A 56,695-nucleotide genomic window follows, 5' to 3' on the forward strand; every position below is an offset into this window, starting at 1 on the left:
TCGTGGGCACGCCTTGAGCGCGATATAGCGGACAATACCGCCCAGCCCCTCCCCCTACCTTGGCTCGGCCAGACCCCCATACTTTCGTATCGCCCCGTCATGCGAGGAGCGAAGCGACGAAATTGCGAAGCAATTCTGCGCTGGCGACGAAGCCATCCAGACGGTCCCCGCGGAGGCAGTCTGGATTGCTTCGCTACCCTCGCAATGACGGTGGAGAGAGCGCGCACTCTTCCCCTCCGGTGCCCCGGACGCGGCGCAGCGCTTCTTCAGCGGTGCGCTGCTGAGCCGGGCCCATCTCTCCACGGGTACCGTGTCGCCTTCTGGGTCCCGGCTCTGCGCAGCAGCGTTGCACGCTGCAGCGCGTCCGGGACACGAGACCTGCAATGACGAAAGTGCGAGGTGCGCGAGCTCGCCCTCGCTACCGCCTGGGCGTCGCCGCCGCCGGCTTCGGCGGCTCGGGCGGCGGGGCTGGCTGCGAGGAGTTGCTGGCGCCGAACAGCACGCGGGTCGGGTTGCGGTCGAAATTGTTCACGGCGCGGCTGATGTCGCCGAGCGTGCGGCGGCCGTCGGCCATCAGCGCACCCGAGCGCTTGTCGAAATCGTCGGCGAGCTCGCGGATCGATTTGACCGCCTGGAACAGCTCGCCGCCGTCCTTGCCCCCGGCGAGCGTATTGAGGCCGAGCATGAGATTGTCGGCCTTGAGCACGACGCCGTCGACCTTGGCCATCACGCCGTCGATCTTCTCGGAATTGCGCGCGAGCGAACTGGTGAAGGTCTCCAGGTTCTTCAGCGAGTTCTTCACCGATTCCTGATTGTCTGCGACGATCTTGTTGATGTTCTGCAGCGTGCCGCGGATCGCCTCGGTGACGTCCTGCAGCTTGTTGGGGTCGGCGGTCAGCGTCGGGATGCCGTCCTGGTCGAGCGGCGGCGGGGCCGCGGCTTCGTCGCCACCCTTGAGCGAGATCGCGGCAACGCCGGTCAGGCCCTGGAATTCGAGACCGACCAGGGTGTCCTTGCGGATCGGGGCGTTGTTCTCGATCATGGCGAGTGCGACAACCCGCCGCGGGTTGTCGAGCTTCACCGAGACCACCTCACCCACCCGGATACCGTTGAAGTTGACGCTGCCGCCATTGCGCAGGCCCGCCGCCGGGCCCTCGAACACGACGCGCAGCGGGCTGCGCTGCTTGGTGGTGTGCAGCGACTGGAACCACAGCACGAAGCCGATCGCCGCCGCGATCACCGCCAGCGTGAACGATCCGATCAAAACGTAGTTCGCCCGCGTTTCCATCAGGTGCTCCGGCTACTCATCCCAGCTACTCAAGTCATGACCGCGCGGGCGCGCTTGCCATGGAAATACTGCCTCAACCAGGGATGCTGCGAGGCCTGCATGTCGGCGATCGACCCTGCCGCAATGATCTTACCGTTCCCTAAAACGGCGATGCGGTCACATGCTGTGTAAAGGCTGTCGAGATCGTGGGTTACCATGAAAACCGTCAGCCCCAAAGTGCGCTGAAGCGTCCTGACCAGGTCGTCGAAGTCGCCGGCGCCGATCGGATCGAGGCCGGAGGTCGGCTCGTCCAGGAACACGAGATCCGGATCGAGCGAGAGCGCGCGGGCGAGCGCGACGCGTTTGATCATGCCGCCCGAGAGCTCGGAGGGAAAGCGTTCGGCGACCTCAGGCTTGAGCCCGACCATGGTGAGCTTGGCCATGGTGATCTCGTCCATCAGCCGCTGCGAGACCCGCAAATATTCGCGCATCGGAAACTGGATGTTCTGCCGCACCGTCAGCGAGGAGAACAGCGCGCCCTGCTGGAACAGGACGCCCCAACGCCGCTCGACGTTGCGGCGCTGCGCGGTGTTGGACGAATCGAGATCGACGCCGAACACCTCGATGGAGCCCGCAACCTTCGGCACGAGGCCGATGATGGTGCGTGTCAGCACCGACTTGCCCGCGCCGGAGGGGCCGACAAAGCCCAGGATCTCGCCGCGCTTGACGTCGAGGTTGAGACCGTCGAGCACGCGTGTCGCGCCGAACTGCACGGTGATGTCGCGGACGCGGATGATGGGATCTGAGGTTTCACGTTGAGCTTCTCCTGCCATCGTCACATCCCGATCGAGGCGAAGAAGATGGCGAACACGCCGTCCATCACGATGACGAAGAAGATGCCCTTCACGACCGAGGCCGTGGTGTGCTGGCCCAGCGACTCCGCGCTGCCCTGCACGGCAAGGCCTTCGACGCAGGCGACGATGCCGATCACGGCGGCCATGACCGGGGCTTTCACGATGCCGACAATGAAATGGTCGATCGAGATGGCGTCGCGCAAGCGCAGCAGGAAGGCCTCGGGCTCGACCCCGCCATAGAGCCAGGCCACGAGCCCGCCGCCATAGAGCGCGGCCATCGCGCCGAGGAAGGCCAGGATCGGCAGCGCGAGCACCAGGGCCATCATGCGCGGCAGCACCAGGACCTCGATCGGATCGAAGCCCATGGTGCGCAGCGCGTCGATCTCCTCGCGCATCTTCATCGAGCCGAGCTCGGCGGTGTAGGCGCTCCCGGAGCGTCCGGCGACCATGATCGCGACCAGCAGCACGCCGATCTCGCGCAGCACCAGCACGCCCAGCATGTCGACCACGAAGATGTCGGCGCCGAAGCGGCGGAAATGGAAGATGCCCTGCTGGGCGATGATGCAGCCGATCAGGAAGGTGATCAGCACGATGATCGGCACCGCGCGCCAGCAGACCTGCTCCATGTGATGCACGGTCGAGGTCAGGCGGAACGAGCGCGGATGGATCAGGACGCGAAAACCTGCCGCGAGCACGGCACCGAGCATGTCGACGAGACCCGCGACCGTGCCGCCGACGCCGGCCACGGCCCGGCCGATCTGCTCCAGCATGCCGGTGATGGTCACCGTGCCGCCGTCGACCACGGCCGTCGCCCTGACCCGCCGTACCTCGTCCACGAGGCTGGAATAATTCGCCGACAGTCCCGCGATCTGGGCCTCGACGGGCCCCTTGGTCAGGCTGCGGCGCAGCCGCTCGATCAGCCAGGCGCCGAACGTGTCGAGCTTGGCGACCTCGGAGACGTCGATGAAGATGCTTTGAGGGGTGCCTGCGAGCTTCTCGGCATCAGCCACCATCCGCTCCAGGACCGGCGCGAAGCTCGCGGTCCAGGTCCCGGTGGCGCAGAGTGCCAGCGCGTTGCCCTTGGCAATCCGTTCCAGCTTCGGATCGCTATTCAAATGTCCGCTCCCGTGCCGGGGCGGAGAAAATCAGATGGTTGCGCACGCGCCCTTACCCAGAGAAGGTATCCCCAAGTGGTTAACGTTAGTTGCTAGAGGTAACTAGCAGGTTCAGATTTCGCCAGAGTTCAAAATGACTTCCATGAAATTTGCTGCCCTGGCGGCGCGAATCGAGCGCTTCCCGATCGCAGGCAGCTTCACCATCAGCCGCGGGGCCAAAACCGAGGCCGTAACCGTCGTGGCGGAGGTCAGCCGGGACGGGCTGACCGGCCGCGGCGAGTGCGTGCCCTATCCCCGCTATGGCGAGACGCCCGAGGCCACGCTCGGCGCCATCCAGGCGATGCAGCAGGCCGTCGCGGACGGGCTCACGCGGCAGGCCCTCCAGGCCGCCATGGCGCCCGGTGCGGCCCGCAACGCCCTGGATTGCGCCCTGATCGACCTCGAGGCCAAGGCGGCGGGGCAGCGGGCCTGGAACCTGCTCGGCCGCCCGCTGCCGGGCGAGCGCACCACCGCCTACACGATCTCGTTAGGGACCCCCGAAGCCATGGCGGCGGCGACCGCCAGGGCGGCGCACCGGCCGCTGCTCAAGATCAAGCTCGGCGGCGACGGCGATGCGATGCGGATCGCCGCGGTGCGCAAGGCCGCGCCCGAATCCGAGCTGATCGTCGATGCCAACGAGGCCTGGACCGAGGCCAATCTGGAAGCCAACCTCGCCGCCTGCGACGCCGTCGGCGTCACGCTGGTGGAGCAGCCGCTGCCATCAGGCAAGGACGAGGCGTTGGCAAGGATCAAGCGGCCGCTCGCGGTCTGCGCCGACGAGAGCGTCCACACGCGCAGCTCCCTCGCCTCCCTGCGCGACCGCTACGACGCCGTGAACATCAAGCTCGACAAGACCGGCGGACTCACCGAGGCGCTGGCCATGGCCGATGCCGCGCAGGCGCTCGGCTTCGAGATCATGATCGGCTGCATGGTCGCGACCTCGTTGTCGATGGCGCCGGCCATGCTGGTGACGCCGCAGGCGCGCTTCGTCGATCTCGACGGCCCCCTGCTGCTCGCGCGCGACCGCGATCACGGCCTGCGCTATGACGACAGCCTGGTCTACCCGCCCGACGCCTCGCTCTGGGGCTGAGCCTTGAGCCGATGCCGCGCCGACCAGATCAGCGCAGCACCGGCGGCGGCCATCGCCGCCATGACGTAGTACACGCCCTCTCCGTAGCGCGCATAGATCGCGCCTGACGCGATCGATGTTGTTGCGCCGAGCAGCCCGTTGCAGGCGGCGTAATAGCCCTGCCCGCGCGCGATCTGCTGCGCGGGCACACGCTGCACCAGAAGATTCATGGTGCCGAGGATCGTCATGCCGAAGCTGAAGCCGTGGCCCAGCTGGGCGATCGCGAGCAGCGCGAGCGGCGGCTCGCTGGCGGTGACGATCCAGCGCACGACGGCGCTCAAGCCCCCGATCGCCATCAGCGTGGACGGATGCAGCGAGAAGCGCGGCGACATCGCGAACACCACGATCTCGGCGATCACGCCCAGCGTCCAGAGGGCCGCGATGGTCAGTCCGCTGAGGCCATGGAGCTGCCAGTTGATGGCCGAGAAGGTGTAGAACGCGATGTGGCTGCTCTGGATCAGTGCCGCCGACGCGATCACGGCCCAGAAGCCGGCATCGCGCAGCAGCGCCTTGCCGGCATGCCGCTCCGGCGCCCTTCGCCCGAGATCGTCAAGCGGCCGAAGCAGCAGGCTGGCGAAAACGGCAACGACGGCCCAGCCCACGATGACCCAGATCAGGTCGCGCGGCGCGATGCTGTCGACGAGATAGCCGCAAGCGAGCGATCCGGCCGCGAAGGCCGCCGAGCCCCACAGCCGCAAGGGTCCATAGTCGAGCCCGTAACGGGCGACGCCGCGCAGCGCATAGGCATCGGTCAGCGGCATCGTCGGCGTCCACATCATGCAGGTCAGCGCGTAGACCAGGAACAGCGCCAGCGGCTGCTGCTGCAGGCCAAGGACCGAGAATCCGATCGCCGTCGCCAGCACCGACACCATGATGCCGCCGCGAATGGCCTGTCGCTTTTCGGCAAAGGCCGTGACTTGCGGCAGCGTGGTGAAGCGCGTGATCGCCGGCAGCGCGTTGATGAGGCCGATCCAGGCCGCGTCGATGCCGATCGCCTTCAGCCACACTGGAAAGAACGGCATATGCGTGCCCAGAACCGCGAAGAAGGCCGAGTAGAACAGGGCCAGGTTCACGGCGAATCGCCGCTTCTTCGCTGCCGCGATGAGGATTTGTGATTCGGACTGCATCAAACCAATTGCGATTCGGTCGATATCGTGGTGATCGTTACAACAACGCGTAGTGATTTGCGCGACGAGATCGCCATGGCCAACGAAGCATTCGCACTTTCGCCCATGTCTGCCCGCGCGGCCGAGCCGAACGAGCAGGATTACGACGCGATCCGCGAAGCCTTCATGGAGACCGCGCGCGGCCGCTGGTTCCTCGGCGAATACGCCAAGCGCAACCGCAACGCCGACACCCGCATGGTGCTGGACGCGGTCGCGAAGATCGAAGAAACCCTTGCGGCGCAGCGACAACCCGTCGTCGAGGACCGCCTGCCCGAAGCGCTGGTCGAGATCCGCCGCGCCATCCGCGAAGCCGAGACGATCGCGCTTGCAGCGTTCGACCCCGGCGCGATCGAGGCGAGCCTTGCGCCAATTCCGCGCGGGGTGCGCATCATCAAGGAGATCTCCTGGCGCTGGCGCGAGATCGGCGCCGACGGGCGAATCTGCGACCTCATCGATTCGCAGCTTGCCTCGATCGAGGCCGCCTGCGGGCAGGCCCAGGCCCACGACCCCCGCGTCGAGCTCAGAATTGCCTTCGATCTGCTGAAGGACCGGGTCGAACAAACCGACGGCGGCGCAACGCCGCAGGCAACGCCTCCAGCTCCGGTGCAGGAGGCGCCCTCATTCGTCGCCGAGGCTGCGCCCGTCGAGGCCGCGCCCGCGGCGATGGCGAGTGACGCACCCGCGACTGCAGAAGCACCCGTGGCTTTTACGGACACGCCGCAGGACGTCACAGCAGCTGGCGAGTCGGAAGCCGCCATGGAAGCGGCCGGTGCGGCCGAAGCGTTTGCCGCTGCCGAGCCGGCATTGGACGCCGCAGCGACGCCGGAGATTGCGGCCGAAAGCCGGATGGCTGTCGAAAGCGAGAGCGCGGTCCAGGAGATCGCGGTCCAGGACATCGCGCCCGATCAGGCCGCGCCAGAGACTGTCGCGACCGAAGCGCGTGAAGACGTCTCGTTCGAGCAGCCGGTCACTGAGTCCGTCGCCTTCGCGGAAACCGCTGACGCATTCGCGCTCGACGCGGCCGCGCAAGCCGAAGACGAGGCCGTGCTCGAGGCCATCGCGCTGGAGATGGCCGCGCCCGATCCGGAGTTCGACGAGATCGTCGCAGCGGCCGAGATGGACGCAACCGTTCCGGAGCCGATGGTCGCAGAGACCGCAGCGCCCCTCGCCGCCGAACTGCCGGAGCCGGTCGCGTCTCAGCCGGTCGCCGCCCCCGTGGTGGAAGAGCCCGCCGCCGACGCGCCGATCGCGATGGACTCGCTCGCGCGCCTCACCGACGCCATCGCGGAGGCCGCCGCTGAAGTGATGGAGCAGCCGGCCCCGCCCATGGCCGCGACGGCCAATTTCGCCGCAGCGTCGGTCACGCCGCTGCCGACGCCCTCGCCCGTCGCCGAAGCCTCGCTCGGCGCCACCATCCTCGCCAGCGGCATTTTGCAAAAGCCCCGTACGCCGGCGAACGACCCGCTCGCGCCGATCCGCCGCATGACCCAGGCCGAAAAGATCGCGTTCTTCTCGTAAGGGGTGTGCTCCCCTCTTATCAATTCCGTCATCCCGAGGCTCGCTCAGCAGCGCGATCCGCCGCAGAGCGCGCACCTCAGGGTGACGGTGATAGGCCGAACGGATCGGTGTATGTAGGGACCCACTAGAACCCGCTCACCACAGCCATGTCCCTCAACGAAGACACCCTCACCCTCTGGCGGCCCGTCGGCCCAAAGGAGCTGGAGCTGATCAGGCAATCCGGCATGCGCGCGTTCCCGCCGCGCCTGCCTGACCAGCCGATCTTCTATCCGGTATTGACCGAGGACTACGCCATCAAGATCGCGCGCGACTGGAATGTCCCGGCGAGCGGATCGGGCTTCGTGACGCGCTTTGCGGTCAAGCGGAGCCTCATCGAAAAATATGACGTGCAGGAGGCCGGCGGACGGGCGCATCTGGAGTATTGGATTCCCGCCGAAGATCTCGATGCGTTCAATGCCGCGATCGTCGGACCGATCGAGGTCGTCCGCAGCTTTCCCTAGCCGTCCCCATCACCCGCAATTCCACACCGCGCCGATCGGCGTACGCGTCCAGCACGGACCATAGCTGCCGCCGTTGTAGCGGCCGCCGTTGAAGCCGGGTCGGCCGAAATAGTGCCACTCGCCGTCCCAGCGGTAATATTGCGGAACCGGATCGATGTACCAGTGGCGGCGGTCGTTGCGCGCGAGGCGCCGCATCGCGTCCTTCTGCTTGTAGAGCGGGATGCTGTTGCTCAGCGGCTGGCGGTAGCCCGGCAGGAAGCCGTAGCCATGCCAGGCCTGCTTGGGACGCTTTTGAGCTGGCGCAGCGGAGGCAATGGCCGGCAGCAACGACAGGATGATGGCAACAGACAGACACATAGAGCGCGACATGCAGCGACAATAGACAGTCGGTTCCCGTCGCGCCATTCAAATTCGAGTGCGGGACGTTTGGTCGCTTCTGCTTTTCGGCCGCTCTCGATAGACTTGCAACGCGCAGTCTAAGCGCTGCGATCACCGCATGTTCCGGAGCGAACGAATGTCCGAGACCCCGCGCGTCGGCGCCTTCGCCATCGTTCCCAGCAATGATCTTGCCGCCGCTCAACCGTTCTGGGAACGCCTCGGCTTTGCGCGCACGGGCGGCGATGCCGGCTATGTCATCATGAGCGGCTGGGGATGCGAGGTGCATCTCACGCAAGCCGGCGACGGCCCGTGGCGCGTGCCCGAGCACAATCCCTTCGGCATCTTCATTCGCACGCCCGATGTCGAGGCCATTGCCGCGCGCGTCGACGATCTCATCATCCGGCCCGGCGGCGTGCTGCGTCACCGTGAATGGGGCATGTATGAGGTCGGCATCAACGGCCCTGACGGCCTCCTCGTCCGGATCGGCTGGCCCTCGGAGCTGATGCGAGCGTCTGGTGTTGGAGCATGATCTTGTCGGAAAACCGCTGCACGCTTTTCCGGACCATGCTCTAGCTGATCACGCCCTTCCTGATCAGGAAGCAGCCATAGCCTCGGCTGTCGCCGACCTGCACCACGCCAAACCCCGCTGCCGCCGCGCGATAGAATTCCGGCCGCGAGAGCTTGCCGGGAGCAATGGCGCTGCCATTGGCGCGTTCGATCTCGGCCAGAACCGCGCGCTGCACGTCGGGCACGCGGTCGGGATCGTCGACCGGCGCCATCACGCGCACCGGATCGGGATCGAAATCGTCGAGCGGATAGACCGACATGATGGCGCGGACCGCCGTCTCCATCGTCATGCCCGGCAGCTGGATCAGGCGCTGCGACGATGTCGCGCGGGCGATGTGCGTGGCCGGGTGGTTGGCGTCGACGACCACGAGATCGTCGCCGTGGCCCATGGAGGCCAGCAGCCAGAGTAGGTCGGGCGTGAGGATCGGATCTATCGATTTCAGCATGTGACGGCGGTTCCTCTCATCGATCCTTCACCATAGCAGGTTCCAAGCGTGATTCAGATCACGCAGAGCCACCATGGTGAGAGGGATCACGGAGTTCAAGCTCGAACGCAGCGAGGCTTCCCCGCAACCAATCTCGCATCGAGATCAGTGCCAAAGGAGCACGCCATGTTCCGCCTAAAGCCTCTGCTGATGACAGCCGGCCTCGTGGGAAGCCTGTACGGCTTCGCCTGCGGCCCCGTTTCCGCGCAAGTCGCCCCCGTCGAGCCCGCTCCCACCGCGCTTCAGGGCCCGGAGCAGCGAGTGGCGCTGGTGATCGGCAATTCGAACTACCAGAACGCGCCGCAGCTCGCCAATCCCGACAACGACGCGCAGTCGATGGCTCAGTTCCTGAACTCCGCCGGCTTCGAGGTGGTTGCCGCCACCGACCTCACCCAGAACGACATGCTCCGTGTGGTGCAGGATTTCTCCGCCAAGGTTTCGGCCCGCGGTCCGAACACGGTGGCGATGGTCTATTACGCCGGCCACGGCGTGCAGCTCGCCGGTGAGAACTATCTCGTTCCCGTCGATGCGAAGGTGTCCAACCCCACCGAGCTCGTCAGCAATTCGGTGCGGCTCGTCGACGTGATGTCGACGCTCGAGACGATCCCGAGCCGCATGCGGATCGTCATCCTCGATGCCTGCCGCAACAACCCCTTCCCTGATGTCAACGACGCCGGCCGCGGCCTTGCCATCGTCGATGCGCCGAACGGCTCGATCGTCGGTTACTCGACCGCACCGGGCGCCGAAGCGCTCGACGGCACGGGCGGCCACAGCCCTTACACGCAGGCCTTCCTGAACACAGCGCGCGAACCCAACGTGCCGATCGAGCAGCTGTTCAAGCGCATCCGCCTGCAGGTGAACCAGTCCACCAGCGGCGCGCAGATCCCGTGGGAGAGCTCCTCGCTCACCTCAGATTTCACCTTCTTCGGTGACACCGCCGTCGCCGCCAACCGCGCGCCGGTGAATACGCCGGTCGTGCAGATGGCCTCCAACCTGCCGAGCCGCTCGACCCGCCAGGCCTATGACTACGTCGTGTCCGAGGGACGCCCGGAATATTATCAGGAGTTCATCCAGATGTATCCGCACGACCCGCTGTGCGACCACGTCCGCTGGCTGCTGAACAACATCCTGCTGTCGCAGGCCTGGCACAAGGCGGTGCTGGCGAACTCCCCGCTCGCCTACAAGAACTTCTACAACAGCTACAGCAACACGCCCTATGCGAAGGTCGCGCTGAGCCTCGAAGCCCAGCCGAAGCAGATCCCCCTGATGCAGGCCACCAAGTTCCTGGCACCGCAGAACATTGCTCCGACCTTCAAGATCGGCAATCTCGGCCAGCCCAAATACATGCCGCTGCAGCAGGGCAATAATGGCGGCCAGATCAATGGCAACCTCCCGGGCGTGCAGAAGCTGGGCGATAACAACGGCATCGGCAAGCTCGGCAATGGCGGCCAGATCGTCAACCTGCCCTCGGGCAACAACAACCAGCCGAACGGCACGCCGTCGCAGGCCCCGGGCAAGATCGTCACCCTGCCCGCGCCGACCAACACCACCAACAACAATAACGGCATCGGCAAGATCGTGACCCTGCCGGCGACGAACAACAAGCCTGATAGCGGCAACGTCAACGGCAAGCCGGGCAAGATCGTGAGCATGCCGGTCAACGTCGGCAAGGGCGGCACGAATGTCGAGACCAAGCCGGTAGTCCAGACTCAGAACAACCCGATCCGCGTCAACAACGGCGTGAAGATCAACAACAACCCGGTGAACAAGGTGCAGGTGCAGAACAACAATCGCCCGCAGTTCAACACGACCAACCGCATGGTCAACAGCGGTGGCAGCAACTTCCGCCAGTCGATGAACCAGGCGCCCAGCATGGGCGGCGGCAACAACCACCGCGGCTTCATGCACTGATCGCAGCGGGTAAACAACAAAGGGGCAGAGCGGAAACGCTCTGCCCCTTCTTCATGTCGCCCCTCGAAGATCGTCAGTCCGGGATGCGCCGTGAGGCGCAGGCCCAAAATCCCGTGCAGCAGAAACGGCGGAGAAGTGGATTCCGGGTTCTCGCTTCGCGAGCCCCGGAATGACGGCTAGGCCACCAGCTCGGCGAACAGATCCGCATCGACATTGCCGCCGGAGAGCACGATGACGACGTTCTTGCCGGCGACGTCGAGGCGGCCGGCCAGCAGCGCGGCGAGCCCGACCGCGCCGCCCGGTTCGACCACGAGCTTCAGCTCGCGATAGGCGAAGGCGACGGCGGCGCCGACTTCCTTGTCCGAGGCCGTGACGCCGCGCGCCAGCAGCTTGCTGTTGATTGCAAACGTCATCTCGCCGGGGATCAGCGCCATCAGCGCATCGCAGATGGTGCGGCCCGCAGGCCCATGCGGCTCGCGATGGCCCGCGGTCAGCGAAAGACCGTGATCGTCGAACGCCTCGGGCTCGGCCACGACGATCTCGGCGCGCGGATAGCGCGCCTTCACGGCAGTCGCGACGCCCGCGATGAGGCCCCCGCCGGACGCGGGCGCGACCACGATGTCGGGGCTAAGGCCAAGGCTCGCCATGTCCTCCGCGATCTCGCGGCCGGCGGTGCCCTGGCCTGCGATCACGAAGGGATCGTCATAGGGTCTCACCAGCGTCGCACCGCGCTTCTCGGCGATGCCGCGCGAGATCGCCTCGCGGTCGTCCTTGTCGCGATCGTAGAGCACGACTTCGGCGCCGTAGGATTTGGTGCGCTCGCGCTTGGACAGCGGCGCATCCGCGGGCATCACGATGGTTGCCTGCATGTCGAGGATCTTTGCCGCCGCGGCCACGCCTTGCGCATGGTTGCCGGAGGAGAACGCGACCACGCCGCCGGCGCGCTTGTCCTGCGGGATCGAGAACACCTTGTTGAAGGCACCGCGGAACTTGAAGGAGCCGGTGCGCTGGAGCATCTCCGGCTTCAAAAACACCTTCGCGCCGACGCGCTCGTTGAGCACGGGAAAGGACAGCAGCGGGGTGCGGATGGCGTAGGGCGCAATCACGCGCGCTGCGGCGTCGATATCGGCAGGGCCGATCGGGAGGAGCTGTTCGGTCATGGCGGAATGTTATCGCGGCCGATGAGGCCCGGGCAAGACATCTCCGCGCGAGGATTTTATCCTCGTCAGGCCACGAAGCGTGGCAGTTCCGCGCCGTTTCGCCCCGGCAGCACCGCGCCGACCGCCAAAATGCTGTCGATAAAGACCCGGGCCGAGGCCTCCCAGGTGTAATTGGCGGCGAAGGCGACGCAGTCCTGCCGGGAAACGCCAAGCGCGGTGAAGCAGGCATTGCGCAGATCGTGATCGAGCGCACCGACCGGGGCATCGCCGATCACGTCGCGCGGGCCCTTCACCGGAAAGGCCGCCACCGGCAGGCCGCTGGCGAGTGCTTCCAGCAGAACGAGGCCGAATGTGTCGGTCTTGCTCGGGAAGACGAAAACGTCGGCTGCCGCGTAGATGTCTGCCAGTTCCTCGCCGTGCTTTTCGCCCAGGAAGATCGCGTCGGGATAGGCCTCTTCCAGCGCGGCGCGTGCCGGGCCATCGCCGACGATCACCTTGGTGCCGGGCAGGTCGAGGTCGAGGAAGGCCTCGAGATTCTTCTCCACCGCGACGCGGCCGACCGACAGGAACACCGGTGCCGGCAGGCAGAGATCGACGGCACGCGGGTGGAACAGGCCGGTGTCGACGCCGCGCGGCCACAGCAGGACATTGTCGAAGCCGCGCTCGGTCAGCTCGCGGGCGAGCGCCGGCGTTGCCGCCATCACGGCACGGCTGGGGCTGTGGAAACGGCGCAGCGCCCGCCAGATCAGCGAGCCCGGCACCGGCACGCGGGCGCGGACATATTCGGGGAAGCGGGTGTGGAAACTGGTCGTGAACGGCAGCTTGCGCTGGCGGCAATAGCGGCGGACCATCAGGCCGATCGGCCCCTCCGTCGCGATGTGGATGCTGTCGGGCCGCGCCTCCCCGATCAGCTTCGCGATCCGTGCCGGGCGGGGCATCGCCAGGCGCACGTCGCGATAGCTCGGCATGGCGAAGGTGCGGAACGATTGCGGCGTCAGGAACGTGAAGTCGACGCCGAGCCCTTCGGCAGCGTCTGCAAGCTTGGTCAGCGTCCGAACCACACCGTTGACTTGCGGGTGCCAGGCGTCGGTCGCGACCAGGATGCGCATCGGGCGGCCTCCGTTATGCAGCTCTGGCTGCAACCTGCGGGACGGCTGCCGGCTTCTGCAGATGATCCGCCCAGGTGATGATCTCGAAATGACCGTCGTCGTGCTCGACGAGCGCCGTGCAGCTCTCGACCCAGTCGCCGCAATTCATGTAGCGAATGCCGCCCTCGTCGCGGATCACCGCGTAGTGGATGTGGCCGCAGATCACACCATCGGCGTCGTGGCGCCGCGACTCCGCGGCGAGCGCCTGCTCGAACGCGCCGATGTAATTGACGGCGTTCTTGACCTTCTGCTTGGCCCATTGCGACAGCGACCAATAGGGCACCTTGAACAGGCGGCGGAAGAAGTTGACGAAGCGATTCATCTGGATCGCGAAGTCGTAAGCCTTGTCGCCGAGATGGGCGAGCCAGCGCGCGTTCTGCACCACGAGATCGAAGATGTCGCCGTGGATGACGAGGTAGCGCTTGCCGTCCGCGCCGGTGTGGACGGTGTTTTCGACGACGTCGATGCCGCCGAAATGCGTGCCGTAATAGTTGCGCAGGAACTCGTCGTGATTGCCTGGGATGTAGATGACCTTGGCGCCCTTGCGCGCCTTGCGGAGCAGCTTCTGCACGAGGTCGTTGTGCGACTGCGGCCAGTGCCAGCTGGACTTCAGCGCCCAGCCATCGACGATGTCGCCGACCAGATAGATCGTATCGGCGTCGTGGTAGCGCAGGAAGTCGAGCAGAAGATCGGCTTGAGAACCGCGGGCTCCGAGATGAACGTCGGAGATGAACAAGGTGCGAAAGCGCCGCTCCGGGCTCTCGTCACTCACATCGTAACTTCCCATGCGCGCCAGCCTGTAACAATGTCCCGTGACAGGGGGATGACCGATTGAACTTTTGAGGCACCTTCAGATACGAATCACGCCTTGCCTCGCCCTCCCCGCGAATATCAGTCGCATGCGACAATCAGGCGACATGGCGCCACAGCGGCATCCGCAAAAAGCCGCCCCTCCCCTGGGAGGGTGGGATCATCGCATGTGAACCTTCGTTGAGAGCCCGTCCTGCCCGGGCTTGTCCCGGCCATCACGATGGAGACCACCGTGCAAAAAGCATGGGACGGCCGCGGCTTGCGCGGACGGCCGCGTCAGTAGAATTTGTGGAAATGATGGACGGGCCCGTGGCCGTGTCCGACGCTGAAGCGGTCGGCGGCTGCGATGGCCGCGCTGATCCAGGCCTTGGCGTTGCGCACGGCGCTTGCCAGGTCCTCGCCCTTGGCGAGGCCAGCCGCGACCGCCGAGGATAGCGAGCACCCGGTACCGTGGGTGTTGCGGGTGGCAACACGCGGCGCCGCAAGCGCGATCGTGCTTTCGGACGTGACGAGATAGTCGGTGCTCTCGGCGCCCTCGCCGTGCCCGCCCTTGATCAGGACCGCACGGCAGCCCAGCGCCAGCAAGCGCCGCCCCTGGCTCTCGATCTCCGCCTCGTTCGCCGCAACAGGCTCGTCGAGCAGAGCCGCGGCCTCCGGCAAGTTCGGTGTGATCACCGAGGCCAGCGGCATCAGCCTGGTGCGCAGCGCGTCGACGGCCTCGGATGCCAGCAGACGGTCGCCGGAGGTTGCGACCATCACGGGGTCGAGCACGATGTGCCGCGGGTTCCAGCGCGTCAGCGCCGCCGCGATCGCATCGATGCTGGCGACCTGGGCCACCATGCCGATCTTCACGGCGCCAATGTCGAGATCGGAGAACACCGCATCGATCTGCGCGGTGACGAAATCCGCCGGCACGGCGCTAATGCCTGTGACGCCGCGCGTGTTCTGCGCGGTCAGGGCCGTGATGGCGGACGCGCCATAGACGCCGAGGGCGGCAAAGGTCTTCAGGTCGGCCTGGATGCCGGCGCCGCCGCTCGAATCGGAACCGGCGATGGTGAGTGCGACCGGGGTCGTCATCGACGGGCACATTTGCTGGATTGGAACGCCATGGCCCGTCCTAGCGCGACCGCGGAACTCCAGCAAGCGCTTGCCGAGCCGCGACGGGCCGTGATTCGCGACACCGCGTGGTCCCGCGGGTCGGGCGGGCCGAGCACGGCCTCCGGGCCCAAGGGTGGGGCACGAAAATGCAACCACGCCGAACCCTTGGTATAGTCGCGAACCTGCTTCGCCGATGCGTGAGACGTCAGTGGTGGAACTGTCCGGCGACACCGATGTCGCGGGCCGCCCCGGCCCGCAAGCCGCCTGAAATGGAATCCTGGGGTGGAAGATGTGGGCCTTTTTTGAACGTCTCCTCGACTCGTCCATGCTCTCTCCGCACGGCATCTGCCTGTTGTGGGAGCCTGAGCTGATCTGGCTTCACGTCGTATCCGACGCCTGCATCGCCGCCGCCTATTTCTCGATCCCGTTTGCGCTCGCGATCCTCGTTACCAAGCGGCGCGATCTCAAATTCGGCTGGGTCTATTGGGCCTTTGCGATCTTCATCATGGCGTGCGGCCTCACGCATGTGCTGTCGATCTACGCGCTCTGGGTCCCGATCTACGGCATCGAGGGCATCGTCAAGGCGGCGACCGCGGTGGCGTCGGTGATGACGGCGGGCGCGCTCTGGCCGCTGTTGCCGAAGATCCTGACGATCCCCTCGCCGTTCGAGCTGCGGCAGGTCCAGGCCGCGCTCGAGGAAGAGGAAATCAAGAGCCGGGACGCCACGCTGCTGCTCCAGCAGGTCAGGGATGCGCAGCGTGCGATGCGCGACAGCGTGGCGCGCCTCACGGCCATCGTCGAGACCGCGGTCGACGGCGTCATCCTGCTCGATGCGCAGGACCGCATTCTGCTGTTCAATCCGGCCTGCGAGCGCCTGTTCGGCTACTCCGCCGACGAGGTCATGGGCAGGAACGTCGGGATGCTGATGCCAGAGACGGTCGCCGCACCCGACGGCCAGGCAAGGCAGTTCGCGACTGCCGGCGAGGCCACCGGCCTGCGCAAGGACGGATCGACCTTTCCGATGGAGCTGTCGGTCGGCCAGGCGCGGCAGGACGGCGAATTGATCTTCGTCGGCATCGTCCACGACCTGACGGCGCGCAAGCTGACGGAGCAGCAGCTTCAGCAGGCGCAGAAGATGGAGACGGTCGGCCAGCTCTCCGGCGGCATCGCTCACGACTTCAACAACCTGCTCACCGTCATCATCGGCAACGCCGAGCATCTGAGCGAGCAGCTGAAGCCGAGGCCCGACCTGCGGCGCTTTGCCGACGACATCGCCCAATCGGGAGAACGAGGCGCAGAGCTGACGCAGCGCCTGCTCGCATTCAGTCGCCGTCAATTGCTGCAGCCGCAGACGATCGATTGCCGGAGCCTGCTCGAATCCATGTTCAAGCTGCTCAAGCGCACCTTGCGCGAGGACATCGAGATCAAGACGAGCTCCGGGCTCGGCACCATCCAGGCCTTCGCCGACCGCGCCCAGCTCGAATCCGCCGTACTGAACCTTGCGCTCAACGCCCAGGACGCCATGCCGGCCGGAGGTCACCTGACCCTGAGCACGGAATTGACCACGCTCGATGAGGACTATCGCGCCCTTCACCCCGAAGTCGCAGCCGGGGCTTATGCGTTGATCTCGATCACCGATGACGGCGACGGCATGACGCCGGAGGTCGCCCGGCGCGCCTTCGAACCGTTCTTCACCACCAAGGAGGTCGGCAGGGGCTCCGGGCTCGGCCTCAGCATGGTCTATGGCTTCGCCAAGCAATCGAACGGCCACGTCACGATCTACAGCGAGCCAGGCCTCGGCACGACCGTCCGAATCTACCTGCCCCGCGCAGATGCCGGGCCGTCACAGGCCGAGCTTTCCGATGCCGAGGACGCGGCACCGCGCGGATACGAGACGATCCTGATTGCCGAGGACGACCCGTTCGTTCGGTCATCCGCCATCCGCAGGGTGGAAGCCCTGGGATATCGTGTCGTTGCCGCGGTCAACGGCAAGGAGGCCCTGCAGCAGCTGCGCACCGACCCCAGCATCGACATGCTGTTCACCGACATTGTGATGCCTGGCGGCATGAGCGGCTGGGACCTCGCCGACCAGGCGCGGCGGATTCGCCCCTCGCTGCCGGTCCTGTTCACCTCGGGCTACGCGCTGGAGACCCTGGTCGAGCAGGGCCAGGCGCATGCGCAGGCGATCGTGCTGACCAAGCCCTACCGCAAGATCGAGCTCGCCCAGCGGCTCAGAGAGGCGTTCGCGGCCGCGACCGTGGCGTCTTGAAACCCGTCAAGTCTGCTTGCCAAATCCTGCCGGTTTTGGCCTATTGGCCGCCAGATATGTCTTGGAGTGCCCGCGATGGTTCCTTTCTTCGTTCAGATCAAATGCAAGCTCGGCCAGTCCTACACGGTCGCCAACGCGCTTGCCGAAGCCGAGATCGCGTCCGAGATCTACTCCACGGCCGGCCAATACGACCTCCTGGTGAAATTCTACGTCGACAAGGACACCGACATCGGCCATTTCGTCAACGAGAAGGTGCAGGTGCTGCCGGGCATCCAGGACACCCTCACCATCATCACCTTCAAGGCGTTTGGCGCGAGCTGAGCTCGCGCGCTAACCGGCTTCCTTGCGCTTGGGCCGCGGCGGCCCTTCCACGGGCGGCAGCGATTTGAGGTACTCCGCCATCGCGGCAATATCCTCGTCGGACAATTGCGAGGTGTTCTTGATCACGCGGGTCATCGCGCCGCCGACGCTGTCGCCGTCGGGCAATTCGCCGTTCTTCAGGAAATAGGCAATATCCTTCACGCTCCATTCGCCAAGGCGCTTCTGGGTGATGTTGGGCACCCAGCCCTCGCCTTCCGGATTCGGCCCGCCGGCGAAGCGCTGGCTGGCGATGATGCCGCCGAGCGCGTTGCGCGGGCTGTGGCATTCGGCGCAATGGCCGAAGCTGTTGACGAGATAGGCGCCGCGATTGAGCTGCGGCGACCTGGCGCCGTCGGCAAGAACCGGCTTGTCGTCCAGAAACAGGAATTTCCAGATGCCGACATTGCGCCGGATGTTGAAGGGGAAACGCATGTCGTGATCGCGCACCTTGCCGGTCACGGGCGGCAGCGTCTTCAGATAAGCGAAGAGATCGAGCACGTCCTCGCGCCTGGCATGCTGATAGGACGTGTAGGGAAAGGCGGGAAAATAATGCTGCCCGCCCGGCGAAACGCCGTGCATCACCGCATTGACGAAGTCGGCTTCCGTCCATTTGCCGATACCGTCGTTCGGATCAGGCGAGATGTTCGGCGCGTAGAACGTTCCGAACGGCGACTTGATCGCAACGCCGCCGCCGAGCTTGACGCGATCGGCCTGGTCGGGCGTGGCATGGCAGGAGGCGCAGCCCCCGGCGTTGAACATGGTCTCGCCATTGGCAAGGTTGGCCACATGGGCCGGCGCGTTGCCGGCGGCCGCCACCACCGGCGCGCTCAGCCACCAATAGACGCCCACGGCAGCGACCAGCGCGAGCGCTCCAAAGAGAATTGTTCGTTGCAGCATGCGGATCCATTCACTCGTCGCGGCGAACCTAGGGCCGATGTCGTCGCGGCTCCAGCCACGAAGAATTTAGCCCGCCCCGCCCGGAAACGGGAATAAACTGAAATGCCGACTGTTGGAAGTTTGGCAGCCCGAACGGGTTCAGCAGGGAGAACGTCATGAACAAGACCGTCATTGCCGCCTTAGCGCTCGGTGCCATTGCCTTTGCGGCTCCGGCCAGCGCCGAAAAGCTGAAAGCAACGCTCGACGGCAAGTCCGAGGTGCCGGCAACGACCAGCAGCGCCACCGGAACCGCCGATCTGAACTATGATGCCGCCAGCAAGAAGCTGTCGTGGACCGTCACCTATTCCGGGCTCTCCGGCCCCGCCACCGCCGCCCATTTCCACGGTCCCGCGGAGGCCGGCAAGAACGCCGGCGTCGCGATCGCGATCCCGAATGCGACCGCCAGCCCCGTGAAGGGCGAAGCGACGCTGACCGACGCGCAGGCCGCCGATCTGCTCGCCGGCAAGCTCTACGTCAACATTCACACCGCGGCCAACCCTGGCGGCGAGATCCGCGGTCAAGTGACGAAGTAGGTCTCGAGATTGCTTCGTCGCGAAGGCCGGGCGCAGGAGGGGGCGTCCGGCCTTTTCGATTCCGAAGCGGCCAGACTTCGTAGCCCGGATGCAGCGCAGCGCAATCCGGGCTACGCGTTTCGACGCGCTCAAGCCGCGTTCAGCGCCTGGGCGAGGTCGGCGATCAGGTCGGACGGGTTCTCGATGCCGATCGAGAGCCGGATCGTGGAATCGAGCACGCCGATCTTCCGGCGGATGTCGGCGGGCACGCCGGAATGGGTCATGGTTGCGGGCAGGCTCGCCAGTGACTCGGTGCCGCCGAGGCTCACCGCCAATTTGAGGATCTGCAGCGCGTTGAGGAATTTGACCGCCGCGTCCTTGCCGCCGACGATGTCGAACGAGAAGGTGGATCCCGCCCCCAGGCATTGCCGCGCGAACACGCGGCCGGCGGGCGAGGCCTCCTCGTGATGACCGAGATAGTGAACCTTGGCGACCTTGGGGTGATCGCGCAAGAAATCCGCCACGAGGCGCGCATTGCCGTTGGCTTTCTCCATGCGCAGGCTCAGCGTCTCCAGCGAGCGGTTGATCATCCAGCAGGAATGCGGATCGAGCTGGGTGCCGATGGCACCGCGCAGCGCCTTGATGCCCTTCATGATCGCCTTCGAGCCGAGCGCGGCGCCCGCGATCAGGTCGGAATGGCCGCCGACATATTTCGTCAGCGAGTACAGCGACAAATCCGCACCATGCTCGATCGGCCGTTGAAACACCGGGCCGAGCAGCGTGTTGTCGCAGGCGATGATCGGTGTATGTCCCTGCGCCTTGCCGATGGCATCGGCGATGCGACGGATCATGGCGACGTCGACGAGGCCGTTGGTCGGATTGGCCGGCGTCTCGATCAGGATCATCGAGACGCGGCCCTTGGCCATGGCCTCTTCAGAGGCCTGCTTGACGGCGGCCTCGTCGATCCCGTCGGCAAAGCCGACGGCGCCGATCGACAGACGCGACAGCGTGTTGGTCAGCAGCGTTTCGGTCCCGCCATAGAGCGGCTGCGAATGCAGGATGACGTCGCCGGGGCGGACGAAGGCGAGGATCGTGGTCGCGATCGCCGCCATGCCGGACGAGAACAGCGCGCAGCTTTCGGTGCGCTCGTAGATCGCAAGCCTGTCCTCGACGATCTCGCTGTTGGGATGATTGAAGCGCGAATAGACGAGGCCCGCGCCCATGCCCTCCGGCGGCTCGCGCCGGCCGGCGACGAAATCGAAAAAGTCCTGCCCGTCGTCGGCGGTCTTGAACACGAAGGTGGAGGTCAGGAATACCGGCGGCTTGATCGCACCTTCCGACAATTGCGGATCATAGCCATAGGTCAGCATCAGCGTCTCAGGATGCAGCATGTGGTTGCCGATATGGGTCTTCGACGGGAACGGTTTCACCATGGCCTGTCTCGCTGTTGGATCCTCGCCGCGCGCTGGAGCTCCCGCTGTCATAAGACAGTCAGGAACGAGATACGCCTTGTCGCATCAACGCTACGGCCATTGCCGTGAACATAGCTGCTCCGGCAGCGATCCGTCAGGCCTTGCGAATCGAAAAAGGGCGGCTGCTTTCGCAACCGCCCCTCGTGATTCCTGTAGCCCGGATGGAGCGTAAGCGTAATCCGGGATGGACTTTCAACCCGGATAGACCCCCGGATTGCGCGGAGCCTGTCATCGGGCGGCGCTTTGCGCCGACCCGTTGGCTCCATCCGGGCTACGAAGCTTTATCCCAGCTGCTCGCCTCAGCTGTTCTTGACGCGGAACGTCTCGTGGCAACCGCCGCATTCCTTGCCGACGGCCGGGAAATTCGCCTTGAGCGAATCCAGGTCCTTGATCTTGCCCTTGGCCTCGCTGACGACCTTGGCGAAGCTTGCGATCTTGGCGTCGAAGCCGGCCTTGTCCTCCCAGACCTTCGGCGAGGTCGAATAGTCGCCGTCGAGCTTCACGCCCTTGGCGCTGGCCGGAAACAGGTTCGGCAGCTTCTTGGCGGTATCCTCGAACTGCGCCAGCGCGCTGTCCACGGTCGCCTGATCGTAGGGCTTCTCGCCCTTGACCATCGCCGACACCGCGCCGGCGTTCTTGCCGTTGCCCTTCATGAGGGTCTGGACTTCCTTGACGGAGTCCTGTTGCGCCCAAACGGCGCCCATCCCGAGCAGCAGCGCGCCCCCAACAATCAACACTCGCTTCATTCGCAAAATCCCTTTCCTTGATCTCAGGATCGTGCCGACCCCTCCATGGGCCAACACCGATTGGCAGATTTCATTCCTCCGGAGCGCGACGATAAATCGTCGCACGCCGTTCAATTGGTGGGCAGACGCGGCCGCGTCTGCTCGATGTTACAGGCTGTGACGGCGATGGTGCTCGTGGATCGCGATCCATACCCGCTCGGGGGTCGCCGGCATGTCGATGTGGTCGATCTTGTATTCGCGCCAGAGCGCATCGACGATGGCGTTGACGACGGCCGGACAGGAGCCGATCGCGCCGGCCTCGCCTGCCCCCTTCACGCCCATCGGATTGGTCTTGCAGGGGACGTTGGCGGTCTCGAACACGAAGGCCGGCCCGTCCGCCGCCCGCGGCAACGCGTAGTCCATGAAGGTTGCGGTGATGAGCTGGCCGTCGGTCGCACCATAGACCACCTGCTCCATCAGGGCCTGGCCGATGCCCTGCATGGCGCCGCCATGGACCTGGCCGGCCAGCAGCAGCGGATTGAGCGTCTTGCCGAAATCGTCGACGATCACGTAGTTGACGATCTTGATGATGCCGGTGGCCGGATCGATCTCGACCTCCGCGACATGGGTGCCGTTGGGATAGGTGCCGTCGGCGCTGGCGAAGGTCGCACTGCCGTTCAGCTTCGACGGATCGACGCCGGGCCGCTTGGCGAGATCGGCGAACGAGATCGAGCGGTCGGTGCCGGCGATGCGCACGATGCCATCGGTGATCTCGAGATCGCCGGCGCTGGCTTCCAGTGCCTGCGCCGCGATCTCCTTCAGCTTCGAGCCGAGCTCGCGCGTGGCGCGCTCGACGCTGACGCCGCCCGAGGGAATCGAGGCCGAGCCGCCGGTACCGAGGCCCGTTGCGATCTCGTCGGTGTCGCCCTGCCGCACGTGGACGCGCTCGGGCGCGACGCCGAACTGCTCGGCGACGATCTGCGCATAGGCGGTCTGGTGGCCCTGCCCGCTCGACTGGGTGCCGATGAGGACAGTGACGTCGCCATTGGGATCGAGGCGGACATTGGCCGTCTCCTCACCCATCACGCCGCAGATCTCGACATAGCTTGCAAGGCCGATGCCGCGGATCAGGCCGCCCTTCTTGGCCGCCTTGGCACGCTTGGGGAATTCCTTCCACTCGGCGATCTCCATCGCGCGCTTCAGGTGCGCGGCGAAGTCGCCGGAATCGTAGACCTTGCCGGTGGCCGTCTTGTAGGGCAGCGCCTTCGGCGGAATGAAGTTCTTGCGGCGGATGGCATCCGGCGTCATGTCGAGTTTGCGCGCGCAGGCATCGACGAGGCGCTCGATGACATAGGCGGCTTCAGGGCGGCCCGCGCCGCGATAGGCATCCACCGGCACGCTGTGGGTGAAGACCGTGCGCACCCGGCAGTGGAAGGCCTGGATGTCGTAGAGGCCCGGCAGCATGCCGGCGCCGCCATGGGGAATGTAGGGCCCGAAGGTCGACAGATACGCGCCCATGTCGCCCATCAGATCGCAGTCCATCGCCAGAAACTTGCCGTCCTCGGTCAGCGCCATCTTGGCGGTGGTGACGTTGTCGCGGCCCTGCGCATCGCCCATGAAATGCTCGGTGCGGTCGGCCGCCCATTTCACCGTCTTCTTGAGCTTCTTGGCCGCAACCGCCATCAGGGCGTATTCGCGGTACGGGAACAGCTTCGTGCCGAAGCCGCCGCCGACGTCGGGGCAGATCACCCGCATCTTGTCGGTGGGAATGTTGAGCACGTTCTGGCACAGGATGTCGCGCAGCCGATGGCTGCCCTGGCTGCCGATCGTGAGCGTCAGATGGTCGCGCTTGGCATCGTATTCGCAGACCGCCGCGCGCGTCTCCATGAAGCTCGCGACCACGCGCGGATTGACGATGGATATCTCGGCGACTGCATGCGCCTTGGCGAAGGCGGCTTCGGTTGCGGCCTTGTCGCCGATCGAGACGTCGAACAGCACGTTGCCTGATTTGTCAGGCCAGACCTGCGGCGCGCCTTTCTTCACCGCGTTGACGACGCCGGTCACCGCCGGCAGCGGCGACCATTTGACGTCGATCGCCTCGATCGCGTCGCGGGCCTGGTCGATGGTCTCGGCAACCACGAAAGCGATGGAATCGCCGACATGGCGCACCTCGCCCGCAGCGAGGATCGGGTAAGGCGGGCCGGTGAACGGATCGGTCTCGAGGTTGAACAGGCAGGGCAGATTGCCGAGATCTGCAACATCATCGGCGGTCAGGATCAGCGCGACGCCGGGCAGGCCGCGGGCGCGGCTCGCATCGATGGTGTATTTGGCATGCGCATGCGGCGAGCGCAGCATCAGGCAGCGCAGCGCAGCCTGCGGCGCATAATCGTCGGTATAGCGGCCCTTGCCGCGGATGAGCGCGTCATCCTCCTTGCGCAGCACGCTTTGGCCAACGCCGAACTTGATGGGAGCCGCCATTGTGTTTTCCCGTTCTCATGGTTGTTTTGCCGGCATATTGCCGTGGAAAAACTGGCAAGGCAAATGGGTTCGGGCCGGCGCTCCCCATTGAGGCCGATGATTCGAAGCTACCCTCGGCGGATCTGGCGCAATCCGGCCGCGTGGCCGCGCCGGAACGGCGTTAGTGGCTCAATTTCCTAACCATAAGATACCTGTCGTACGTGGCATCGCCTATGCGGACGGCCCCGAGATCCGTGCCGTAGATTTCAAATCCGTTGCGCTTGTAGGTCCTGATTGCAGCGGTTGCTTCGACCAGGACGGCAAGATGCACCTGCTCGACGCGTGCTTCGGCATGAGCAAGGAGCTCCTTGACGAGCCGATCTCCGAAACCCTGACCTCGGCCATCTTCCCTCACGTAAACCGTGAAGATGTGGCCCCGGTGCAGCGATCGCCGATCTGGCGAGACATAGAAGCCCGCGACGCCCATTAAGCCCCCGCATTCGAATGCGCCGAGGACCGTTCCAGCCAGCCAACGGCGATAGGCCGCCAACATCCCTTCCCCGCCCTCGTCCTCTTCAGGAGAACCGAAGGTTTGAGGATGCGTCCGCAGCGCCTCCGCGCGAATGCCGCGAAAGAGTTCGAGATCATCGGCAGTCAATCGCCGGATTTCCACGTCTGCCCGAGCACTGGCAGCATGCGATATCACGATCGTCGCCTTTCCATTGTCGCAGCGAAGATTGGCAGGGATTGGTGGGCTGTCATATCCCGCCACGGCCCCACAGGGTCCTCGCGCTGTCTCTCAATCTCTCGATGGCGCATTCAGGCACGAGGCTGTCGATCTCGCCGCGCGTCAGACCGATGTCCATCAGCTCCCTGTCGCTCAGGTCCCGCAAGGTGAGGCGTGCGCGCGGCCGCCACTTCTGAAGCGCCCACCAGTATCGCTTGAGCAGACCCAAGACGATGGAAAGGTCGACGCGAAGCCGCGCGGCATCACCCCCCGTCGCGGAGGTGATGTTCGTCTGTTGGGGTGGCATGGGACGCTCCTGCTGTTGTGCCGGCAGGGAGCGTGGCCAAATGAAAAGGCCCCGTCCGATGCCGGCGGGGCCTGGTGGAAAAGATGTCGTCGTCGAAATCCTAGCGCACGACTCCTTCCACGGCCCAGCCGAAGCGGGTCATGTGGTTGAAGGTGACTTTGCGCGAGCATTTAATCATGAGCGATTGCTACCACGGCGATCACGCGAAATCAAGAGATGTGCCGAGGGTGGCCGCATCCTGGAGGCGAGCACGTTGACTCGGTGGCCTTGTCTTTCATCTCTGATTGAACCGGACGGTGCCCTCGGCCGTCGGGCGATTGTCGGATCCGAGAGTGACCCAACTTGGGTTTGCCAGAGCTTGGTTCGGATCGAGCGACTTAGCGACACCACCACCCTGCGGTCTCGGCATTCTCGGATCGAAGCTGACGTTTTCCTCGCGCACCAGGCTGTTGCCAATCCTGACCGAACATCCGGTCTGGTAGTCCCAAACGCCTTCCAGATTAAATTGCGCCCACCGATCCTTGCAGCGATCGCTCGCGATGTAGGGAATAACGACAAGGGTCAGTACGGCGAGGGTTCCAGCTCCAATCCAGAAAACTCGCATGTTGCACATCAGCTCTCAGTTGCGTCGCGACGGTACGACCGCTGCCCCACACAACCATATGTTGTATATCAGATCGAGACCAAGTGAACCTAGCCGCGCACCAGCGACACCAGCCAGCGGCGGCCGAACAACACCAGGATCGCGAGCGCGTAGATGATCGTGCCACCGACGGCGAGCAAAACCAGCATCAATTCGTCCCGGAAGTGCATCGCGCCCAGCCAAGAACCGCTGAAGCGCGCGATCAGCCAGAACGCAGCGGCCAGAATGATTCCGGTCAACAGGAATTTGCCGAGCGACATCAGCCAGGCGCGGTCCAGCACGAGAAAGCCGCGCCGCACCGCGAAGAACAGCACCAGCAGGAGATTGGTCCAGACACCGATGGCGGTTGCCAGCGCGAGACCGATCTGGGCCAGCGATCCCATCAAGGCGACCTTCAGCGCGACGTTGACGGCGATGCCGGTCAGCGACGCCCGCACCGGCGTCGCGGTGTCCTTGCGCGCATAGAATGTCGCGACCGCGCTGCGGATCAGGACAAAGGGGATCAGGCCGATGGCGTAGGCCGCGAGCGTGCCGCCCGCGGCGACAGCGTCGGCCTTGGAGAACGCGCCGCGGGCGAACAGCGCGCGCATGATCTCGTCGGGCACCGTGAGGAAAGCCGCCACGAACGGAATCGAGAACAGCAGCGTGAAATCGAAAGCGCGGCGCTGCGCCTTCATCGCGCCGTCCTGGTCGTTGGCCGTGATCCGTTTCGACATTTCCGGCAACAGCACCGTGCCGATGGCGATGCCGATCACGCCGATCGGGAGCTGGTTGAGCCGGTCGGCGTAATAGAGCGCCGACAATGCGCCTGCGGGCAGGAAGGTTGCGATGATGGTGTCGGCGAACAGCGCCACCTGCGTGCCCATCGAGCCGAGCGTCGCGGGGCCCAGTGCCTTGAAGAAACCGCGCACGTCCTCGTCGAGCTTCAAAGGCGCAAAGCGCGGCAGGCCGCCATGGCGCGCGAGATCGCCGGCCAGCAGGAAATATTGCAGGAAGCCGGAAATGAGCACGCCCCAGGCCGCAGCATGGCCCGCGCTCGGAAACCAGACGGCGACCGCCAGCGTCATCATCATCGAAACGTTCAGGAAGATCGACGCCGCAGCAGCACTGGCGAAACGCTGCATCACGTTGAGCATGCCGCCATAGAGCGTCACCAGCGTGATCAGCAGCAGATAAGGGAAGGTGATCCGGGTCAGCTCGATCGCGAGCTTGCGCTGCTCGGCATCGTCGGAAAAGCCCGGCGCGAGGATGGTCATGGCCTGCGGCATGAACAGCCAGGCAACGATCAGCAGCACCACCTGCGAGGCCAAGAGCAGCGTGAAGATGCGATCGGCGAACAGGTGTGCCGCCGCCTCCCCCTTCTCGCCATGGACATGCGCATAGGCCGGCACCCAGGCGGCGTTAAAGGCGCCCTCGGCGAAGATCGCGCGGAAATGATTGGGCAACCGCAGCGCCACGAAGAAGGCGTCGGCCACGGGCCCGGCGCCGAGGATCGCCGCGAGCATGATGTCGCGGGCAAACCCCGTCACCCGCGAGAGCAGCGTGTATCCGCCAACTGTGAAGATGCGTCCGAGCATGCGGACTGTTTTAGAGCATGGCGCGATTAGGTCTAGGTGCTAGCGGCGAGGAAGGTGTGCCCGGCAATGCCGATTGCTGTGCCCTCTCCCCTTGTGGGAGAGGGCAGCGACGCCAATAGACACAAACTCGATCGGGTGAGGGGTCTCTATCCCAGCATTCCGTGGGGAGAGAGACCCCTCACCCGTCTCGCCGCTGGCGCCGCGAGCCACCCTCTCCCACAAAGGGAGAGGGGAAGAAGAAATTTAGCCCGCGAGCGCGCCGCGCACGGCGGCGATGATTCGCTCCTGGTCGGCTTCGGTCAGATAAGCGTGCATCGGCAGGCTGATGACGTCCTGCGACAGGCTCTCGCAACCCGGCAGGCCGCCGTCTGCGACCGGATACTGCTTGTAGGCGGTCTGCTGGTGCATCGACTTGCCGTAATAAATCGCGGTCGGCACGCCCTGGGCTTTCAGCGCAGCAGCGAAACCATCGCGATCGGTGCCTTTGGGTAGTCGGATCGTGTACTGCGCCCAGACTGAGGTATTGCCCGGCGCCAACCTCGGCACGGTGACCACGTTGGACAGACCTCGCCCATAACGCTCGGCGACCCTGTTGCGGGCGGCGACCTCGTCGTCAAATATCTTGAGCTTCTCGATCAGGATGGCGGCCTGCATGGTGTCGAGCCGGCCAGTGAGGCCGAGGCGGACGTTGTCGTATTTGTCGACGCCCTGCCCGTGCACGCGGATGCTGCGCAAGGTGGCGGCGAGCTCGTCGTCATCGGTGAAGATCGCGCCGCCATCACCGAAGCAGCCGAGCGGCTTGGCCGGGAAGAAGCTGGTCGCGGTGGCAAGCCCGAAGGTGCCGAGCTTGCGGCCCTTGTAGCTCGCACCGAAGCCTTGCGCGGCGTCGTCGAGCACGAACAGGCCCTCGGCCTTGGCGATCTCGGCGATCGCATCGTGGTCGGCGGGCTGGCCGAACAGATCGACCGGAATCACCGCGACCGGCTTGAGGCCGGCCTTGCGCGCAGTCGCGATGCCGCGCTTCAGCGACTCCGGGCTCATGTTGAAACTCGTCTCGTCGACGTCGACATAAACCGGCGTCGCGCCGGTCCGCGCCACCGGTGAGGCCGTTGCAATGAAGGTGAAAGACGGACACAGCACGGCATCGCCGGGCCCGACATTCTTCGCCATCATCACCATCAGGATGGCGTCGGTGCCGCTGGCGCAGCCGATCACGTGCTTGGCGCCGCTATAGGCCGCAAGCTGTTTCTCGAGCTCGGCGACCTCAGGGCCATTGACGAACTGGCAATGGTCCATCACGCGCTTGACCGCAGCATCGAGCGAGGCGCCAAGCCGGCGGCGCTGCGAGGCGACGTCGATGAAGGGAATGGGTTCGGAACGCAGATGCTGGTTCATGGCCGGGTTCTCGGCGCCTTGCTGGTTTTGAGCGATCGACATGGAAGGTTCAGCCGGCAACGCGGCGCGGGCCCTTGAGGGCGGGCGATTTGGCCGCGGGCCGTGACGGCGTCTCCAGGCACTGCGTCGCGATCTCGAGGCTGGCAACGCCCTCGTCACCGGTGACCGCTGGCGTCTCGCCGTTGCGCACCGCCTTGAGGAACGCAATCAGCTCCGCACGCAGCGGCTCGTCGTGGCCGACCGGCAGATGCCGCATCGAATAGCTGCCGTCGGGCTTGAAGCCGAAGCATTCGGTGACCTGGCGCGTCAGGAGATCGCCCATCACGTATTTGCCGCGCGTGGCGACCGTAACGCTGCGCGCCTTGAACGGCGTCAGCCAGTTGGTGTTGATGTGCGCGAGCACGCCGTTGGCGGTGCGGAACTGCAAGAGCGCGATGTCCTCGCGCTCGGCGACCGCGCTGGACAGCTGCGGCTGCACCTCGACGATGTCGGATTCGGTAAACCAGCGGATCAGGTCGATGTCGTGCACGGCAAGGTCGATGACGACGCCGACATTGGACATGCGCGGCGGGAACGGGCCGACGCGGGTGATCGCGATGGACAGGATGTCCTCGCCCGCGATCGCCTGCTTGACGGCGGCGACCGCCGGATTGAAGCGCTCGACATGGCCGACCATCAGCGTCACGCCCGCCTTCTGTGCGGCCGCGACGATCTCGCGGCCTTCGGCGACCGTGGACGCGATCGGCTTTTCGACCAGCACGTGAATGTTCTTGGCGATGCAGGCGAGCGCAACCTCGTGATGCAGATGGGTCGGAGCCGCGATGGTGACGGCATCGACGCCGGCATCGAACAGCTGGTCGAGCGTCTCGAAGCTTTCGCAATTGGCAAGTTCCGTGGCGCGGGTGCGATGGGCCGGCGACGGATCGACGACGCCAACGAGGCTCACCCCCGGCAGGCCACTGAGCACGCGCGCGTGGTTGCTGCCCATCACGCCGGCACCAACGACGCCGACGCGCAAGCCGGCCTTTGCCGGTGCAGATCCTTTGGAACTCATCTGAGCAAACCCCGATTCAACGCAAATCCCCGGCGCGCTTCTAGCACGGACGCCACATTTGTGGCGAATGCCGCCCTGGCGGCCCGGACACGATTTGATTCAAAAAGTTACACGTTCCCCGGGCCTTAGGCCGAGAAATATAGCCTGTTTGGCCCGGGTCGCGTGATTCGGAGTTTGCTGGTTACGACCTTTGGTAGTCGTCTTCAATCCGGATGATGTCGTCTTCCCCGAGATAGCTTCCGGTCTGGACCTCGATCAGTTCCAGCATGATTTTACCGGGGTTCTCCATCCGGTGGACGGCGCCCATCGGAATGTAGATCGACTCGTTCTCGTGCACCGTCTTCACGGTCTCGTTGACGGTAACGCGGGCCGCGCCGCGGACCACGATCCAGTGCTCGGCGCGATGGTGGTGCTTCTGCAGCGACAGGCGCCCGCCCGGCTTCACCACGATGCGCTTGACCTGGTGGCGCTCGCCATTGTCGACGGACTGGTAGCTGCCCCAGGGCCGATGCACCTTGAGATGCTCCTCAGTGACCTTCGGCGCGACCGCCTTCAGCTTGGTAACGAGGCGCTTCAGCCCGTTGGCATCCTTCTGGCGCGAGACCAGCACCGCATCCGCGGTTGCGACCACGACCAGGTCATCGACGCCTTCGAGTGCAACCAGTGCCTGATCGGTGGTGACGTTGCAATTGCGGGAATCCTCGAACACCGCGGCGCCGTGCGACGCATTGCCTTGCGCGTCCTTCTCGGACAACTCCCACACCGCGTGCCACGAGCCCACGTCGGACCAGCCGCAGGACACCGGCACCACCGCCGCACGCGCGGTCTTCTCCATCACGGCATAGTCGATCGAGATCGCCTTGGCCGCGCCGAACGCCTCCGGCTCCAGCGTGACGAAGCCGAGATCGCGGCCGGCATTGTTGACGGCGTTGGTGACGGCCTCGACGCTTGCCGCATCGACCTTGCGATATTCGTCGAGCAGCAGGCTCGCCGGAAACATGAAGTTGCCGCTGTTCCAGAGATAGCCCGAATTGACGTAGTCCGAGGCCTTCACCGCGTCGGGCTTCTCGACGAAGCGCGCGACCGCATGCACCTCGCCGGAGATCACCTCGCCCGGATTGATGTAGCCGTATTCGGTCGCGGGCCGCTCCGGCTTGACGCCGAAGGTGACGATGCGCCCGGTGATCGCGGCGCTGAGGCCCTCGCGGCAGGCGGCGACGAAAGCGGCGTTGTCCTGCACGACGTGGTCGGCGGCGAGCGCGAGCACGATGGCTTCGCTGGCGCGGTTCTGCGCGAACACCGCACCGGCGGCGATCGCAGGCCCGGAATCGCGGCGCATCGGCTCGAGGATCACGTCGGCCTCGATGCCGATCTCGGCGAGCTGCTCCAGCACCATGAAGCGATAGGACGCGTTGGTGATGACGATCGGCCGGTCGAACAGGGCGGGATCGGAAACCCGCAGCAGCGTGTCCTGGAAGGTCGAGCGCGTGCCGAACAGCGGCAGGAACTGTTTTGGCCGTACCTCGCGCGAAGCCGGCCACAGCCGCGTGCCGGCGCCGCCGCACATGATCAGGGGGATTATGCGTTTGTCCATCGTCATCTCAAACCTTGAAGTAGTCCCGATACCAGGTGACAAATTTATGGACCCCATGCTCGATCGGCGTTGACGGTGCAAAGCCGGTGTCGCGCATCAAATCCTCGACATCCGCGAACGTTTCCAGCACATCTCCCGGCTGCATCGGCAGCAATTCTTTGATCGCCGTCCGGCCCAGCTCCCGCTCCAGAAGACCGACGACGTGCATCAGTTCCTCAGGATGGTGATTGCCGACATTGTAGAGCTTAAACGGCGCATTTGCGGCAGCCGGATCGTCCGCGGGCACAAGATCGATCAGCTTGGATACTACACGCGTAACATCATCAACATAGGTGAAGTCGCGGCGCATTTTGCCATGGTTAAACAGCCGGATCGGCTTGCCCGCCATGATCGCGTTCACGAACAGAAACATGGCCATATCGGGCCGGCCCCATGGCCCGTAAATGGTAAAGAAGCGCAGGCCCGTGACCGGCAGGCGGTAGAGATGGCTGTAGGACTGCGCCATCACCTCGTTCGCCTTCTTGGTCGCGGCGTAGAAGCTGACGGGATGATCGGTCCGGTCCGCAACCGCAAATGGCATTTTTGTGTTGGCGCCATAAACGGAGGATGACGACGCATAGACAAGATGACGACAGCGATTGTTGCGGCAGCCCTCGAGCACGTTGAGAAAGCCGACCAGATTGGAATCGGCGTAAGCGTGCGGCTGCTCGATCGAGTAGCGCACGCCGGCCTGCGCCGCCAGATGCACGACTTGCGTGAAACGATGCCGCGCAAACAGCGCCGCGATCGCCTCGCGGTCGGCGAGATCGGCCTCGACGAAGGAGAAACGGGAATCGTTCTGCAACAGCGCCAGACGCGCCCGTTTCAACGCCGGATCATAATAGCTGTTGAGATTGTCGAGCCCGACGACAGACCGGCCTTCGCCCAGGAGCTGTCGGGCGACGTGAAAACCGATGAAGCCGGCGGCTCCCGTGACCAAAATCGCCTGATCCGTCATCCTGTTCCCTGGATTTCTAGCCAGATCCTGTTTAGCCACGCCGTCGAGGCGGTCGCAATAGGTCCCCTGTCTCGCTGGCAAGTCCTTCTTGACGACCTTAACGACGGCTATTGCAAGATCGGCGCCAAAACCATACCAAAGCGGCCGAATTCGGCGCCTCGCGTCGGGTTGCCTCAAATCATCGCAAACCGAGCTCAAGCGGGCGAGATGCGCCGAATTCTGCTGTCGACGGCCAAAATCCTGATTTCCGTAGCGCTGCTCTACCTGGCACTGCGCAAGGTCGACCTGACCGAGCTGCTGTCGCGCTTCACCGTGACCAGTCTGTTCTGGATTGGCCTCGCGATCGCGATCACGTTCCTGCAGATCTTCGTCGGCGTGCTGCGCTGGCGCGAGATCAGCGCCGTCTGCGGTGCGCCGCTCGAGCTCGGCCGGGCCATGCGCTACAACGTGATCGGCTCCTTCTTCAACCAGACCTTGCCGTCGGCGATCGGCGGCGATGCAGTCCGGTTGTGGCTCGTCGCGCGCGCCGGGGCCGGCTGGCGTGCGGCCACCTACTCGATCTTCGTCGACCGCGCGATCGGCCTGATCGCGCTCGCGGTTCTCATCGTGGCGAGCCTGCCCTGGAGCTACACCCTCATCACCGACGCGCACGGCCGCTCGGCGCTGCTGCTCGTCGACCTCCTGGCGCTCGCCGGCGGCGTCGGCTTCTTGATCTTCGGCGCGCTGCAATGGCGCTGGCTGAAGACCTGGTGGGCCACCCATCACCTTCACGCCTGCGCGGTGATCGCGAACCGCGTGATCTTCAGCCGCAGCCGCGGACCTACCATCGCCATCCTCTCCATCCTCGTTCACGTGCTGGCCGTCGTCATCGCCTGGTGCGTGGTGCAGTCGATTGCGGCCCCGGTTCGCTTCAGCGACGTCTTCCTGCTCGTGCCGCCGGTGATGCTGATCACGATGATGCCGATCTCCATCGCCGGCTGGGGTGTGCGTGAGGCCACGATGGGCCTGGCATTCGGCTTCGCCGGACTTGCCACCAATGAAGGCGTCAACGTTTCGCTGCTGTACGGCGCCGTGTTCTTCATCGTCGGCGCGTTCGGCGGCCTGGTCTGGATCCTCAGCGCGGAGAAGGCCGCGCAAGGAGCGGCTCCGATCGGGGTGCCGGAGTGACGACGTCCGTCTCGGGTCCGGACCTTGCGGCCGGACCGGTGCTGCTCGCGCTCCTGCCGGCCGTGCTGGCTGCACTGATCTCCGCCTGCATCACCCGGCTGAGCATGCCGCTGCTGCAACGTTACGCGCTGGCGCGCCCGAACGCGCGCTCGTCGCACAAGATCCCGACCCCGCAAGGTGCAGGCATCGCGGTCATCGCCGCCACCCTGCTGGTCGCTGGGCCCTGGGCGGCGTGGGCCAGCGGCGCAATTCCCCTGCCTCTGATCGGCTCGGCCCTCGTGATCGCCCTGGTCGGACTTGTCGATGACATCAGGCCCCTGCCGGTCCTGGTCCGCCTGGTGTTGCAGGCGGCAGCCGTGGCCGCCGTCGTCTTCACGGCGCCGGAGGGTGCGCGCATCGTGCCCGCGCTGCCGCTCGCGCTGGAGCGCGGCCTCATTCTGCTCGCCGGAATCTGGTTCGTGAACCTCGTCAACTTCATGGACGGGCTCGACCTGATGACGGTAGCAGAGGTGGTGCCCGTGACGGCTGCGCTCGGACTGCTCGGCTGGTTTGGCGAACTCTCGTCGTCTGCCGGACTGCTCGCCGCGGCCCTGTGCGGGGCCATGCTCGGCTTTGCGCCGTTCAACCGTCCGGCCGCAAAGGTCTTCCTCGGCGATGTCGGTAGCCTGCCGATCGGTCTTCTGCTCGGCTGGTGCCTGCTGGAGCTCGCCTGGCACGGACATCCCGCCGCGGCGCTGCTGCTGCCGGGCTATTACCTTGCGGATTCCACCATCACGCTGTTCCGGCGCGTCATCAGGCGCGAGCCGTTCTGGGCGGCCCACCGCACCCATTTCTATCAGCGCGCAACTGACCATGGGTTCACGGTCCCGCGGGTGATCGGCGAGGTGTTCACGCTCAATCTCGTGCTGGCTTTGCTCGCTTTCGTCACCGTGCGCGCCGGCTCGACGGCGATCACGATCCTGTCCTTGCTCGCAGGCGCGATCGCGGTCGCTTTCGTGCTGCGGCGCTTCTCCCGCGCTCAGGCGTCCTGAGCCGCCAGCGCCAGCCGCAACCCCTCGTCGAGCGAGACCTGCGGCTGCCAGCCGGTCGCCATCGCCTTGGAGATGTCGAGCTCGAGCGAGCCGACCAGGCTGTCATACGTATCCTGCCGGCCCAAAGCGCCGAGCAGCGTGCCGAGCACGCTCGGCGGCACGCTGAACATCCGCAGCCTCTTGCCGGACGCCTCGGCCAGACGGGTGACGAATTCCGGCGTCGAGACCTGCTCCCTGTCGGCCACGAGGAAGATCTCGAAATTGCTGGCGGGATCGGGGTGCCCCAGCCGGTGCAGGATGAACGACGCCAGGTTCTGCACGGCCAGGAAGGCGCGCTGATTGCGGATCGCGGCAAAGGGCAACGGCAGGCCGAGATTGACCGCGCGCGTCAGCAGCACGAAATTGCCCTTGGCGCCCGCGCCATAGACCAGCGGCGGCCGGACCGCCGAGATCTTCATGTCGCTGTCGCGCGCCAGCGTTCTCAAGCCGGCTTCGGCCGCCGCCTTGGACATGCCGTAGAGGCCGCGCGGCGTCAGGACGTCGTTCTCGCTGAAGGGCGCCCGGCCCTCGTTGCTGCGGCCGTGCACGAGCACGGTGCTGACGAAGATGAACTGACGCACGCCGGCAGCGGCCGCGCAGCGCGCCAGATGCAGCGTCCCGGCGATGTTGACGTTGCGGTAGAGCTGGACCGCATGCTCCTCGTTCTTGTGATGCACGCGCGCGGCGAGATGGACGACCGCGTCGGCGCCGTCCAGCGCAGCCCCCCAATCGGTCTCGGGACCGATCGTCTCGATCACGACCTCGTCGTCGCCCCCTTCCGGGTTGCGGACCGCGCGGCGAACCGACCATCCCCCGCGCGCGAGCGCCGGCACGACATGACGCCCGACGAACCCGCTCGCTCCCGTCACCAGCACGACCGGTTTGTTCTCGCTCATCGTGGCTCCGACAGGTCCGCGTTGCGCAACAATTCGTCGACCAGCGCCGCATAGGCGTTCATCGCGGTCGCCCTGTCGAAGCGCGCGGCCGTCTTCACAGCGCGCGCCGCGACGCTGCCGTCGTGGCAACGAGACGCCGTGCGGATCGCCGCGGCGAGCTGATCGGCGCGGCCCGGCGTCACGACCCAGCCGAGCCCGTTCTCGACGACGGTCAAGGCGGCCTCGGCCTCCGGCTCGGACACCAGCACCACCGGACGGCCGACCGCCAGCAGATTGTAGAACCGGCTCGGCACCGACACTCCCGCAACGTCCTTCCGGTATGGAATGATCCAGAGATCGGCCGACGACAGAAACGCCTCGAGCTCGGAATCCTCGACCCGTCCGACAAAGGAGACATTGGAGAGGTTCGCTGCCGCCTGCAACTGCTTCAGCCGTTCGAAACCGATGCCCCAGCCCGACAGCTGGAAGTGAAAGTCCGTCTCGTCCTGCAGCAGGCGCGCCGCCTCGAACACGATCTCCGGGTCATGGGTGAAGCCGAGATTGCCCGAGAGGCCGACGATGAAGCGCGCGGTGACACTCTTGCGGAACGGATTGTCCGGCGTGACCGGCCGCGGCGCGGGCACGAGCGTTGCCCAGTTCGGAATAAAGCGGATCTTGCTCCGCGTCATGCCGGAATAGCTCAGCAGCGGCCGCTCCGCGTCGCGGCCGATGGTGATGACGGCATTGAGCGCGCGGAACATCAGGCTGTTGGCGGCCCGCATCGTCCGCGTCACCAGCGAGCCGGGCTTGAGCAGGCCCGCCATCACCAGAACGTCGGGAAACAGGTCGTGCATGATCAGCGCCGAGCGCGCGCCCCTCAACCTCGCCGCCGCCGCCACCGCGTAGGGCAGCATGAACGGCGCGGTGACCGTGAGCACGACGTCCCCTCGCTTCAACTGCCGCATCAATGCGAAGAACGTGCGCGCCACGAACATGAGTTCCGACACAGCGCGCCGCACCAGCGCCGCCTTGCCCGAAATGCGGTTCTTGATCGCAACCACGCGCGGCTTGCCCGGACCGGTCTGCGAGGGCGGCAACGCGCCCGGCCATCCCGAGAGCACGACGACCTCGTGCTCGCCGGCGAGACGACAGGCAATCTCGGCCATGATCGCCGCCGTCGTGCTGGTATCCGGCGGATAATGCTGGCTGGCGACGACGATCTTGCCCAAAGGCTGCATGGTCAGGCCGCGGTCGACCCGAATTCGGGCACCGCATCCTTCAGGATGGTCCTGATGGTGGCGCGATCGTCGCGCGCGATCGCCTGCTCCAGCGCCCCGATCCATTTGCGCAGCGTCTGCATCGGCGGCTCGTTCGGCTGCGCCGCCATGATGCCGGCAACGCCGATCTCGCGGGTCGGCTCCTCGGAGGCGAACAGGATCTCGTGCAGGCGTTCGCCCGGCCGCATGCCGGTGAACACGATCTCGATGTCGTAGCCGGGTTGTAGACCGGAGAGGCGGATCATGCGCTCGGCGAGATCGACGATCTTCACCGGCTGGCCCATGTTGAGCACGTAGACCGAGACGTCGGCACGCTGCGTTCCGAGCGCATGCGTGGCCGCAGTGATGACGAGATCGCAGGCTTCGCGGATGGTCATGAAGTAGCGGACCATGTCGGGATGCGTCACCGTGACCGGGCCGCCGGCCTCGATCTGCGCCTTGAATTTCGGGACCACCGAGCCGTTCGAGGCCAGAACGTTGCCGAACCGGACCGAGATCAGGCGCATCGGCGGCTTGGCGCCGTGCGTCCCGGAAGCGAGGTCGTGATCCAGCGCCTGGCAGTACATCTCGGCAAAACGCTTGGTCAGGCCGAGCATCGACACCGGCTCGATCGCCTTGTCGGTCGAAATCATCACCATGGCCTCGGCGCCGGCGGCAACGGCGGCATCCGCCACGTTGATGGAGCCGAAGATATTGGTCTTGACGCCCTCGCTCCAGTCACGTTCGAGGATCGGCACGTGCTTGAGGGCGGCGGCGTGGAACACGATGTCCGGCCTGAATTCCATCATCAGTCGCGTGATGCGCTCGCGGTCGCGGATGTCGGCAATCCGCCCTTCGATCTCGGCGGACGCGCCCCGCGCGGCGAGCGCTTCGGTGATCGCGTAGAGCGCCGGCTCCGAGTTCTCCACGATCAGGAGCCGCGCAGCGCCGAAGGCGACGACGCGCTCGCAGATCTCGGAACCGATCGAGCCGCCGCCGCCGGTGACGATCACCGCCTTGCCGTTGATCAGCTCCTCCAGGCGGCCATAGTCGATCGTCTCGCTCGGCCGCAGCAGGAGGTCCTCGACCGCGACGGCCGTGAGCCGCGGCGTATCGCCGCTCTCCAGCGAAGGCATCCGGTTGACGATCACGCCCAACTTGCGCGCCCGCATCAGGATCGATTCCGGGTGCGCTTCCGGCTCGAATGCCGACGGCGTCATGACGAGGCGTGCGATCGCCTTGTTGCGCTTGGCGAAGTCGGCGATGACGTCCTCGATGTCGTCGATGCCGCCCAGCACCGGCACATTGCGGATGAACTGACCGCGATCCGAGCTCGACGGCGACAGCACGCCGACCGGCCAGATGCGCTTGATCGCCCCGCTCTCGATGCCGCGCAGCAGCACTTCGGCATCCGCAGCGCGGCCGATCAGCAGCGTCGGCGCGGCATCCCCGCCTCTCGCATGACGCCGCACCCGCGTATAGCGGAAGTAGCGGTAGGCCATGCGCAGCGCGCTGAGAAAGGAGATCTCGAGAAACCAATAGAGGACGATCGTCACCTTGCCGAGGAAGAAGGCGCCGCGGACGTTGGGGGCGACGAAGATGTAGTCGAGCACCAGCAGGGCGACCGTCAGCACGGTCGCGACGCGGATGATGTTCAGCGCGTCAGGCAGCGAGATGAAGCGCCATTTCGTCGTGGTCAGGTTGAAGATGAAGAACACGACCACGCTGAAGGCGAGGAAGTAGGGCAGAAGCTGGAACAGCAGCGGCAAGCGATCGAAGAAGCCTTCGCCGCCCTCGAATCGCAGATAAAAGGCGGCAAAAAGCGCCGCCGTGGTCGCCAGCAGGTCGTGAAGCGCGATCAGGAAATTGCGCAAGGTGAGATGCGAAAGACGCGTCATCCGCCGACCGATGAAAACCCAGTTAGATGCAACCTGACCGCGCTGATAGCCCATCTGGACCAGACTTGCCAGCCGCGCGGCCGCTCAGGAACCGGCTTCCCCCATCTTCGCCCTGGCCTGTTGTGCCCGGAGCACCATGCCGCCGGCGACACCGACGCCGATGACGTACATCCAGCCCTCGTGGAAGTCGAACAGATGGGAATTGAACAGCGAGGTGAAGACGTTCTGCACAACCACCAGGAGCCCGATCCAGTTGGCGAGCCCCTCGCCGCGAAACAGCAGCAGATGCAGGATCCAGATGGCGTAGAGAACGACGATGCCGATCACGCCCCATTGCACGGCAACGTTCAGCGTCTGGTTATGCGGGTTGCCGATCACCTCGGCAGACGCCTGGTACTGACCGGCCGGCGTCGCAACGCGTTCGAACAATCCGCGCGTCGAGCCGGTGCCGTGCCCTTTGATCGGGGCCTCCGCGAAGAAGCCGAGCGACTTCCGCCAGAATTCGAGCCGCAGGCCGAGCGAGGTCGGCTCGCCCTTTTCGACATAGCGCGTGTAGTCGTCGGAAAACCTCTCGGCCGTATGGCGCAAATAGGGCGAGGCCTGCCAGGCGAGAACGGCGACGGCGAGCAAACCGGCGGAGATGAGTGCGATGCTGCGCCCTTTGAGATGAAGCAGCGCGAACACGCCGAACATGATCGGAACGGTGACGAGCGCCGTGCGGGACACCACCACGAATGTCATGTTGACGAAGAAGCTCAGCGCCAGCGCCGTCAGCAGTCCGGCGAACCAGTATCGCTTCTCGCGCAGCAGCGTCACGATCGGATAGGCGAGCGCGACCGCGCAAAGCGCGAATTCCTGACTCTGGTCGATGTAGTTCTTGACGAAGACGCCGCGCTCGGGCGGATCGGTCTTGAGCGCGAGGTTCGGATAGAAGGCGACCAGCCAGGACATCACCGACAGCAGCGCGCAAGACACCAGGAAGGCGGTGAAGATCCAGCGTCCGCGCGGCGAACGCTCGAAATGATAGAGCAGGACCGGCAGCACCAGCAGCTTGATGGTCGGATTGATCGCGTAGGATCGGGCGGCCCAGGGCGCCTCCGACCAGAGCGTCCCCACCAGTGCGAGCAGCACCAGCGCAATCGGAGCCAGACAGATCGGACGCTTCAGGAACTGCAGGAAAGCGCGGACGTCGAGAAACGGCACCATGCAGAGCAGCATCAGCGCGTTGAAGATCCCGGCAAGCGAGGTCGACCAGGGCAGCGAGGCTGCGGTCAGGACCGCGAAGACATCGACGGTCTCGCTCCAGGCAGCCGGGCTGCGCAGACGGCGAAGCAACATCTGGCCAGCCGTTTCGCGAGCAAGCGCCGTCACTTGCCGCCTCCCCGGGCGCGATGCACCAGCGCCGTCGTGCTGAAGCCCTGGAGGATGTCGACCAGCACGACCACCCCGCCCGCTTCCTCGACAACCTCGTGGCCGACCACCTGCTCGCGGGTGTAGTCGCCGCCCTTCACCAGCACGCCGGGCTTGATCCGCCTGATCAGGTCGATCGGCGTATCCTGTTCGAAGATGACGACGAGATCGACGGCCTCCAGCGCGGCCAGCACTTCCGCGCGCGCGCGTTCGTCCTGGACCGGCCGCTCGGCCCCCTTGAGCCGCCGCACCGAGGCGTCGCTGTTGAGCCCGACGATGAGGCGGTCGCAGGCGGCGCGTGCCGCGGTCAGCACCTTGACGTGGCCGGGATGCAGGATGTCGAAGCAACCATTGGTGAAGCCGACGCGCAGTCCCTGCCTTCGCCACTCGGCGAGCTGCGCGTCGAGCGTATCCGGATCGAGCACGATCTTTTCCTCGGCCGCGAGCGTGGCATGCGGCAGGATTTTTCGGCGCAGCTCGGCCGCGCTCACGCTGGCAGTGCCTTGCTTGCCGACCGCGACGGCGGCAGCGGCGTTGGCGATGCGCAGCGCAGCGTCCCAGTCGGCGCCGGCCGCAAGCGAGACCGCGAGCGAGGCGGCGACGGTGTCACCGGCGCCGGAGACGTCGCGCACCTTCACCGGAAACGCCGGAACGTGAACGGCCTCGCCCGCCCGCGGCACCAGCGTCATGCCGTGCTCGCCTTGCGTGACCAGGATCGCCTCGCAATCGGCGAGCCGCATCACGTCCTCGCTGGCATCGACAATGCTCTGGGGCGTGTCGGCGCGGCTGCGCGTCGCCTCCGAGAACTCCTTGCGGTTGGGCGTGAGCAGCGTCGCGCCGCGATAGATCGCCCAGTTGAGGCTCTTCGGGTCGACGATCACGGGCTTGCCGAGCTTTCGCGCCGCATCGATGGTGTGACGGATCACGCGCGCCGTCAGCACGCCCTTGGCGTAGTCCGACAGCAGCACGATATCGGCCCGCGCGATCTGCGGCAGGATCGCATCGATCAGCCTGGTCTCGACGTCATCGGAGGCAGGCTGCGCCTGCTCCCAATCCGCGCGCAGCATGTGCGTCGAGAAATGCTCGGAGACGAAACGGACTTTTCGCGTGGTCGGCCGCGACGGGTCGCACACCAGCACGCTTTCGATTCCGGCCTGCTCGCCAAGCGCCGAAGCGAGCCGCTTGCCCGCATCGTCCTCGCCGACGAGGCCGACGAAGATGCAGCGCGCACCCAGCGAGGCGACATTGCGCGCGACGTTGCCGGCGCCACCGATATGGATCTCGCTGCGTTGCGCCGCGATGACGGGCGTCGGCGCTTCCGGCGAGATCCGTGACACCTCGCCATAGACGAACTCGTCCAGCATGATGTCGCCGATGCACAGCACCGTACGACTTGAGATGGCCTGCGCGAGGGTGTCGAAATCGAGAATGGGCGTCGGCATGGTCAAAGAGCCTCAGCGGAAGCGGTCGGGCCGGTCGAGATAGTCCCCGACATAGGCTTTCACCGCGTCCTCGAGCGTCGTGAAGCCGCCGTTATAGCCGGCGCGGTGCAGGCGATCGACCTCGCTTTGGGTGAAGTATTGGTAAGCCCCGCGGATCTGCTCGGGCATGTCGATATATTCGATGTTGGGCCTGGTGCCGAGCGCCGCATAGGCCGCCAGCATCAGATCCCTGAAGCTGCGCGCCTTGCCGGTTCCGACATTGAAAAGTCCTGATACCGACGGCGTCGCCATCAGCCACATGATGACGCGCACGACGTCGTCGACATAGATGAAATCGCGGCGCTGATCGCCGTCGGCGATGCCCTCGCGATGCGACTTGAACAATTGCACGACACGGCCCGCTTTGACGTCGTCGAAGCGACGCGCCAGCACGCTCATCATCGAGCCCTTGTGATATTCGTTGGGGCCGAACACGTTGAAGAATTTCAGGCCGACGCATTGCGGCGGCAGCGGATCGCCGTTCGCGACGCGCCCGGCGACCGAAAGGTCGAACACGTGCTTGCTCCAGCCGTAGAGATTCATCGGCCGAAGCTTCTTCAATGCGGCAAGCGAGGCATCGTCGTCGAAACCGGTCTCGCCGTCGCCATAGGTCGCCGCCGAGGAGGCGTAGATGAACGGCACCGCGCTCGCCGTGCACCAGTCGAGCAGGCGCGTCGACAGCCGGAAATTGGTCTCGAACACGAGGTCGCCGTCGGTCGCGGTGGTGGCCGAAATCGCCCCGAGATGGATCACGGCATCCAGCTTGCGGCCTTTCAGCCAGTCCATCAGCTCGGCCGGGGGGACGATATCCACAAGCTGTCGCTTGGCGAGGTTGCCCCATTTGCCCTCGTTGCCGAGGACATCGCAAACCACGACGTCGCTGCGGCCCGAATCGTTGAGCGCGGCCACGACATTCGACCCGATAAAACCGGCCCCGCCGGTAACCAGCAACATCCAGAAATCCCTGCCCGATTTTTGCGGCCCGGCCCTGCCGTAGCGCATGAGCCGTCAAAGTGTAAGCGGTTTTGGGATTGAACGGTCTGCCGGCTTTACCTGCCGGCCCGGAGCGGCTACCGAACCCGCCACCATCAGATTGCACGCTCCATTTAACGAATGAACCATAATTCACAGCTTAGCGGGGAGACGGACCGGAGCGACACCCGCCCGATTCTGATCATTCCCTACATGTGGATCGGCGACTTCGTCCGGAATCACACCGTCGTGCGGGTCCTGAAGGAGCGCTGGCCCAACCGGCCGGTCGATCTCCTGACCACCTCCCTCTGTGCGCCGCTGGTCGATTACATGCCCGGCGTGCGTCAGGGCATCGTCTGGGACCTGCCGCGCGGCAGGCTTGCCGTGGGCCGCCAACTGGCCCTGGCAAAGCTCCTGCGCGCGCAGAACTACGGCACGGCGCTGGTCCTGCCGCGGACCTGGAAGGCGGCCATTGCCCCTGCCCTGGCCGGCATTCCAGAACGGGTCGGCTTTGTCGGCGAGTTCCGGTTCGGGCTGCTCAACCGCTGGCGCTGGGGCGAGAAGAAGCTGCCGCGCTTCATCGACAAGAACGCCGCCCTGGCCCAGCCCGACGGCGCCCCCCTGCCCCCGGAATGGCCGGTGCCGCAATTGCGGGTCCCGGCGGAAGACATCGTCCGCTGGCGCCAGGCCAACGGCCTCGGCGCGGGGGCCGCGGTGGCGCTCGCCCCAGGCTCGGTCGGCGTCTCCAAACGCTGGACGTATTATCCGGAGGCAGCCCGCCTCCTGGTCGAGCGCGGCCTCGAGGTCTGGGTGGTCGGCGGCCCCGGGGAAAAAGGCCTCGCCCAGGAGATCGTCGCCGCGGGTGGCCCTGGGACCGCGGGCGGCCCTGGCGTGCGTGACCTCACCGGCAACGACTTGCGCAACGGCGTGCTGGCGATGGCCGCGGCGGGCGTCGCCATCTCCAACGATTCCGGCCTGATGCACATCGCAGCAGCCCTTGGCACGCCCACCATGGGCATCTTCGGCCCGACCAGCCCCTATCTCTGGGCCCCGCTCAACGGCCTCGCCGCCACCGTGGTGCAGGACAAGGAAAAGCTGTCCTGCCAGCCTTGCCAGAGCACGATCTGCAAGATGAACGACCATCGCTGCATGCGGAACATTGCAGCGAGCGAGGTGGTGGCGATCGCGCAGCGGGTGCTGGGGGAAGCTGCGCAGCCGGGGACGTGAAAATCGGCGAGGCGTGCGCCGCTGAGGCTCCCGCCGGTGTTTTGCCTGACGCGTCAAATTTGATCTCGCGGGATCTGCACGGTTTCGCACTGAACGCCAAGCCATTGATTCGGCTCACCCCTCCTACTGTGCATGGGGTTGTTTTCGCGATTTCGATTGGCCGGTACGACGTCGGGCTCAGAGCAGCGGCCGATAGACCTCCCCGATCTGCGCCGCTTCCGCATCGAGACTGAATTTTGCGAGCACCCGCGCGCGCCCGCGCTCGCCCATCGCGGTCGCCGCAGCCACATCGCGCATCAGCGGCTCCAGCGCGGCAGCCAGCGCGTCCGCATCACCGGTCGGGATCAGCACGCCTGTGACGCCATCCTCGACCACGAGTTCGGCAGCTCCAGCGCGTGCGGCAACCAGCGCACTCCCCGCCGCCATCGCCTCGATCAGCGTCAGGCCAAAGCCTTCATTGCGCGAGGTGAAGGCGTAGATCGTCAGCCGCTGATACCAGCGCTGCACCGCCTCGATCGGGAGCTCGCCGGTGATGACGATGCGCGATTGCAGGCCGGCGGCCTCGATCCGTTTCTTCAAATCGTTGGCAAACGGCGTCTGCTCGGCCGTGACCTGTCCGACGATGACAGCTGTGAAATCCGGATGGCGCGGCAACAGCCGGCACATCGCATCGACGAACACATCGGTGCCCTTCTGCGCGCGCACGCGGCCGAAGCAGCCGATGGCGTAGCGGCCCGGCAGCGCGGCTTCCGCGAAGGCAGCTGTGCGGTCGATCGGCGGCGCGTAGACGTCGGTGTCGACGCCATGCGGGATCACGGTCGCCTTCACCTTCAGGAACGATGCCGAGATATCCGACGTCGCGATGATCGCGTCCATGCGCCGGATCAGCCAGCGCGTGATCCATGAGTGATGCCGCTGTGCTGCCGAGGTGAACACGAGCTTCAGCGGCCAGCCGAGTGCGCGCAGCACGACGCCGGCGATCATCTCGTTGTTGCGCCGCGCGTGCCAGATCAACGGCGCCCTGCGCCGCCACAGCTTGAGCAGATCGCCAACGCCGAGACGCGCGATGCCCGCCGGCGCGTCCGAGCCGAGCCACGCCGCGCGATACAGCTTCGCCAGCCGCGGCGCCACCATCCGGTTGGTCGCAGTGACCCCGGAATAGCGCCTGTGCAGATTTGGCACGATCACTTCGAGATCGCCGGGAAAATTGGCCACGTCGCGCTCCGTTTGACAGGCCCCCTATACGCAACATTAAGCATAGTGACCAGTTCAGCCGCGCCGATACCCCCTCTTCACCACGCAAGCGCTAGTTTTGCGCGTTGATCGAAGACGGGTGAGATCATGACTGTGCTAGTCACCGGCGGCGCCGGCTATATCGGAAGTCACACGGTCCTCGCGCTGGCGGAAGCCGGCGAGGACGTGGTCGTGATCGACGATCTCTCGACCGGTTTCTCCGCTTATCTGCCCGAGGGCGTGCCGCTGTTCATTGGGGACGCCGGCGACGAGAACCTGCTCGAGGGCGTGATCGCCCAGCACAACATCGAGAGCATCATCCATTTCGCGGGCTCGGTCGTCGTGCCGGATTCGATGCGCGATCCGCTCGGCTACTACCGCAACAACTTCATGACCGCGCGCAACCTGCTGAACGTGGCAGTCAAGCGCGGCATCAACCGATTCATCTTTTCCTCGACCGCTGCCGTCTACGGCAATCCGGACCAGGTGCCGGTGCCCGAGCACGCGCCGACGCGGCCGCTGTCGCCCTACGGCTCGTCGAAGCTGATGACCGAGATCATGCTGCACGACGTCGCCGCCGCCTACGGCATGCAGTATGTCACCTTGCGCTATTTCAACGTCGCCGGCGCCGATCCGCACGCGCGCATCGGGCTTGCCACGGTCGGCGCCACGCATCTGCTCAAGATCGCGGTCGAGGCCGCGACCGGCCAGCGCGCCAAGATCGACGTGTTCGGCACCGACTATCCGACGCCCGACGGCAGCTGCATCCGCGACTTCATCCACGTCACCGACCTCTCGCAGGCGCATCGCTCGGCCCTGGCCTATCTGCGCAACGGCGGCGCCTCGACGACGCTGAATTGCGGCTATGGCCGCGGCTATTCGGTGCTCGAGACCATCGACGCCGTGCGCCGGGTGTCGGGCCGCAGCTTCGCGGTGCAATACGCCCCGCGCCGGCCCGGCGACATCATGACCATGGTCGCCGACACCAGCCGCATCCGCGGCCTGCTCGACTGGAAGCCGCGATACGAGGACCTCGAGACCATCGCGGCCCACGCGCTGGCCTGGGAGGACAAGCTGTTCCACGAGCGCCATGGCGAGCTCCGCCAGGCCGCCTCCGCCTAAATTCATCCCCAGCGCAAGCCCTTAATTGGGCTTGAAAAACCGTAGCTGAGCGGGCACAGAGGCCGTTCGATCCCTGACGCGCGGGCAGGCTTGTCCTGCGCCGTCAATGGACCCCGGATGGCTCAGTCTCCAAAGAAAATCACCGACGATCCCTATGCGGCTGCGACCCTGATTCGCCGCCTCGTCACGGAACAGGGCATCGTCTACTGGCGGCGCTACCTCGTCGCCTTCGCGCTGATGGCGGTCGCCGCCGGCGCGACCGCATGCGCGACCTACGTGCTCGGCCAGGTCATCAACCAGGCCTATGTCGACAAGAACATCCCGGGCATCGCGATGTTCTCCGGCATCACCGTGCTCCTGCTCTTCATCAAGGGCGTGGCCACCTACGGCCACATGGTGATCCTGACCAAGATCTCGAACGCCATCCTTGCCACCAACCAGCGCCAGCTGTTCGCCAAGCTGATGCGCGAGAGCGTCGGCTTCTTCTCCGAGCGGCACTCGTCCGAATTCCTCGCGCGCCTCACGGCCGGCGCCAAGTCGATCACCGACGTGCTCAACATGCTGGTCAACGCCATCGGGCGCGACCTGTTGATGCTGCTCGCCATGATCGGCGTGATGGTGTGGCAGGACCCGCTGATGTCGTTCATCGGCCTCGTCGCCGTGCCGCCGGCGATGCTGGTGCTGCGCAAGCTGGTCAAGCGCATCAAGGGCCTCGCCTTCAACCAGTTCACCGGCACCGCCGACATCATGGAGACGATGCAGGAATCGCTGCAGGGCATCCGCACCGTCAAGGCGTTCACGCTGGAAGAGACGATGCAGAAGCGCATCGACGAGAACATCGCGATCGTCGAGCGCAATGCCAACAAGATGGCGCGCGTCGCCAACCGCTCCAACCCGCTGATGGAGATGTTGGGGGGCTTCGCCGTCGCCGGCTGCCTGATGTACGGCGGCTACAGCGTGGTCGCGCTCAACGCCACGCCCGGTGCGTTCTTCTCGTTCATGACCGCGTTCCTGATGGCGACCGAGCCGGCCAAGCGGCTGGCGCGGCTCAACATCGACCTCAACAGCCAGCTGGTCGGCGCCCGCATGCTGCTCGAGATCATCGACAGCCCGGCGAGCGAGCATTCCGACGACGACAAGCCGGCACTGAAGCTCTCCGATGCCCGCATCGAGCTGCGCGACGTCAGCTTCTCCTATCGCTCGGGCGAGACCGTGCTCAACCGCATGAGCTTCGTTGCCGAGCCAGGCAAGGTCACGGCGCTGGTCGGCCCATCCGGCGGCGGCAAGTCGACCGTGCTGGCGCTGCTGTTGCGCTTCCACGAGGTCACGCAAGGCGACATCGTGATCGACGGCCAGTCGATCGGCGCGGTCTCGCGCAAATCGCTGCGGGCGCAGACCGCCTATGTCGGCCAGGACGTCTACCTGTTCCGCGACACCATCCGCAGCAACATCGCCTTCGGCAAGCCGGGCGCGAGCGAGGACGAGATCATCGAGGCGGCGAAAGCGGCCTGCGCGCATGATTTCATCATGAGCTTCCCACTCGGCTATGACACGCCGGTCGGCGAGCACGGCGCGCAACTGTCCGGCGGCCAGCGCCAGCGCATCGCGGTGGCGCGTGCACTGATCAAGAATGCGCCGATCATCCTTCTGGACGAAGCCACCGCCGCGCTGGATTCGGAGTCTGAACGGCAGGTACAGGAGGCCATCGAGCACCTCTGCCGAAACCGCACCACCATCGTGATCGCGCACCGCCTGCACACCATCATGCACGCCGACAGCATCCTGGTGGTCGAGGGCGGCGAGATCGTCGAGCAGGGCCGGCACGACGATCTGCTGCGCCGCGGCGGGCGCTATGCCTCGTTCTTCCGCTTGCAACATCACGATGCCGGCGCTCTGGCGCCGCTCAGCGCAACCGCCTAGAGTTCCTCGTCAACCTCAAGAGCCGCGAGACCCGCATGAACGCCGCCTCCTACGTCATCCCGCTTCCACCCCAGGCATCGCTCCCCGTCGTCGGAGAAAGCGGCCGCTTTCCGGTGCGCCGCATCTGGTGCGTCGGCCGCAACTATCTCGAGCACATCCGCGAGATGGGCAATGACGAGCGCGCCCCGCCGTTCTTCTTCGCCAAGCACGCCGACATGCTGGTGCCCGACGGCGCCACCATCCCCTATCCGCCGCTGACCAAGGATCTGCATCACGAGGTCGAGCTGATCGTCGCGATGAAGAGCGGCGGGCTCAACATCCCCGCCGACAAAGCACTGGATCACGTCTACGGCTACGCCGTCGGCATCGACCTCACCCGCCGCGACCTCCAGATCGCCTCGCGCAAGAAGGAGCGTCCGTGGGAGATCGGAAAGTCGTTCGACGGCTCCGCGCCCGCCTCGGCGCTGCAGCCGGCCTCGAAGATCGGTCACCCCACCAAGGGTCGGATCTGGCTCACGGTCAACGGCAAGGAAGCCCAGACCGGCGATCTCGAGCAGATGATCTGGAACGTGCCGGAGACGATCTGGCAGCTCTCCCAGCAGGTGAAGCTCGCCGCTGGCGACATCATCATGACCGGCACGCCCGCCGGCGTGTCGCAGCTCCAGCCGGGCGACAAGCTCGAATGCGGCGTCGACGGCGTCGGCACGCTGAAGGTCAGCATCGGCCAGCCTGAATAGGTTGAACTGCATCTCGAAATCGAAAGGCCCCGGACATCTCCGGGGCCTTTCGCGTCTCGAATATGCGGTCGCGGTCTACCAGGCTTTCACCGGCCGATTGGCGTGAGACGCCTGCGGCACACCGCGATTGAGCGACATGTGCGAGTGCACGCAGAGCCATCCGTCGCTCTCTCTTGAAAACACCATCGTCGCCCGGCCGGGACGTGCAAATGTGCTGCCGTCGGGATGATAGCCCGTGCTCGTCCACGGCGCGATCACCGTCGCCATCGTGCCGTCGGAGGATGCCAGGACCGAGCACTGATCGAGCACGAAACGAAACTCGGCCGTCTTCGGCCAGACGTTGTCCCACTGCGTCGTGACCCATTGATCGAGACCGGGAATGACATCGTTATGTGTGCCGAAGGCGAGCACATCAGGGTGGAACAGCGGCCGCGCCGAGGCGTAGTCGACCTCGCGGACATAGCCCGCGAACGTGTCCAGCCACTGCCGGAAGAATTGAACGATCTCGGTGTTCGCAAGTGGCAACGAGGCCATTGCCTGCTCCATGTTTGGCCGCTCGATCAAGGCAATCCTGTTGCCATGCAACGAACCGTCCAGCAAGATATCTGACCTGGGAGTTCCGGCGCCGATTGATCGGCGAACCGGGCCGATTTTCATGGAGCCAGACTCATGAGACGCCTTCTCCTGCTTGCGGCTACCCTCGTCGCCACGTCCAACGCTGCCAGCGCGCAATCCAGCCAGCCCTATGCCGGCCTTGAGCAACGCCCGATCAAGGCACTCTCCCAGCAGCAGATCGACGACCTCACGGCTGGGCGGGGTATGGGCTTGGCGCTTGCCGCCGAACTCAATGGCTATCCGGGTCCGAGCCATGTTCTCGAGCTCGGCGATCGCCTGGAGCTGACCCCGGACCAGCGCATCCAGATTCAGCGGCTCTTCGATGCCATGAAGCAAGAGTCGGTCCCTCTGGGCAGCAAGCTTGTCGAGCAAGAGCGGGAGCTGGACAATCTCTTCTCAAGCCGCGCAGTGACTTCAGAGTCACTCAAATCCGCTCTCGTTTCCATCTCGGAAACCCAGGCACTGCTGCGCGAAAGCCATCTGAAATATCATCTGTCAACGGCAGCATTGCTGGATCATCGTCAAATGCAGCGATACGCGGAGCTGCGCGGCTATCAGCGCGCCGATGGCTCCGGGGGACACAGGCACCATCACTAGGACATGCTGACTGCGTGGTTCGCCGTCGTTTCGCTTCTCTATGCGACGGTAGGTCAGGCTGGAGGAACGGCATTTCTCGCCTTGATGGCCTTTGCCTCGTTTCCTCCAAACGAAATGCGGCCAACGGCTCTGTTGCTGAATATCGTCGCGGCGACCTATTCCACGTGGCTCTTCAATCGCGGCAGCTACATCGACTGGGCGAAACTCAAGCCGCTTCTGATCGCCTCACTGCCGACCACCTTTGCCGGCGCATCCATCGTTCTGGCCGAAGGCATCTACCACACGGTCACGGGCCTCGTGCTCATGCTCGCCGCTGTCGTCCTGTTGTTCGGACGGAGCAACGACGATGTTGCAGATCGCGCGACCCCGCTCTGGGCGGCGATACTTACGGGCGCAGGTGTCGGGTTCATCTCCGGGCTTACCGGCGTCGGCGGCGGGGTTTTCCTCGCCCCCATCCTGGTCGGGATGCGCTGGGCATCACCCAGGCAGACGGCGGCGCTTTCGGCGCCATTCATACTGGGAAACTCCATCGTCGGGTTGATTGGCGCACTCCACGCGGGACAGATGGCGTCGACCCAGACTTGGCTCTACGCCTTGGGTGCGCTTGCTGGTGCCGCGGTAGGAACCACGATTGGTCTGCGATGGCTCTCGCAAGCGGCAACGCGATACATTCTCGCCGCGATCCTTGGGTCCGCCGGCGTTCAGCTCGTGGCCTTCGCTGCGAGGTAAGGGGGGATCGTAGGGCGGTCCACGCTGCGCCTTCGCTCTTCGCGCGACGGCGGAAAGGTCGCGGATCCACCCTACAGCTTCGCTCCTCAGTTCAGCGCCGAATACACGATGAGACCGAGGATCAGCGCCGTCAGCGAGTACTTCAGCGTGTAATAGACGTTGCGGTTCCACTCCTTAACCTTGCGGCTGCCGAGATGGATCTCGTAGAGCTTGCCGAACACCTTGTTGAGCACGCCGACATTCTCGCCCTCGACGTTCTGGGTCGCCGAGGCCTTGACGATGTGATGGCTGACCCAGCGATTGATCGCGGTCATGAAGCCATATTTCATCGGGCGCTCGACGTCGCAGAACAGGATGATGCGGTTGACGTCGGTCGCATTCTCGGCGCTGTGAATGAAGGTCTCGTCGAACATGAAGGCCTCGCCGTCGCGCCAGACGCATTCGACGCCGTCGACCAGGATGCGGCACTTGTTCGAGTTCGGCGTGACGAGGCCGAGGTGATAGCGCAGCGAGCCCGCGAAGGGATCGCGGTGCGCGCCGAGCTTGCCGCCGGGCGGCAGCATCGCGAACATCGCGCCGTGCACGCTCGGGATCGACTTGAGCAGCTCCACCGTCTTCGGGCACAGCGTGTTCGCCGACGGCAGGAAGTCGTCATACCATTTCAGGTAAAATCGCTTCCAGCCGCTCTTGAAGAACGAGTAGAAACCCCAGTCGTTGTTCTTCGCAGCCGCGCGGATGAACCCTTCGTCGAACAGGCGCACGGCCTCGTCGCGAATGGTCTCCCAGTTCTCACTCAGCGGCTTCAGCTCCGGAAACTGCTCGACCGAAATCACCGGCTTGTTCGGCACCGCCGAGCCCGCATACATCAGCACGTTGTAGGGCGCGAGATAGGTCGAGTGATCGCCGAGCTGGCGCGCGAAGCGCAACCGCTGCTTGCCGCGGAAGTGAACGTAAATGGTCGAGGCCGCCAGCACATACAAAATGACAAGTTGCGGCGCAAAAAGCTGTTTCAACATTTCCCCAGTTCCCAACTGAACCCAGCCGGGGACGTGATCTACCCCGACCCGGTCCGAGCGGCAAGATATTCACCGGTGGGTTGCAATCACGCTGGAGAGAGCGCCCGGGCGGAACCCGGGGCTGGAATCGCCGAAACCGACCGGATCACGCCCGCGACAGCGCCTGCAGGCCCTTGAATGTCAGGCGCTTGGGATCGGTAACGCCGGCGAGATAGAGCCGGCGGATGAAGGCGATGACGGCATCGCGATCGCAGTCTGTCAGCGCAACGACGGCGTCGACTGCAATTCTCTGGGCTTCCATTGGGCTTACCTCGGCCTTGCGAGTAACCCCGGCCGAGACAGGCTAGGACCGATCTCCTAATCCGGCGTTAACCGTTCGGCAGCGTCGCCGATTCAGCTGCGCGGCCGAATACGTAAAACGACGCATAGAGCAGCCGTCAGGAATAGCGCATCACGCCGTCGTCGATCCGGCCAAAGCGCAGGGACACGATGTCGAGCGCGTAGTTTTGGTAGAGCCGCCATGGTTGCTTCGAGCCCTGCTTCGGCATTTTTGCGACCGAGCGCTGCACATAGCCCGAGGTGAAATCGAGCGACGGCTGGGCGGTGATCTCGGGGTCGTCATTATGCGGCATGGCTTGCCGGAAATTGTGCCGGTCCATGTAATTGATGAGACGGCAGACATATTCGCAGGTGAGATCGCATTTCAGCGTCCAGGACGCGTTGGTGTAGCCAAAGGCCGAGGCCATGTTGGGCACGTCGGCATACATCATGCCCTTGTAGGTTAGCGTCTTGGCGAAATCGACGGCACGGCCGTCGACGCTCACCTCGAGACCGCCGACGACCTGGAGCACCAGCCCGGTCGCCGTCACGATGATGTCGGCCGCGAGCTCGCGACCGTCCTTGAGACGGATGCCGTCATGCGTGAACGTGTCGATCTCGCTGGTGACAACGCTGGCGCGCTGCTCGCGGATCGCCTTGAACAGGTCGCCATCGGGCACCAGGCAGAGCCGCTGATCCCAGGGATTGTAGCGCGGGGTGAAATGGGTCGCGACGTCGTAGTCGGGACCGAGCGCCATCTGCACGCCCTTGAGAATGAGGTCCTTCACCTTTGCGGGCCTGCGCCGGCTGAGCTGGAAGAAGAACATCCCCCACATCACGTTGCGCCAGCGGATGACATGATAAGCCAGCCGCGTCGGCAGGTTGCGGCGCAATTTGTTGGCGACGGGGTCCTGCGCCGGACGCGACACCACGTAGGTCGGCGAGCGCTGCAGCATGGTGACCTGTGCCGCCTTCTTGGCGAGCTCCGGCACCAGCGTCACCGCGGTGGCGCCTGAGCCGATCACGACCACGCGCTTGCCGGCATAGTCGATGTCCTCGGTCCATTTTTGCGGATGCACGATGCGGCCGGCAAAATCCGAGGCCCCCTTGAACTCCGGCGTGTAGCCCGCCTCGTATTTGTAATAGCCCGAGCACATGAACAGGAAATTGCAGGTGAAGCGCACGAGTTCGGTTGCGCCCTCGCCCGAGATGCGTTCGGCCTCGATCGTCCATCGCGCGTCCGGCGTCGACCACGAAGCGCGCTTGACGCGGTGGCGGAAGCGGATGTGCTTCTCGATGCCGTTCTCGGCCGCGGTCTCGCGTACATAGTTGAGGATCTGCGGCCCGTCCGCGATCGCCTTCGGATCGGTCCACGGCTTGAAGGAATAGCCGAGCGTGAACATGTCACTGTCGGAGCGGATGCCGGGATAGCGAAACAGATCCCAGGTGCCGCCGATGCAGTCGCGCCCCTCCAGGATGACGTAGCTCTTGGCCGGACACTTGGTCTGCAAATGATAGCCCGCGCCGATGCCGGACAGGCCGGCACCGACGATGAGGACGTCGAAATGTTCTTTGGCTTCGGTCATGGCGCTTCTCCCTCGTCACAGGATGGCAGCGCCATGGCAAATTGCAACCATCAGCTGGCTGCAGCCGCTACGCAGGCCGTGTCGAAGAACTCGTGGTACTCGACCGCCCTGCCATTCTCAAAGCGCCAGAAATCAACCTTGGGCGTCGTCGCGACCTTTCCGCTCCTCTTGTTCTTCCATGCGCATTCACCGCGCACGACGACGGCATCGCCCTGCGCAACGAATTCGTCCATCTTGTAGTATTGCATGCTCCAGTCGGCCAGCAGGCCGTCGAAATAGCCGCGCAGCTCGGTGCGGTCGTCATAATGCTTGGCAAAGGGCACCGGCTCGGCTCCCTGCGGTATCGAATCGAACTTGATCTGCGGACCGATCACATTGTCGAACCAATAGTCCACGTCTTGGCCCTTGCTATCGCTCCACTGGCGATAGGCTTCCTTCAACAGCTGAACATTGGCTTCGCTGGACATCGCATTTCCTCCATATGCATTCTGACAATGAACGTAGGAAAAAGCGGCCGCCCGCTCTGGAAGTGGCAGGCTTGTTTGGGCTCTACCTGAAAGCGTAACACAGGAAGGTCCAACAAAAAAAGCCCCGGATCGCTCCGGGGCCTTTGTGTCGCAACTGCAATCGGATCAGTAGCGGTAATGGTCCGACTTGTACGGGCCTTCCTGCTTGACGCCGATGTAGTCGGCCTGGTCCTTGCGGAGCTCGGTCAGCTTCACGCCGATCTTGGCGAGGTGCAGGCGGGCGACCTTCTCGTCGAGGGTCTTCGGCAGCACGTAGACTTCCTTCTTGTACTTGCCGTCCTTGTTGTTGGCGAACAGCTCGATCTGCGCCAGCGTCTGGTTGGTGAAGGACGCCGACATCACGAAGGACGGATGGCCCATCGCGTTGCCGAGGTTCACGAGGCGGCCTTCCGACAGCATGATGATGCGGTGCTTGTCGGGGAATTCGATCTCGTCGACCTGCGGCTTGATGTTGGTCCACTTCAGGTTACGCAGCGAGGCGATCTGGATCTCGTTGTCGAAGTGACCGATGTTGCAGACGATGGCGCGATCCTTCATCGCGCGCATGTGCTCGATGGTGATGATGTCCTTGTTGCCGGTGGCGGTGACGAAGATGTCGGCGCGGGGCGCGGCGTCTTCCATGGTCACGACCTCGTAGCCTTCCATCGCGGCCTGCAGCGCGCAGATCGGATCGACCTCCGACACCATGACACGGCAGCCGGCCTGGCGCAGCGAGGCGGCAGAGCCCTTGCCGACGTCGCCGAAGCCGGCGACCATCGCGACCTTGCCCGACAGCATGACGTCGGTGCCGCGGCGGATGCCGTCGACCAGCGATTCACGGCAGCCATAGAGGTTGTCGAACTTCGACTTGGTGACGCTGTCGTTGACGTTGATGGCCGGCCACAGCAGCGTGCCCGCCTTCTGCATGTCGTAGAGACGATGCACGCCCGTGGTGGTCTCTTCGGACACGCCCTTGATGCTCTCGGCGATCGCGGCGAAGTAGCCCTTCGGCTTCTCCTTGAGCTGCTTCTTCAGGAGCGCGAAGAAGATTTCCTCCTCTTCGGAGCCCGGCTTGTCGAGGAAGGCGGTATCGCCCTTCTCGGCGCGCAGGCCGAGATGAACGTACATGGTGGCATCGCCGCCGTCGTCGAGGATCATGTTCGGGTGACCGCCGCCGTGCCAGTCGAACAGCTTGGCGGTGTAGTCCCAATATTCGGTCAGGCTCTCACCCTTGACGGCGAAGACCGGAATGCCGGCGGCCGCGATCGCGGCAGCAGCGTGATCCTGGGTCGAATAGATGTTGCAGGAGACCCAGCGGATGTCGGCGCCGAGCGCGGCCAGCGTCTCGATCAGCACGCCGGTCTGGATCGTCATGTGCAGCGAGCCTGCGATGCGCGCGCCCTTCAGCGGCTGCTTCGGGCCGTACTCCTCGCGGGTGGCCATCAGGCCGGGCATCTCGGTCTCGGCGAGCGAGAGCTCCTTGCGGCCGAAATCGGCGAGCGAAATGTCCTTGACGATGTAATCGGTGAAGCCGGGCTTCGCGTTCATGGGAGGTTCCTGTTTGTTTGGCTCGTCATTCCGGATCCGCTCGTGAAACGAGCGAACCCGGAATCCAGCAGTTCGAGATTCCGGGGACGCCGTGCTTGCGGCACCCCAGAACGACGCAAGTGACTTAGAGCGCGCGCTTGAGCTGCTCGACGAGATCGGTCTTCTCCCAGGAGAAGCCGCCCTCGTTGTCGGGCGTGCGGCCGAAATGGCCGTAGGCCGAGGTGCGCGCGTAGATCGGACGGTTGAGGTCGAGATGGGTACGGATGCCGCGGGGCGTCAGATCCATTGCCTGCGCGGCCGCCTTCTCGAGCTGCTCCTCCGGAACCTTACCGGTGCCGTGGGTGTCGATGTAGATCGACAGCGGACGCGCCACGCCGATGGCGTAGGCGAGCTGCAGCGTGCAACGGTCGGCAAGACCGGCGGCAACGATGTTCTTGGCGACATAGCGCGCAGCATAGGCCGCCGAACGGTCGACCTTGGTCGGATCCTTGCCGGAGAATGCGCCGCCGCCATGCGGGGCCGCACCACCATAGGTGTCGACGATGATCTTGCGGCCGGTCAGGCCGGAGTCGCCGTCGGGACCGCCGATGAAGAACTTGCCGGTCGGGTTGATGTGCCAGATCGTCTTCGGGGTGATCCAGTCCTTCGGCAGCGCCTCGCGCACATAGGGCTCGACGATGTCGCGGATCTGCTTGGACGAGATGTCCTCGACCAGGTGCTGGTGCGAGACCACGATCTCGCGCACGCCGACCGGCTTGCCGTTCTCGTACTGCACGGTGACCTGGCTCTTGGAGTCCGGACCGAGCACCTTCTCCTTGCCGGAGTGGCGGGCTTCGGAGATCAGGCGCAGGATCTTGTGAGCGTAGAAGATCGGCGCCGGCATCAGATCGGGCGTCTCGTTGGTGGCGTAACCGAACATGATGCCCTGGTCGCCAGCGCCCTCTTCCTTGACCTCGCCCGGCTGCAGCGCGTCGACGCCCTGGGCGATGTCGGCCGACTGCGGATGCAGCAGGATCTCGATGTCGCAGGTCTTCCAGTGGAAGCCTTCCTGCTCGTAGCCGATGTCCTTGATTGCGCCGCGGACGACGCCTTCGATCTGCTCGTTGGTCACCGACTTCGGACCGCGGGTCTCGCCGGCGATCACCACCTTGTTGGTGGTCGCGAGCGTCTCGCAGGCGGCGCGGATCTGCCAGGGGTCAATGCCGGCCTTCGGCCCTTCGCGGTAGAACAGATCGACGATCT

General features: G+C 65.1%; 52 protein-coding genes (1 of these 52 running past the window's edge). 16 read left to right on the forward strand and 36 right to left on the reverse strand.

Features of this window, described 5'->3' with window-relative positions; genetic code table 11:
• Window positions 1–418: 418 nt before the first annotated feature.
• The 3 genes from CO669_RS29550 to CO669_RS29560 are packed head-to-tail and all read right to left on the reverse strand — an operon-like array spanning window position 419 to window position 3,236.
• Window positions 419–1,288, reverse strand: a complete 870-nt coding sequence (locus CO669_RS29550; RefSeq protein ID WP_097664423.1) for an MlaD family protein — start codon at window positions 1,286–1,288, stop codon at window positions 419–421.
• A 29-nt stretch (window positions 1,289–1,317) separates the two neighbouring features.
• Window positions 1,318–2,100, reverse strand: a complete 783-nt coding sequence (locus tag CO669_RS29555; RefSeq protein WP_198964326.1) for an ABC transporter ATP-binding protein — start codon at window positions 2,098–2,100, stop codon at window positions 1,318–1,320.
• A gap of 2 nt (window positions 2,101–2,102) precedes the next feature.
• A complete protein-coding gene (locus CO669_RS29560; protein WP_097664439.1) occupies window positions 2,103–3,236 on the reverse strand; it encodes an MlaE family ABC transporter permease in 1,134 nt (377 codons plus the stop codon).
• Window positions 3,237–3,369: 133 nt separating this feature from the next.
• On the opposite strand from CO669_RS29560, the gene dgcA reads away from it, so the two are divergent.
• Window positions 3,370–4,365 carry an N-acetyl-D-Glu racemase DgcA gene (gene dgcA / locus CO669_RS29565; RefSeq protein ID WP_097664442.1) on the forward strand — a complete coding sequence of 332 codons (996 nt, stop codon included), beginning with the start codon at window positions 3,370–3,372 and terminating at the stop codon, window positions 4,363–4,365.
• Here dgcA and CO669_RS29570 read toward each other — a convergent pair.
• Entirely contained in the window at window positions 4,335–5,531 is a 1,197-nt protein-coding gene (locus CO669_RS29570; RefSeq protein WP_097664457.1) for an MFS transporter, read from the reverse strand. The two genes, dgcA and CO669_RS29570, sit on opposite strands and share 31 nt — an antisense overlap.
• 75 nt (window positions 5,532–5,606) lie before the next feature.
• On the opposite strand from CO669_RS29570, the gene CO669_RS29575 reads away from it, so the two are divergent.
• Both CO669_RS29575 and CO669_RS29580 read left to right on the forward strand, forming a co-directional pair.
• A complete protein-coding gene (locus tag CO669_RS29575) occupies window positions 5,607–7,088 on the forward strand; it encodes a hypothetical protein (protein ID WP_198964327.1) in 1,482 nt (493 codons plus the stop codon).
• 146 nt (window positions 7,089–7,234) lie between these two features.
• Window positions 7,235–7,588: an ADP-ribosylation/crystallin J1 gene (locus CO669_RS29580; protein WP_097664468.1), complete on the forward strand. Its 354-nt coding sequence runs from the start codon at window positions 7,235–7,237 to the stop codon at window positions 7,586–7,588.
• A gap of 9 nt (window positions 7,589–7,597) precedes the next feature.
• Here CO669_RS29580 and CO669_RS29585 read toward each other — a convergent pair whose 3' ends face one another.
• A complete protein-coding gene (locus CO669_RS29585) occupies window positions 7,598–7,957 on the reverse strand; it encodes a hypothetical protein (RefSeq protein ID WP_502694527.1) in 360 nt (119 codons plus the stop codon).
• A 145-nt stretch (window positions 7,958–8,102) separates the two neighbouring features.
• Between CO669_RS29585 and CO669_RS29590 the strand changes: the two genes are divergently transcribed.
• Window positions 8,103–8,495 carry a VOC family protein gene (locus CO669_RS29590; protein ID WP_097664483.1) on the forward strand — a complete coding sequence of 131 codons (393 nt, stop codon included), beginning with the start codon at window positions 8,103–8,105 and terminating at the stop codon, window positions 8,493–8,495.
• 40 nt (window positions 8,496–8,535) lie between these two features.
• Here the strand turns inward: CO669_RS29590 and CO669_RS29595 are convergent, their stop codons facing one another.
• Window positions 8,536–8,979, reverse strand: a complete 444-nt coding sequence (locus CO669_RS29595) for an RbsD/FucU family protein (protein WP_097664493.1) — start codon at window positions 8,977–8,979, stop codon at window positions 8,536–8,538.
• A gap of 165 nt (window positions 8,980–9,144) precedes the next feature.
• On the opposite strand from CO669_RS29595, the gene CO669_RS29600 reads away from it, so the two are divergent.
• A complete protein-coding gene (locus CO669_RS29600) occupies window positions 9,145–10,929 on the forward strand; it encodes a caspase family protein (protein WP_198964328.1) in 1,785 nt (594 codons plus the stop codon).
• Between the two features lie 176 nt (window positions 10,930–11,105).
• Here the strand turns inward: CO669_RS29600 and CO669_RS29605 are convergent, their stop codons facing one another.
• The 4 genes from CO669_RS29605 to thiD all read right to left on the reverse strand — a co-directional run bounded on the left by CO669_RS29605 (window position 11,106) and on the right by thiD (window position 15,124).
• The gene (locus CO669_RS29605; RefSeq protein WP_097664512.1) at window positions 11,106–12,089 is read right to left on the reverse strand and encodes a threonine/serine dehydratase family protein; all 984 of its coding nucleotides are present in this window, start codon (window positions 12,087–12,089) and stop codon (window positions 11,106–11,108) included.
• Between the two features lie 65 nt (window positions 12,090–12,154).
• Window positions 12,155–13,198 carry a glycosyltransferase family 4 protein gene (locus CO669_RS29610; RefSeq protein WP_097664527.1) on the reverse strand — a complete coding sequence of 348 codons (1,044 nt, stop codon included), beginning with the start codon at window positions 13,196–13,198 and terminating at the stop codon, window positions 12,155–12,157.
• A 13-nt stretch (window positions 13,199–13,211) separates the two neighbouring features.
• Window positions 13,212–14,024: a UDP-2,3-diacylglucosamine diphosphatase gene (locus CO669_RS29615; RefSeq protein ID WP_097664534.1), complete on the reverse strand. Its 813-nt coding sequence runs from the start codon at window positions 14,022–14,024 to the stop codon at window positions 13,212–13,214.
• Between the two features lie 299 nt (window positions 14,025–14,323).
• Window positions 14,324–15,124: a bifunctional hydroxymethylpyrimidine kinase/phosphomethylpyrimidine kinase gene (thiD, locus tag CO669_RS29620; protein ID WP_097664540.1), complete on the reverse strand. Its 801-nt coding sequence runs from the start codon at window positions 15,122–15,124 to the stop codon at window positions 14,324–14,326.
• 346 nt (window positions 15,125–15,470) lie between these two features.
• Between thiD and CO669_RS29625 the strand changes: the two genes are divergently transcribed.
• On the forward strand, window positions 15,471–17,414 hold the full coding sequence (locus CO669_RS29625) for a hybrid sensor histidine kinase/response regulator (protein WP_245444567.1): 1,944 nt from the start codon (window positions 15,471–15,473) through the stop codon (window positions 17,412–17,414).
• Between the two features lie 75 nt (window positions 17,415–17,489).
• Window positions 17,490–17,735 (forward strand): Lrp/AsnC ligand binding domain-containing protein, encoded by a 246-nt coding sequence (locus tag CO669_RS29630; RefSeq protein ID WP_018317369.1) that lies wholly within the window; start codon window positions 17,490–17,492, stop codon window positions 17,733–17,735.
• Window positions 17,736–17,744: 9 nt separating this feature from the next.
• Here CO669_RS29630 and CO669_RS29635 read toward each other — a convergent pair whose 3' ends face one another.
• Window positions 17,745–18,671, reverse strand: coding sequence for a c-type cytochrome (locus CO669_RS29635; protein WP_097664547.1), 927 nt, complete (start codon window positions 18,669–18,671; stop codon window positions 17,745–17,747).
• Window positions 18,672–18,826: 155 nt separating this feature from the next.
• Between CO669_RS29635 and CO669_RS29640 the strand changes: the two genes are divergently transcribed.
• A complete protein-coding gene (locus CO669_RS29640) occupies window positions 18,827–19,243 on the forward strand; it encodes a CHRD domain-containing protein (RefSeq protein WP_097664548.1) in 417 nt (138 codons plus the stop codon).
• A 128-nt stretch (window positions 19,244–19,371) separates the two neighbouring features.
• Here the strand turns inward: CO669_RS29640 and CO669_RS29645 are convergent, their stop codons facing one another.
• The 11 genes from CO669_RS29645 to CO669_RS29690 all read right to left on the reverse strand — a co-directional run bounded on the left by CO669_RS29645 (window position 19,372) and on the right by CO669_RS29690 (window position 32,170).
• Window positions 19,372–20,655 carry a cystathionine gamma-synthase family protein gene (locus CO669_RS29645; protein ID WP_097664549.1) on the reverse strand — a complete coding sequence of 428 codons (1,284 nt, stop codon included), beginning with the start codon at window positions 20,653–20,655 and terminating at the stop codon, window positions 19,372–19,374.
• Window positions 20,656–20,993: 338 nt separating this feature from the next.
• Window positions 20,994–21,440 carry a c-type cytochrome gene (locus CO669_RS29650; protein WP_097664550.1) on the reverse strand — a complete coding sequence of 149 codons (447 nt, stop codon included), beginning with the start codon at window positions 21,438–21,440 and terminating at the stop codon, window positions 20,994–20,996.
• Between the two features lie 147 nt (window positions 21,441–21,587).
• Entirely contained in the window at window positions 21,588–23,897 is a 2,310-nt protein-coding gene (locus CO669_RS29655; protein ID WP_097664551.1) for a xanthine dehydrogenase family protein molybdopterin-binding subunit, read from the reverse strand.
• A gap of 160 nt (window positions 23,898–24,057) precedes the next feature.
• Entirely contained in the window at window positions 24,058–24,534 is a 477-nt protein-coding gene (locus CO669_RS29660) for a GNAT family N-acetyltransferase (RefSeq protein WP_143278759.1), read from the reverse strand.
• Between the two features lie 100 nt (window positions 24,535–24,634).
• Window positions 24,635–24,910 (reverse strand): DUF1127 domain-containing protein, encoded by a 276-nt coding sequence (locus CO669_RS29665; protein WP_097664557.1) that lies wholly within the window; start codon window positions 24,908–24,910, stop codon window positions 24,635–24,637.
• 274 nt (window positions 24,911–25,184) lie between these two features.
• Complete coding sequence (locus tag CO669_RS35485; protein ID WP_143278760.1) at window positions 25,185–25,514, reverse strand: hypothetical protein; 330 nt, start codon at window positions 25,512–25,514, stop codon at window positions 25,185–25,187.
• 89 nt (window positions 25,515–25,603) lie between these two features.
• Window positions 25,604–27,130, reverse strand: coding sequence for a murein biosynthesis integral membrane protein MurJ (murJ, locus tag CO669_RS29670; protein ID WP_097664579.1), 1,527 nt, complete (start codon window positions 27,128–27,130; stop codon window positions 25,604–25,606).
• Between the two features lie 243 nt (window positions 27,131–27,373).
• Complete coding sequence (locus CO669_RS29675) at window positions 27,374–28,525, reverse strand: DegT/DnrJ/EryC1/StrS family aminotransferase (RefSeq protein WP_198964332.1); 1,152 nt, start codon at window positions 28,523–28,525, stop codon at window positions 27,374–27,376.
• A gap of 49 nt (window positions 28,526–28,574) precedes the next feature.
• On the reverse strand, window positions 28,575–29,579 hold the full coding sequence (locus tag CO669_RS29680) for a Gfo/Idh/MocA family protein (RefSeq protein ID WP_097664585.1): 1,005 nt from the start codon (window positions 29,577–29,579) through the stop codon (window positions 28,575–28,577).
• A 181-nt stretch (window positions 29,580–29,760) separates the two neighbouring features.
• Entirely contained in the window at window positions 29,761–31,173 is a 1,413-nt protein-coding gene (locus tag CO669_RS29685; RefSeq protein WP_198964329.1) for a mannose-1-phosphate guanylyltransferase/mannose-6-phosphate isomerase, read from the reverse strand.
• 7 nt (window positions 31,174–31,180) lie between these two features.
• Window positions 31,181–32,170, reverse strand: coding sequence for an NAD-dependent epimerase (locus CO669_RS29690; RefSeq protein ID WP_097664593.1), 990 nt, complete (start codon window positions 32,168–32,170; stop codon window positions 31,181–31,183).
• 207 nt (window positions 32,171–32,377) lie between these two features.
• Between CO669_RS29690 and CO669_RS29695 the strand changes: the two genes are divergently transcribed.
• Both CO669_RS29695 and CO669_RS29700 read left to right on the forward strand, forming a co-directional pair.
• A complete protein-coding gene (locus CO669_RS29695) occupies window positions 32,378–33,337 on the forward strand; it encodes a lysylphosphatidylglycerol synthase transmembrane domain-containing protein (RefSeq protein WP_097664641.1) in 960 nt (319 codons plus the stop codon).
• Window positions 33,334–34,368 (forward strand): MraY family glycosyltransferase, encoded by a 1,035-nt coding sequence (locus tag CO669_RS29700; protein ID WP_097664651.1) that lies wholly within the window; start codon window positions 33,334–33,336, stop codon window positions 34,366–34,368. Before CO669_RS29695 ends, CO669_RS29700 begins: the two co-directional genes overlap by 4 nt.
• On the opposite strand, the gene CO669_RS29705 is transcribed toward CO669_RS29700, so the two are convergent.
• From CO669_RS29705 to rfaD, 6 genes are all read right to left on the reverse strand, one after another.
• The gene (locus CO669_RS29705) at window positions 34,356–35,303 is read right to left on the reverse strand and encodes an NAD-dependent epimerase/dehydratase family protein (RefSeq protein ID WP_097664657.1); all 948 of its coding nucleotides are present in this window, start codon (window positions 35,301–35,303) and stop codon (window positions 34,356–34,358) included. The two genes, CO669_RS29700 and CO669_RS29705, sit on opposite strands and share 13 nt — an antisense overlap.
• Complete coding sequence (locus CO669_RS29710) at window positions 35,300–36,520, reverse strand: glycosyltransferase family 4 protein (protein WP_198964330.1); 1,221 nt, start codon at window positions 36,518–36,520, stop codon at window positions 35,300–35,302. The genes CO669_RS29705 and CO669_RS29710 overlap by 4 nt, the downstream gene beginning before the upstream one ends.
• Before the next feature lie 2 nt (window positions 36,521–36,522).
• Entirely contained in the window at window positions 36,523–38,436 is a 1,914-nt protein-coding gene (locus CO669_RS29715; protein ID WP_198964331.1) for an SDR family NAD(P)-dependent oxidoreductase, read from the reverse strand.
• Window positions 38,437–38,520: 84 nt separating this feature from the next.
• Window positions 38,521–39,807, reverse strand: a complete 1,287-nt coding sequence (locus tag CO669_RS29720; protein ID WP_097664668.1) for an O-antigen ligase family protein — start codon at window positions 39,805–39,807, stop codon at window positions 38,521–38,523.
• On the reverse strand, window positions 39,804–41,276 hold the full coding sequence (gene rfaE1 / locus CO669_RS29725) for a D-glycero-beta-D-manno-heptose-7-phosphate kinase (RefSeq protein WP_198964333.1): 1,473 nt from the start codon (window positions 41,274–41,276) through the stop codon (window positions 39,804–39,806). The genes CO669_RS29720 and rfaE1 overlap by 4 nt, the downstream gene beginning before the upstream one ends.
• A 24-nt stretch (window positions 41,277–41,300) precedes the next feature.
• Window positions 41,301–42,281, reverse strand: coding sequence for an ADP-glyceromanno-heptose 6-epimerase (gene rfaD, locus CO669_RS29730; protein ID WP_097664694.1), 981 nt, complete (start codon window positions 42,279–42,281; stop codon window positions 41,301–41,303).
• Between the two features lie 159 nt (window positions 42,282–42,440).
• On the opposite strand from rfaD, the gene waaF reads away from it, so the two are divergent.
• Window positions 42,441–43,526 carry a lipopolysaccharide heptosyltransferase II gene (gene waaF / locus CO669_RS29735; RefSeq protein WP_097664707.1) on the forward strand — a complete coding sequence of 362 codons (1,086 nt, stop codon included), beginning with the start codon at window positions 42,441–42,443 and terminating at the stop codon, window positions 43,524–43,526.
• A 177-nt stretch (window positions 43,527–43,703) separates the two neighbouring features.
• Here waaF and CO669_RS29740 read toward each other — a convergent pair whose 3' ends face one another.
• Entirely contained in the window at window positions 43,704–44,741 is a 1,038-nt protein-coding gene (locus CO669_RS29740; protein WP_097664710.1) for a glycosyltransferase family 4 protein, read from the reverse strand.
• A gap of 126 nt (window positions 44,742–44,867) precedes the next feature.
• Here CO669_RS29740 and galE point away from each other — a divergent pair, with 126 nt between their 5' ends.
• The 3 genes from galE (at window position 44,868) to CO669_RS29755 (ending at window position 48,538) form a co-directional block, all read left to right on the forward strand.
• Window positions 44,868–45,881, forward strand: a complete 1,014-nt coding sequence (gene galE, locus CO669_RS29745; protein WP_097664712.1) for a UDP-glucose 4-epimerase GalE — start codon at window positions 44,868–44,870, stop codon at window positions 45,879–45,881.
• Window positions 45,882–45,998: 117 nt separating this feature from the next.
• Window positions 45,999–47,801, forward strand: coding sequence for an ABC transporter ATP-binding protein (locus CO669_RS29750; protein ID WP_097664714.1), 1,803 nt, complete (start codon window positions 45,999–46,001; stop codon window positions 47,799–47,801).
• Window positions 47,802–47,836: 35 nt separating this feature from the next.
• Complete coding sequence (locus tag CO669_RS29755; protein WP_097664716.1) at window positions 47,837–48,538, forward strand: fumarylacetoacetate hydrolase family protein; 702 nt, start codon at window positions 47,837–47,839, stop codon at window positions 48,536–48,538.
• A 75-nt stretch (window positions 48,539–48,613) separates the two neighbouring features.
• Here the strand turns inward: CO669_RS29755 and CO669_RS29760 are convergent, their stop codons facing one another.
• Complete coding sequence (locus tag CO669_RS29760; protein ID WP_097664798.1) at window positions 48,614–49,072, reverse strand: YybH family protein; 459 nt, start codon at window positions 49,070–49,072, stop codon at window positions 48,614–48,616.
• Window positions 49,073–49,207: 135 nt separating this feature from the next.
• On the opposite strand from CO669_RS29760, the gene CO669_RS29765 reads away from it, so the two are divergent.
• Entirely contained in the window at window positions 49,208–49,750 is a 543-nt protein-coding gene (locus tag CO669_RS29765; RefSeq protein WP_097664718.1) for a Spy/CpxP family protein refolding chaperone, read from the forward strand.
• A gap of 3 nt (window positions 49,751–49,753) precedes the next feature.
• Entirely contained in the window at window positions 49,754–50,479 is a 726-nt protein-coding gene (locus tag CO669_RS29770) for a sulfite exporter TauE/SafE family protein (protein WP_097664720.1), read from the forward strand.
• Window positions 50,480–50,565: 86 nt separating this feature from the next.
• Here CO669_RS29770 and CO669_RS29775 read toward each other — a convergent pair whose 3' ends face one another.
• From CO669_RS29775 to metK, 6 genes are all read right to left on the reverse strand, one after another.
• On the reverse strand, window positions 50,566–51,495 hold the full coding sequence (locus tag CO669_RS29775; RefSeq protein ID WP_097664722.1) for an aspartyl/asparaginyl beta-hydroxylase domain-containing protein: 930 nt from the start codon (window positions 51,493–51,495) through the stop codon (window positions 50,566–50,568).
• A gap of 145 nt (window positions 51,496–51,640) precedes the next feature.
• A complete protein-coding gene (locus tag CO669_RS36190) occupies window positions 51,641–51,796 on the reverse strand; it encodes a hypothetical protein (RefSeq protein ID WP_007612486.1) in 156 nt (51 codons plus the stop codon).
• A gap of 136 nt (window positions 51,797–51,932) precedes the next feature.
• Complete coding sequence (locus tag CO669_RS29780; protein ID WP_097664724.1) at window positions 51,933–53,399, reverse strand: flavin-containing monooxygenase; 1,467 nt, start codon at window positions 53,397–53,399, stop codon at window positions 51,933–51,935.
• 50 nt (window positions 53,400–53,449) lie between these two features.
• Window positions 53,450–53,866 (reverse strand): nuclear transport factor 2 family protein, encoded by a 417-nt coding sequence (locus CO669_RS29785; protein ID WP_097664726.1) that lies wholly within the window; start codon window positions 53,864–53,866, stop codon window positions 53,450–53,452.
• 165 nt (window positions 53,867–54,031) lie between these two features.
• Entirely contained in the window at window positions 54,032–55,453 is a 1,422-nt protein-coding gene (gene ahcY / locus CO669_RS29790) for an adenosylhomocysteinase (RefSeq protein WP_097664728.1), read from the reverse strand.
• 124 nt (window positions 55,454–55,577) lie between these two features.
• Window positions 55,578–56,695 carry the 3' portion of a methionine adenosyltransferase gene (metK, locus tag CO669_RS29795; RefSeq protein WP_097664730.1) on the reverse strand. 79 nt of this gene lie beyond the right edge of the window, so only the last 1,118 of its 1,197 coding nucleotides appear in the window; its start codon lies beyond the right edge, outside the window; its stop codon occupies window positions 55,578–55,580.

It is taken from the genome of Bradyrhizobium sp. Y36, assembly GCF_002531575.1.
Taxonomy (GTDB): Bacteria; Pseudomonadota; Alphaproteobacteria; order Rhizobiales; family Xanthobacteraceae; genus Bradyrhizobium.

What these genes read in the sequence shown, in the direction of transcription:
- CO669_RS29640 (WP_097664548.1), top strand. Translation starts at nt 18,827, where the DNA reads ATGAACAAGACCGTCATTGCCGCCTTAGCGCTCGGTGCCATTGCCTTT.
- rfaD (WP_097664694.1), bottom strand. Translation starts at nt 42,281, where the DNA reads ATGTTGCTGGTTACCGGCGGGGCCGGTTTTATCGGGTCGAATGTCGTG.
- CO669_RS36190 (WP_007612486.1), bottom strand. Translation starts at nt 51,796, where the DNA reads ATGGAAGCCCAGAGAATTGCAGTCGACGCCGTCGTTGCGCTGACAGAC.
- CO669_RS29600 (WP_198964328.1), top strand. Translation starts at nt 9,145, where the DNA reads ATGTTCCGCCTAAAGCCTCTGCTGATGACAGCCGGCCTCGTGGGAAGC.
- CO669_RS29710 (WP_198964330.1), bottom strand. Translation starts at nt 36,520, where the DNA reads ATGCAGCCTTTGGGCAAGATCGTCGTCGCCAGCCAGCATTATCCGCCG.
- galE (WP_097664712.1), top strand. Translation starts at nt 44,868, where the DNA reads ATGACTGTGCTAGTCACCGGCGGCGCCGGCTATATCGGAAGTCACACG.
- murJ (WP_097664579.1), bottom strand. Translation starts at nt 27,130, where the DNA reads ATGCTCGGACGCATCTTCACAGTTGGCGGATACACGCTGCTCTCGCGG.
- CO669_RS29555 (WP_198964326.1), bottom strand. Translation starts at nt 2,100, where the DNA reads ATGGCAGGAGAAGCTCAACGTGAAACCTCAGATCCCATCATCCGCGTC.
- CO669_RS29715 (WP_198964331.1), bottom strand. Translation starts at nt 38,436, where the DNA reads ATGACGCGTCTTTCGCATCTCACCTTGCGCAATTTCCTGATCGCGCTT.
- CO669_RS29590 (WP_097664483.1), top strand. Translation starts at nt 8,103, where the DNA reads ATGTCCGAGACCCCGCGCGTCGGCGCCTTCGCCATCGTTCCCAGCAAT.
- CO669_RS29770 (WP_097664720.1), top strand. Translation starts at nt 49,754, where the DNA reads ATGCTGACTGCGTGGTTCGCCGTCGTTTCGCTTCTCTATGCGACGGTA.
- CO669_RS29615 (WP_097664534.1), bottom strand. Translation starts at nt 14,024, where the DNA reads ATGGGAAGTTACGATGTGAGTGACGAGAGCCCGGAGCGGCGCTTTCGC.
- ahcY (WP_097664728.1), bottom strand. Translation starts at nt 55,453, where the DNA reads ATGAACGCGAAGCCCGGCTTCACCGATTACATCGTCAAGGACATTTCG.
- CO669_RS29690 (WP_097664593.1), bottom strand. Translation starts at nt 32,170, where the DNA reads ATGACGGATCAGGCGATTTTGGTCACGGGAGCCGCCGGCTTCATCGGT.
- CO669_RS29645 (WP_097664549.1), bottom strand. Translation starts at nt 20,655, where the DNA reads ATGGTGAAACCGTTCCCGTCGAAGACCCATATCGGCAACCACATGCTG.
- CO669_RS29780 (WP_097664724.1), bottom strand. Translation starts at nt 53,399, where the DNA reads ATGACCGAAGCCAAAGAACATTTCGACGTCCTCATCGTCGGTGCCGGC.
- CO669_RS29705 (WP_097664657.1), bottom strand. Translation starts at nt 35,303, where the DNA reads ATGAGCGAGAACAAACCGGTCGTGCTGGTGACGGGAGCGAGCGGGTTC.
- CO669_RS29570 (WP_097664457.1), bottom strand. Translation starts at nt 5,531, where the DNA reads ATGCAGTCCGAATCACAAATCCTCATCGCGGCAGCGAAGAAGCGGCGA.
- CO669_RS29610 (WP_097664527.1), bottom strand. Translation starts at nt 13,198, where the DNA reads ATGCGCATCCTGGTCGCGACCGACGCCTGGCACCCGCAAGTCAACGGT.
- CO669_RS29680 (WP_097664585.1), bottom strand. Translation starts at nt 29,579, where the DNA reads ATGAGTTCCAAAGGATCTGCACCGGCAAAGGCCGGCTTGCGCGTCGGC.
- CO669_RS29580 (WP_097664468.1), top strand. Translation starts at nt 7,235, where the DNA reads ATGTCCCTCAACGAAGACACCCTCACCCTCTGGCGGCCCGTCGGCCCA.
- CO669_RS29605 (WP_097664512.1), bottom strand. Translation starts at nt 12,089, where the DNA reads ATGACCGAACAGCTCCTCCCGATCGGCCCTGCCGATATCGACGCCGCA.
- CO669_RS29775 (WP_097664722.1), bottom strand. Translation starts at nt 51,495, where the DNA reads ATGTTGAAACAGCTTTTTGCGCCGCAACTTGTCATTTTGTATGTGCTG.
- CO669_RS29750 (WP_097664714.1), top strand. Translation starts at nt 45,999, where the DNA reads ATGGCTCAGTCTCCAAAGAAAATCACCGACGATCCCTATGCGGCTGCG.
- waaF (WP_097664707.1), top strand. Translation starts at nt 42,441, where the DNA reads ATGAACCATAATTCACAGCTTAGCGGGGAGACGGACCGGAGCGACACC.
- CO669_RS29635 (WP_097664547.1), bottom strand. Translation starts at nt 18,671, where the DNA reads ATGCTGCAACGAACAATTCTCTTTGGAGCGCTCGCGCTGGTCGCTGCC.
- CO669_RS29575 (WP_198964327.1), top strand. Translation starts at nt 5,607, where the DNA reads ATGGCCAACGAAGCATTCGCACTTTCGCCCATGTCTGCCCGCGCGGCC.
- CO669_RS29585 (WP_502694527.1), bottom strand. Translation starts at nt 7,957, where the DNA reads ATGTCGCGCTCTATGTGTCTGTCTGTTGCCATCATCCTGTCGTTGCTG.
- CO669_RS29630 (WP_018317369.1), top strand. Translation starts at nt 17,490, where the DNA reads ATGGTTCCTTTCTTCGTTCAGATCAAATGCAAGCTCGGCCAGTCCTAC.
- CO669_RS29655 (WP_097664551.1), bottom strand. Translation starts at nt 23,897, where the DNA reads ATGGCGGCTCCCATCAAGTTCGGCGTTGGCCAAAGCGTGCTGCGCAAG.
- CO669_RS29785 (WP_097664726.1), bottom strand. Translation starts at nt 53,866, where the DNA reads ATGTCCAGCGAAGCCAATGTTCAGCTGTTGAAGGAAGCCTATCGCCAG.
- CO669_RS29685 (WP_198964329.1), bottom strand. Translation starts at nt 31,173, where the DNA reads ATGGACAAACGCATAATCCCCCTGATCATGTGCGGCGGCGCCGGCACG.
- CO669_RS29595 (WP_097664493.1), bottom strand. Translation starts at nt 8,979, where the DNA reads ATGCTGAAATCGATAGATCCGATCCTCACGCCCGACCTACTCTGGCTG.
- CO669_RS29765 (WP_097664718.1), top strand. Translation starts at nt 49,208, where the DNA reads ATGAGACGCCTTCTCCTGCTTGCGGCTACCCTCGTCGCCACGTCCAAC.
- CO669_RS29550 (WP_097664423.1), bottom strand. Translation starts at nt 1,288, where the DNA reads ATGGAAACGCGGGCGAACTACGTTTTGATCGGATCGTTCACGCTGGCG.
- CO669_RS29650 (WP_097664550.1), bottom strand. Translation starts at nt 21,440, where the DNA reads ATGAAGCGAGTGTTGATTGTTGGGGGCGCGCTGCTGCTCGGGATGGGC.
- CO669_RS29675 (WP_198964332.1), bottom strand. Translation starts at nt 28,525, where the DNA reads ATGAACCAGCATCTGCGTTCCGAACCCATTCCCTTCATCGACGTCGCC.
- CO669_RS29760 (WP_097664798.1), bottom strand. Translation starts at nt 49,072, where the DNA reads ATGGCCTCGTTGCCACTTGCGAACACCGAGATCGTTCAATTCTTCCGG.
- CO669_RS29665 (WP_097664557.1), bottom strand. Translation starts at nt 24,910, where the DNA reads ATGCCACCCCAACAGACGAACATCACCTCCGCGACGGGGGGTGATGCC.
- thiD (WP_097664540.1), bottom strand. Translation starts at nt 15,124, where the DNA reads ATGACGACCCCGGTCGCACTCACCATCGCCGGTTCCGATTCGAGCGGC.
- CO669_RS29755 (WP_097664716.1), top strand. Translation starts at nt 47,837, where the DNA reads ATGAACGCCGCCTCCTACGTCATCCCGCTTCCACCCCAGGCATCGCTC.
- dgcA (WP_097664442.1), top strand. Translation starts at nt 3,370, where the DNA reads ATGACTTCCATGAAATTTGCTGCCCTGGCGGCGCGAATCGAGCGCTTC.
- CO669_RS29695 (WP_097664641.1), top strand. Translation starts at nt 32,378, where the DNA reads ATGCGCCGAATTCTGCTGTCGACGGCCAAAATCCTGATTTCCGTAGCG.
- CO669_RS35485 (WP_143278760.1), bottom strand. Translation starts at nt 25,514, where the DNA reads ATGCGAGTTTTCTGGATTGGAGCTGGAACCCTCGCCGTACTGACCCTT.
- CO669_RS29625 (WP_245444567.1), top strand. Translation starts at nt 15,471, where the DNA reads ATGCTCTCTCCGCACGGCATCTGCCTGTTGTGGGAGCCTGAGCTGATC.